The sequence below is a fragment of the Neobacillus sp. BF23-41 genome (assembly GCF_041106275.1).
This window is the reverse complement of sequence record NZ_JBGBPR010000024.1, coordinates 1-56,643: the sequence shown is the minus strand read 5'-3', so window position 1 is coordinate 56,643 and position 56,643 is coordinate 1. Positions and strand designations below refer to the sequence as shown.

71 protein-coding genes and 1 other annotated feature (1 of these 72 only partly in view) are annotated in these 56,643 nt (G+C 40.7%); of the genes, 63 read left to right on the top strand and 8 right to left on the bottom strand.

The window, feature by feature from the left end:
- The 52 genes from sigH to rpsI form a co-directional block, all read left to right on the top strand.
- Window positions 1-189: the final stretch of an RNA polymerase sporulation sigma factor SigH gene (gene sigH, locus AB7942_RS24770; protein ID WP_369448914.1), read on the top strand. 462 nt of this gene lie to the left of the window's left edge; 189 of the gene's 651 nt are visible here — the last part of the coding sequence; its start codon lies off the left edge, out of view; it ends in the stop codon at window positions 187-189.
- Between the two features lie 109 nt (window positions 190-298).
- Complete coding sequence (gene rpmG / locus AB7942_RS24765; protein WP_369448913.1) at window positions 299-445, top strand: 50S ribosomal protein L33; 147 nt, start codon at window positions 299-301, stop codon at window positions 443-445.
- Window positions 446-492: 47 nt separating this feature from the next.
- The gene (gene secE / locus AB7942_RS24760; RefSeq protein ID WP_088084972.1) at window positions 493-675 is read left to right on the top strand and encodes a preprotein translocase subunit SecE; all 183 of its coding nucleotides are present in this window, start codon (window positions 493-495) and stop codon (window positions 673-675) included.
- Window positions 676-810: 135 nt separating this feature from the next.
- On the top strand, window positions 811-1,347 hold the full coding sequence (gene nusG / locus AB7942_RS24755) for a transcription termination/antitermination protein NusG (protein WP_098933849.1): 537 nt from the start codon (window positions 811-813) through the stop codon (window positions 1,345-1,347).
- 233 nt (window positions 1,348-1,580) lie between these two features.
- Entirely contained in the window at window positions 1,581-2,006 is a 426-nt protein-coding gene (rplK, locus tag AB7942_RS24750; protein WP_007085303.1) for a 50S ribosomal protein L11, read from the top strand.
- A 102-nt stretch (window positions 2,007-2,108) separates the two neighbouring features.
- Window positions 2,109-2,807, top strand: a complete 699-nt coding sequence (rplA, locus tag AB7942_RS24745; RefSeq protein ID WP_098933848.1) for a 50S ribosomal protein L1 — start codon at window positions 2,109-2,111, stop codon at window positions 2,805-2,807.
- Window positions 2,808-2,860: 53 nt separating this feature from the next.
- Window positions 2,861-3,007, top strand: a sequence feature (ribosomal protein L10 leader region).
- A 33-nt stretch (window positions 3,008-3,040) separates the two neighbouring features.
- A complete protein-coding gene (gene rplJ, locus AB7942_RS24740) occupies window positions 3,041-3,541 on the top strand; it encodes a 50S ribosomal protein L10 (RefSeq protein WP_098933847.1) in 501 nt (166 codons plus the stop codon).
- Window positions 3,542-3,599: 58 nt separating this feature from the next.
- Entirely contained in the window at window positions 3,600-3,959 is a 360-nt protein-coding gene (gene rplL, locus AB7942_RS24735; protein ID WP_098933846.1) for a 50S ribosomal protein L7/L12, read from the top strand.
- A 105-nt stretch (window positions 3,960-4,064) separates the two neighbouring features.
- Window positions 4,065-4,667: a class I SAM-dependent methyltransferase gene (locus tag AB7942_RS24730; RefSeq protein WP_369448912.1), complete on the top strand. Its 603-nt coding sequence runs from the start codon at window positions 4,065-4,067 to the stop codon at window positions 4,665-4,667.
- 252 nt (window positions 4,668-4,919) lie between these two features.
- On the top strand, window positions 4,920-8,477 hold the full coding sequence (gene rpoB / locus AB7942_RS24725) for a DNA-directed RNA polymerase subunit beta (protein WP_088084978.1): 3,558 nt from the start codon (window positions 4,920-4,922) through the stop codon (window positions 8,475-8,477).
- A 216-nt stretch (window positions 8,478-8,693) separates the two neighbouring features.
- Complete coding sequence (rpoC, locus tag AB7942_RS24720; protein WP_098933857.1) at window positions 8,694-12,293, top strand: DNA-directed RNA polymerase subunit beta'; 3,600 nt, start codon at window positions 8,694-8,696, stop codon at window positions 12,291-12,293.
- A 135-nt stretch (window positions 12,294-12,428) separates the two neighbouring features.
- On the top strand, window positions 12,429-12,677 hold the full coding sequence (locus AB7942_RS24715) for a 50S ribosomal protein L7ae-like protein (protein ID WP_098933843.1): 249 nt from the start codon (window positions 12,429-12,431) through the stop codon (window positions 12,675-12,677).
- A 101-nt stretch (window positions 12,678-12,778) separates the two neighbouring features.
- On the top strand, window positions 12,779-13,201 hold the full coding sequence (gene rpsL / locus AB7942_RS24710) for a 30S ribosomal protein S12 (RefSeq protein WP_026565517.1): 423 nt from the start codon (window positions 12,779-12,781) through the stop codon (window positions 13,199-13,201).
- A 40-nt stretch (window positions 13,202-13,241) separates the two neighbouring features.
- Window positions 13,242-13,712: a 30S ribosomal protein S7 gene (rpsG, locus tag AB7942_RS24705; RefSeq protein WP_098933842.1), complete on the top strand. Its 471-nt coding sequence runs from the start codon at window positions 13,242-13,244 to the stop codon at window positions 13,710-13,712.
- Window positions 13,713-13,760: 48 nt separating this feature from the next.
- On the top strand, window positions 13,761-15,842 hold the full coding sequence (gene fusA / locus AB7942_RS24700) for an elongation factor G (RefSeq protein WP_369448911.1): 2,082 nt from the start codon (window positions 13,761-13,763) through the stop codon (window positions 15,840-15,842).
- Window positions 15,843-15,974: 132 nt separating this feature from the next.
- Complete coding sequence (tuf, locus tag AB7942_RS24695; protein ID WP_098933840.1) at window positions 15,975-17,162, top strand: elongation factor Tu; 1,188 nt, start codon at window positions 15,975-15,977, stop codon at window positions 17,160-17,162.
- Between the two features lie 848 nt (window positions 17,163-18,010).
- Window positions 18,011-18,319, top strand: coding sequence for a 30S ribosomal protein S10 (gene rpsJ / locus AB7942_RS24690; RefSeq protein WP_066094693.1), 309 nt, complete (start codon window positions 18,011-18,013; stop codon window positions 18,317-18,319).
- 39 nt (window positions 18,320-18,358) lie between these two features.
- Window positions 18,359-18,985 carry a 50S ribosomal protein L3 gene (gene rplC / locus AB7942_RS24685; protein WP_098933839.1) on the top strand — a complete coding sequence of 209 codons (627 nt, stop codon included), beginning with the start codon at window positions 18,359-18,361 and terminating at the stop codon, window positions 18,983-18,985.
- Between the two features lie 29 nt (window positions 18,986-19,014).
- Window positions 19,015-19,638, top strand: coding sequence for a 50S ribosomal protein L4 (gene rplD / locus AB7942_RS24680; protein ID WP_088084985.1), 624 nt, complete (start codon window positions 19,015-19,017; stop codon window positions 19,636-19,638).
- Window positions 19,638-19,922 (top strand): 50S ribosomal protein L23, encoded by a 285-nt coding sequence (gene rplW, locus AB7942_RS24675; RefSeq protein ID WP_066249400.1) that lies wholly within the window; start codon window positions 19,638-19,640, stop codon window positions 19,920-19,922. Before rplD ends, rplW begins: the two co-directional genes overlap by 1 nt.
- 29 nt (window positions 19,923-19,951) lie before the next feature.
- Window positions 19,952-20,782, top strand: a complete 831-nt coding sequence (gene rplB, locus AB7942_RS24670) for a 50S ribosomal protein L2 (protein WP_088084986.1) — start codon at window positions 19,952-19,954, stop codon at window positions 20,780-20,782.
- Between the two features lie 60 nt (window positions 20,783-20,842).
- Window positions 20,843-21,121 (top strand): 30S ribosomal protein S19, encoded by a 279-nt coding sequence (gene rpsS / locus AB7942_RS24665; RefSeq protein ID WP_026565526.1) that lies wholly within the window; start codon window positions 20,843-20,845, stop codon window positions 21,119-21,121.
- A gap of 17 nt (window positions 21,122-21,138) precedes the next feature.
- Complete coding sequence (rplV, locus tag AB7942_RS24660; protein WP_088084987.1) at window positions 21,139-21,480, top strand: 50S ribosomal protein L22; 342 nt, start codon at window positions 21,139-21,141, stop codon at window positions 21,478-21,480.
- 3 nt (window positions 21,481-21,483) lie between these two features.
- Window positions 21,484-22,140 carry a 30S ribosomal protein S3 gene (rpsC, locus tag AB7942_RS24655; protein WP_098933838.1) on the top strand — a complete coding sequence of 219 codons (657 nt, stop codon included), beginning with the start codon at window positions 21,484-21,486 and terminating at the stop codon, window positions 22,138-22,140.
- A 2-nt stretch (window positions 22,141-22,142) separates the two neighbouring features.
- Window positions 22,143-22,577: a 50S ribosomal protein L16 gene (gene rplP / locus AB7942_RS24650; protein WP_026565529.1), complete on the top strand. Its 435-nt coding sequence runs from the start codon at window positions 22,143-22,145 to the stop codon at window positions 22,575-22,577.
- Entirely contained in the window at window positions 22,567-22,767 is a 201-nt protein-coding gene (gene rpmC / locus AB7942_RS24645; protein ID WP_026565530.1) for a 50S ribosomal protein L29, read from the top strand. Before rplP ends, rpmC begins: the two co-directional genes overlap by 11 nt.
- 22 nt (window positions 22,768-22,789) lie before the next feature.
- Complete coding sequence (rpsQ, locus tag AB7942_RS24640) at window positions 22,790-23,053, top strand: 30S ribosomal protein S17 (protein ID WP_088084990.1); 264 nt, start codon at window positions 22,790-22,792, stop codon at window positions 23,051-23,053.
- A 40-nt stretch (window positions 23,054-23,093) separates the two neighbouring features.
- Window positions 23,094-23,462: a 50S ribosomal protein L14 gene (gene rplN / locus AB7942_RS24635; RefSeq protein ID WP_026565532.1), complete on the top strand. Its 369-nt coding sequence runs from the start codon at window positions 23,094-23,096 to the stop codon at window positions 23,460-23,462.
- A gap of 35 nt (window positions 23,463-23,497) precedes the next feature.
- On the top strand, window positions 23,498-23,806 hold the full coding sequence (gene rplX / locus AB7942_RS24630) for a 50S ribosomal protein L24 (RefSeq protein WP_168245868.1): 309 nt from the start codon (window positions 23,498-23,500) through the stop codon (window positions 23,804-23,806).
- 28 nt (window positions 23,807-23,834) lie between these two features.
- Window positions 23,835-24,374, top strand: coding sequence for a 50S ribosomal protein L5 (gene rplE / locus AB7942_RS24625; protein ID WP_088084992.1), 540 nt, complete (start codon window positions 23,835-23,837; stop codon window positions 24,372-24,374).
- 24 nt (window positions 24,375-24,398) lie between these two features.
- Window positions 24,399-24,584 carry a type Z 30S ribosomal protein S14 gene (locus AB7942_RS24620; protein WP_034676107.1) on the top strand — a complete coding sequence of 62 codons (186 nt, stop codon included), beginning with the start codon at window positions 24,399-24,401 and terminating at the stop codon, window positions 24,582-24,584.
- A gap of 29 nt (window positions 24,585-24,613) precedes the next feature.
- Window positions 24,614-25,012, top strand: a complete 399-nt coding sequence (gene rpsH / locus AB7942_RS24615) for a 30S ribosomal protein S8 (protein WP_168241507.1) — start codon at window positions 24,614-24,616, stop codon at window positions 25,010-25,012.
- 31 nt (window positions 25,013-25,043) lie between these two features.
- Window positions 25,044-25,580, top strand: coding sequence for a 50S ribosomal protein L6 (rplF, locus tag AB7942_RS24610; protein ID WP_088084994.1), 537 nt, complete (start codon window positions 25,044-25,046; stop codon window positions 25,578-25,580).
- 32 nt (window positions 25,581-25,612) lie between these two features.
- Window positions 25,613-25,975, top strand: coding sequence for a 50S ribosomal protein L18 (gene rplR / locus AB7942_RS24605; RefSeq protein ID WP_088084995.1), 363 nt, complete (start codon window positions 25,613-25,615; stop codon window positions 25,973-25,975).
- Window positions 25,976-25,999: 24 nt separating this feature from the next.
- On the top strand, window positions 26,000-26,512 hold the full coding sequence (gene rpsE, locus AB7942_RS24600) for a 30S ribosomal protein S5 (protein ID WP_088084996.1): 513 nt from the start codon (window positions 26,000-26,002) through the stop codon (window positions 26,510-26,512).
- A 1-nt stretch (window position 26,513) separates the two neighbouring features.
- A complete protein-coding gene (gene rpmD / locus AB7942_RS24595; RefSeq protein ID WP_088084997.1) occupies window positions 26,514-26,696 on the top strand; it encodes a 50S ribosomal protein L30 in 183 nt (60 codons plus the stop codon).
- A gap of 33 nt (window positions 26,697-26,729) precedes the next feature.
- Window positions 26,730-27,170 carry a 50S ribosomal protein L15 gene (gene rplO / locus AB7942_RS24590; RefSeq protein ID WP_168241509.1) on the top strand — a complete coding sequence of 147 codons (441 nt, stop codon included), beginning with the start codon at window positions 26,730-26,732 and terminating at the stop codon, window positions 27,168-27,170.
- Entirely contained in the window at window positions 27,170-28,465 is a 1,296-nt protein-coding gene (gene secY / locus AB7942_RS24585; protein ID WP_369448910.1) for a preprotein translocase subunit SecY, read from the top strand. Before rplO ends, secY begins: the two co-directional genes overlap by 1 nt.
- 57 nt (window positions 28,466-28,522) lie before the next feature.
- Entirely contained in the window at window positions 28,523-29,170 is a 648-nt protein-coding gene (locus AB7942_RS24580; protein ID WP_098933837.1) for an adenylate kinase, read from the top strand.
- Window positions 29,170-29,916: a type I methionyl aminopeptidase gene (gene map / locus AB7942_RS24575; RefSeq protein WP_335718971.1), complete on the top strand. Its 747-nt coding sequence runs from the start codon at window positions 29,170-29,172 to the stop codon at window positions 29,914-29,916. Before AB7942_RS24580 ends, map begins: the two co-directional genes overlap by 1 nt.
- A 193-nt stretch (window positions 29,917-30,109) precedes the next feature.
- A complete protein-coding gene (gene infA / locus AB7942_RS24570; protein WP_007085268.1) occupies window positions 30,110-30,328 on the top strand; it encodes a translation initiation factor IF-1 in 219 nt (72 codons plus the stop codon).
- 38 nt (window positions 30,329-30,366) lie between these two features.
- Window positions 30,367-30,480 carry a 50S ribosomal protein L36 gene (gene rpmJ, locus AB7942_RS24565; protein ID WP_000868344.1) on the top strand — a complete coding sequence of 38 codons (114 nt, stop codon included), beginning with the start codon at window positions 30,367-30,369 and terminating at the stop codon, window positions 30,478-30,480.
- A gap of 24 nt (window positions 30,481-30,504) precedes the next feature.
- Window positions 30,505-30,870 carry a 30S ribosomal protein S13 gene (gene rpsM, locus AB7942_RS24560; protein WP_026565543.1) on the top strand — a complete coding sequence of 122 codons (366 nt, stop codon included), beginning with the start codon at window positions 30,505-30,507 and terminating at the stop codon, window positions 30,868-30,870.
- A 22-nt stretch (window positions 30,871-30,892) separates the two neighbouring features.
- A complete protein-coding gene (gene rpsK / locus AB7942_RS24555) occupies window positions 30,893-31,282 on the top strand; it encodes a 30S ribosomal protein S11 (protein ID WP_075689916.1) in 390 nt (129 codons plus the stop codon).
- A 176-nt stretch (window positions 31,283-31,458) separates the two neighbouring features.
- Window positions 31,459-32,403: a DNA-directed RNA polymerase subunit alpha gene (locus AB7942_RS24550; protein ID WP_088085002.1), complete on the top strand. Its 945-nt coding sequence runs from the start codon at window positions 31,459-31,461 to the stop codon at window positions 32,401-32,403.
- Between the two features lie 64 nt (window positions 32,404-32,467).
- Window positions 32,468-32,830, top strand: coding sequence for a 50S ribosomal protein L17 (gene rplQ, locus AB7942_RS24545; protein WP_088085003.1), 363 nt, complete (start codon window positions 32,468-32,470; stop codon window positions 32,828-32,830).
- A gap of 401 nt (window positions 32,831-33,231) precedes the next feature.
- The gene (locus AB7942_RS24540) at window positions 33,232-34,071 is read left to right on the top strand and encodes an energy-coupling factor ABC transporter ATP-binding protein (protein ID WP_369448909.1); all 840 of its coding nucleotides are present in this window, start codon (window positions 33,232-33,234) and stop codon (window positions 34,069-34,071) included.
- Window positions 34,047-34,916, top strand: a complete 870-nt coding sequence (locus tag AB7942_RS24535; protein WP_369448908.1) for an energy-coupling factor ABC transporter ATP-binding protein — start codon at window positions 34,047-34,049, stop codon at window positions 34,914-34,916. Before AB7942_RS24540 ends, AB7942_RS24535 begins: the two co-directional genes overlap by 25 nt.
- Entirely contained in the window at window positions 34,913-35,710 is a 798-nt protein-coding gene (locus tag AB7942_RS24530; protein ID WP_369448907.1) for an energy-coupling factor transporter transmembrane component T family protein, read from the top strand. Before AB7942_RS24535 ends, AB7942_RS24530 begins: the two co-directional genes overlap by 4 nt.
- Before the next feature lie 12 nt (window positions 35,711-35,722).
- The gene (truA, locus tag AB7942_RS24525) at window positions 35,723-36,463 is read left to right on the top strand and encodes a tRNA pseudouridine(38-40) synthase TruA (protein WP_369448906.1); all 741 of its coding nucleotides are present in this window, start codon (window positions 35,723-35,725) and stop codon (window positions 36,461-36,463) included.
- 380 nt (window positions 36,464-36,843) lie between these two features.
- Window positions 36,844-37,281, top strand: coding sequence for a 50S ribosomal protein L13 (rplM, locus tag AB7942_RS24520; RefSeq protein WP_088085008.1), 438 nt, complete (start codon window positions 36,844-36,846; stop codon window positions 37,279-37,281).
- Window positions 37,282-37,301: 20 nt separating this feature from the next.
- Window positions 37,302-37,694, top strand: coding sequence for a 30S ribosomal protein S9 (gene rpsI, locus AB7942_RS24515; protein ID WP_088085009.1), 393 nt, complete (start codon window positions 37,302-37,304; stop codon window positions 37,692-37,694).
- A gap of 265 nt (window positions 37,695-37,959) precedes the next feature.
- Here the strand turns inward: rpsI and AB7942_RS24510 are convergent, their stop codons facing one another.
- Window positions 37,960-38,394: a CBS domain-containing protein gene (locus tag AB7942_RS24510; protein WP_214716682.1), complete on the bottom strand. Its 435-nt coding sequence runs from the start codon at window positions 38,392-38,394 to the stop codon at window positions 37,960-37,962.
- A gap of 192 nt (window positions 38,395-38,586) precedes the next feature.
- On the opposite strand from AB7942_RS24510, the gene AB7942_RS24505 reads away from it, so the two are divergent.
- The 6 genes from AB7942_RS24505 (at window position 38,587) to AB7942_RS24480 (ending at window position 46,197) form a co-directional block, all read left to right on the top strand.
- Entirely contained in the window at window positions 38,587-39,858 is a 1,272-nt protein-coding gene (locus AB7942_RS24505; RefSeq protein ID WP_369448905.1) for a cation:dicarboxylate symporter family transporter, read from the top strand.
- A gap of 20 nt (window positions 39,859-39,878) precedes the next feature.
- Window positions 39,879-41,315 carry an aspartate ammonia-lyase gene (aspA, locus tag AB7942_RS24500; RefSeq protein ID WP_335437310.1) on the top strand — a complete coding sequence of 479 codons (1,437 nt, stop codon included), beginning with the start codon at window positions 39,879-39,881 and terminating at the stop codon, window positions 41,313-41,315.
- A 220-nt stretch (window positions 41,316-41,535) separates the two neighbouring features.
- Entirely contained in the window at window positions 41,536-43,230 is a 1,695-nt protein-coding gene (locus tag AB7942_RS24495) for an NAD-dependent malic enzyme (protein WP_369448904.1), read from the top strand.
- A gap of 118 nt (window positions 43,231-43,348) precedes the next feature.
- Window positions 43,349-44,656 (top strand): ATP-binding protein, encoded by a 1,308-nt coding sequence (locus AB7942_RS24490; RefSeq protein ID WP_369448923.1) that lies wholly within the window; start codon window positions 43,349-43,351, stop codon window positions 44,654-44,656.
- A 4-nt stretch (window positions 44,657-44,660) separates the two neighbouring features.
- Window positions 44,661-45,593, top strand: coding sequence for a response regulator (locus AB7942_RS24485; RefSeq protein WP_369448903.1), 933 nt, complete (start codon window positions 44,661-44,663; stop codon window positions 45,591-45,593).
- Between the two features lie 193 nt (window positions 45,594-45,786).
- Entirely contained in the window at window positions 45,787-46,197 is a 411-nt protein-coding gene (locus AB7942_RS24480; RefSeq protein WP_369448902.1) for a hypothetical protein, read from the top strand.
- 441 nt (window positions 46,198-46,638) lie between these two features.
- Here AB7942_RS24480 and AB7942_RS24475 read toward each other — a convergent pair whose 3' ends face one another.
- From AB7942_RS24475 to AB7942_RS24455, 5 genes are all read right to left on the bottom strand, one after another.
- On the bottom strand, window positions 46,639-47,280 hold the full coding sequence (locus AB7942_RS24475) for a response regulator (RefSeq protein WP_369448901.1): 642 nt from the start codon (window positions 47,278-47,280) through the stop codon (window positions 46,639-46,641).
- Window positions 47,281-47,293: 13 nt separating this feature from the next.
- Window positions 47,294-48,406 (bottom strand): GAF domain-containing sensor histidine kinase, encoded by a 1,113-nt coding sequence (locus AB7942_RS24470; RefSeq protein ID WP_369448900.1) that lies wholly within the window; start codon window positions 48,404-48,406, stop codon window positions 47,294-47,296.
- 113 nt (window positions 48,407-48,519) lie between these two features.
- On the bottom strand, window positions 48,520-49,548 hold the full coding sequence (locus tag AB7942_RS24465) for an S-adenosylmethionine:tRNA ribosyltransferase-isomerase (RefSeq protein ID WP_369448899.1): 1,029 nt from the start codon (window positions 49,546-49,548) through the stop codon (window positions 48,520-48,522).
- Window positions 49,548-50,264 carry an SDR family NAD(P)-dependent oxidoreductase gene (locus AB7942_RS24460; protein ID WP_369448898.1) on the bottom strand — a complete coding sequence of 239 codons (717 nt, stop codon included), beginning with the start codon at window positions 50,262-50,264 and terminating at the stop codon, window positions 49,548-49,550. The genes AB7942_RS24465 and AB7942_RS24460 overlap by 1 nt, the downstream gene beginning before the upstream one ends.
- 358 nt (window positions 50,265-50,622) lie before the next feature.
- Entirely contained in the window at window positions 50,623-51,015 is a 393-nt protein-coding gene (locus AB7942_RS24455; RefSeq protein ID WP_369448897.1) for a hypothetical protein, read from the bottom strand.
- A gap of 194 nt (window positions 51,016-51,209) precedes the next feature.
- Here AB7942_RS24455 and AB7942_RS24450 point away from each other — a divergent pair, with 194 nt between their 5' ends.
- From AB7942_RS24450 to AB7942_RS24440, 3 genes are all read left to right on the top strand, one after another.
- Window positions 51,210-51,653, top strand: a complete 444-nt coding sequence (locus tag AB7942_RS24450) for a YbaK family protein (RefSeq protein WP_088085020.1) — start codon at window positions 51,210-51,212, stop codon at window positions 51,651-51,653.
- 84 nt (window positions 51,654-51,737) lie between these two features.
- Window positions 51,738-52,463: an N-acetylmuramoyl-L-alanine amidase CwlD gene (gene cwlD / locus AB7942_RS24445; RefSeq protein WP_306298912.1), complete on the top strand. Its 726-nt coding sequence runs from the start codon at window positions 51,738-51,740 to the stop codon at window positions 52,461-52,463.
- 139 nt (window positions 52,464-52,602) lie between these two features.
- Window positions 52,603-53,658 carry an Mrp/NBP35 family ATP-binding protein gene (locus AB7942_RS24440; RefSeq protein ID WP_369448896.1) on the top strand — a complete coding sequence of 352 codons (1,056 nt, stop codon included), beginning with the start codon at window positions 52,603-52,605 and terminating at the stop codon, window positions 53,656-53,658.
- 74 nt (window positions 53,659-53,732) lie between these two features.
- Here the strand turns inward: AB7942_RS24440 and gerD are convergent, their stop codons facing one another.
- A complete protein-coding gene (gene gerD, locus AB7942_RS24435; RefSeq protein WP_335437288.1) occupies window positions 53,733-54,347 on the bottom strand; it encodes a spore germination lipoprotein GerD in 615 nt (204 codons plus the stop codon).
- Between the two features lie 150 nt (window positions 54,348-54,497).
- Here gerD and AB7942_RS24430 point away from each other — a divergent pair, with 150 nt between their 5' ends.
- A complete protein-coding gene (locus AB7942_RS24430; RefSeq protein ID WP_369448895.1) occupies window positions 54,498-55,190 on the top strand; it encodes a KinB-signaling pathway activation protein in 693 nt (230 codons plus the stop codon).
- Window positions 55,191-55,217: 27 nt separating this feature from the next.
- On the opposite strand, the gene pdaB is transcribed toward AB7942_RS24430, so the two are convergent.
- The gene (pdaB, locus tag AB7942_RS24425) at window positions 55,218-55,970 is read right to left on the bottom strand and encodes a polysaccharide deacetylase family sporulation protein PdaB (protein ID WP_088085024.1); all 753 of its coding nucleotides are present in this window, start codon (window positions 55,968-55,970) and stop codon (window positions 55,218-55,220) included.
- A gap of 138 nt (window positions 55,971-56,108) precedes the next feature.
- On the opposite strand from pdaB, the gene AB7942_RS24420 reads away from it, so the two are divergent.
- Window positions 56,109-56,339, top strand: a complete 231-nt coding sequence (locus AB7942_RS24420) for a hypothetical protein (RefSeq protein WP_026565703.1) — start codon at window positions 56,109-56,111, stop codon at window positions 56,337-56,339.
- Window positions 56,340-56,643 lie beyond the last annotated feature (304 nt).

Below are 56,643 nucleotides of genomic sequence, written 5' to 3'. Positions count from 1 at the left end.
ATCGAAGTGAAAATGACTGAATTATTAAGTGATTTAGAAAGGAAGGTATTGGCTCTCTACTTAGATGGTCAATCATACCAAGAAATTTCTGAAGAGCTAAACCGCCATGTGAAATCAATTGATAATGCCCTGCAGCGTGTCAAAAGAAAGCTGGAAAGATATTTAGAACTTCGTGAATTTTCGCTTTGATGATTAAATATGTCATATAATTGAACCATTCCCAAGGGTTATTGACAATAATTAGGACTCATGTTACATTTTTAAGGATATAATAGAAAATTGGGTAAAGGTGTCGACTATGAGTAAAAAAGTAATCCTTTCCTGTGCTGAATGCGGATCGCGAAATTATTCGACGATCAGCAAGCAGACACAAACAGAGAGATTAGAATTGAAAAAATTCTGCAAAACCTGCACCACCCATACCATTCATAGAGAAACGAAATAATGATCATAGATCTTTGCAGTTATTTTTAGATTTTGGGGGTTACAGAAATGCAGCGCATAACTAAATTCTTCAGTGATATTTTCCGTGAGATGAGAAAAGTTAGCTGGCCAAAACGTGGGGAACTAACTCGCTCGACGCTTACTGTACTATCGACCGTTGTTTTTTTTGCAGCGTTCTTTGCGGTTCTAGATTTAGGGATTTCAAAATTGATTCGCTTAATTCTTGAATAATAAATCAACTTTCATGGTATAATGGTGATTAATAAATCAATTTTTATCTAAAGCCCGTTTCACGGGTTTTTTGTTTGTTTAAAAAATAGTCTTTGAATAAGAAATAGGGAGGGACGGACGTTCAAGTCCTCTTAAATGGAAAAAAATTGGTATGTTTTACATACTTACTCAGGTTATGAAAATAAGGTAAAAGCAAATTTAGAAAAACGAGTCGAATCGATGGGTATGACAGATAAGATTTTCAGAGTAGTTGTCCCAGAAGAAGAAGAGACTGAGATCAAAAACGGTAAGAAAAAAGTAGTAAAGCGCAAAGTGTTCCCTGGTTATGTATTAGTAGAAATTGTAATGACTGATGATTCTTGGTATGTGGTTCGGAATACACCGGGTGTAACAGGCTTTGTTGGTTCATCTGGTGGTGGATCGAAGCCCACTCCATTGCTTCCGGAAGAAGTCGTTGTTATTTTAAAACGCATGGGCGTTTCCGAAAATCGCGTCGATGCCAATTACGAGATTGGTGAAACGGTCCGCGTGAAGGAAGGTCCATTTGCGAACTTTACTGGGTCTGTGGAAGAAATGGATAAGGATCGTGCGAAACTGAAGGTTCTTGTCAATATGTTCGGCCGTGATACCCCGGTAGAACTGGATTTCACACAAATCGAGAAGCTAGATTAAGACAAGCAGAAGTGCCTCAATTGCGGCGATATTCAAAGAAAATAATGTTATATTGTAAAAAAACTTGAAATCATTCTTAAAAAGTGGTAATATTTCATAGGTCAGTATGTCTCCTTGTGAGACAAGACTTATGTCAAGTTCTTTATGATCAATAGATAAAGACAGATGCCTGAGTGGGAGGATTCCTAACGGATTCCTATTACCACATCACGGACTTTAAGGAGGTGTGTCTCGTGGCTAAAAAAGTAATTAAAGTCGTTAAATTACAAATTCCTGCTGGGAAAGCAAACCCTGCGCCACCAGTTGGTCCTGCACTAGGTCAAGCCGGTGTTAATATCATGGGATTCTGTAAAGAATTTAACGCTCGTACAGCAGATCAAGCTGGTTTGATCATTCCTGTTGAAATCACGGTATTTGAAGACCGTTCATTTACATTTATTACGAAAACTCCTCCTGCTGCCGTTCTTTTGAAAGTAGCAGCTGGAATCCAGTCTGGTTCTGGTGAACCTAACCGTAATAAAGTAGCAACAGTAAAGCGTGATACAGTACGCGAGATTGCGGAACAAAAAATGCCTGACCTAAACGCAGCTAGCGTTGAAGCAGCAATGCGCATGGTCGAAGGTACTGCACGCAGCATGGGTATCGTCATCGAAGACTAATTCATGTAACTGTTCGTGTTGAATGAGTGGGGTTGCGTTTCTGCGCAACCTTTATTCGTGGGAGAATAATTCGCTAAAACCACAATCTAGGAGGAAATAAAAATGGCTAAAAAAGGTAAGAAGTATTTAGAAGCTTCAAAGCTTGTAGATCGCCTAAAGGCATATCCGATTGCAGAAGCAATTGATCTTGCTAAAAAAACAAACTTCACTAAATTTGATGCAACTCTAGAAGTAGCATTCCGTTTAGGTGTTGACCCTAAGAAAGCTGACCAACAAATCCGTGGTGCAGTTGTACTTCCAAACGGAACTGGTAAAACGCAACGCGTTCTAGTTTTCGCTAAGGGTGAAAAAGTGAAAGAAGCAGAAGCAGCTGGTGCTGATTATGTAGGTGATGCAGAGTACATCAACAAAATCCAACAAGGTTGGTTTGAATTTGATGTAATCGTAGCAACTCCTGACATGATGGGTGAAGTTGGTAAACTTGGTCGTGTATTAGGACCTAAAGGTTTAATGCCAAACCCTAAAACAGGTACAGTTACATTTGATGTGACTCGTGCGATTAATGAAATTAAAGCTGGTAAAGTTGAATACCGCGTTGACAAGTCTGGTAACATTCACGTGCCAATCGGTAAAGCATCTTTCGAAAACGAGAAGCTTGTTGAAAACTTCAGCACTATCTTTGAAACTATGCTAAAAGTGAAGCCATCTGCTGCAAAAGGAACTTACATGAAGAACGTAACTGTTGCTTCAACTATGGGACCTGGCGTTAAAGTTGATCCTTCATCTGTAGCAGTTAAATAAATTTTACCAATTGACAATCTAGAATAGATTTTATATAATCTATTTTGTTGTTTAAAATAATAACATTTGTACTGTAGACAGCAGGTGCTCTAGCAGCTTAATTTCCTGCCGAGGTAATGCGATAGAATTAGCTGAACTTGTTCAGCTGTTGTATGCTGCCTCCATGTCACCGATTGATATGGAGGCTTTTATTTGCCTGGTATAAATGTAGACATTCTACAGGAGGTGTAAAGATGAGCAGTGTAATCGAATTAAAGAAACAAATCGTTGATGAAATTACTGATAAGTTAAAAGCTAGTGTTTCTACTGTTGTTGTTGATTATCGTGGTCTTTCAGTTGCAGAAGTAACTGAACTTCGTAAACAACTTCGCGAAGCAGGCGTTGAATTTAAAGTTTACAAAAACTCAATGGTTCGCCGTGCGGCTGAAGCTGCTGAACTTGCTGGATTAAACGCTGCATTAACAGGCCCTAACGCAATTGCGTTCAGTACTGAAGATGTAGTAGCACCAGCTAAGATCTTGAATGACTTTGCGAAAAAACATGAAGCACTTGAACTTAAAGCGGGTGTAATTGAAGGAAACGTTGCAACAGCCGAAGAAATTAAAGCTCTTGCAGACCTACCATCACGCGAAGGTTTACTATCTATGTTACTCAGCGTACTACAAGCTCCAATCCGCAACCTTGCTCTTGTTACAAAAGCAGTTGCAGAACAAAAAGAAGAACAAGGCGCGTAAGTTAGCCTGAATACGCACATCAAATAAATTTGAACGAAAACTAAGGAGGAAATTTATCATGACTAAAGAACAAATCATTGAAGCAGTTAAAACTATGACTGTTTTAGAACTTAACGATCTAGTAAAAGCAATCGAAGAAGAATTCGGCGTAACTGCTGCAGCTCCTGTTGCAATGGGTGGCGCAGCTGTAGCGGCTGTTGAAGAACAAACTGAATTTGATGTTATCCTAGCTAGCGCTGGCGATCAAAAAATCAAGGTTATCAAAGTTGTTCGTGAAATCACTGGTCTTGGACTTAAAGAAGCAAAAGACCTTGTTGACAACACACCAAAAGCTGTTAAAGAAGGCGTTTCTAAAGAAGAAGCTGAAGAAGTTAAAGCTAAACTTGCTGAAGTTGGAGCAAACGTTGAAGTTAAGTAATAATCTTATAAAAAAGCTCGCTGTATAAGCGGGCTTTTTTTGCCTTAACTAAATTTTTAGTCCTCGTTTATCTTCAATTATTAATATTCCTCGGAGGTGAGTCAGTTGTCTGAACACTACTATTCTCGAATGCAGAAGGTTGAGAGTGATCCAAAATTTTGGGATTACACTTTAAAAAATAACCAGTTCCGTTTTAAAACGGATAACGGTGTTTTTTCAAAAAGAGAAGTAGATTTCGGCTCACGTTTATTAATTGAGTCTTTTGTAATGCCGAATGCAGATGGATTACTCCTGGATGTAGGCTGCGGCTATGGACCAATTGGTCTTTCGATTGCGAAATCTTACCATGATCGTATGATACATATGATTGATGTTAATGAAAGGGCAATTGCTTTGGCGAAGGAAAATGCAGAACTTAATCGGATACAGAACGTTAAGATATATGAAAGTGATCGTTTGCTGAATGTAAAAGAAAACACGTTTGCTGCTATTTTAACAAATCCACCGATTAGAGCGGGGAAAAAAACGGTTCATGATATTTTTGAACAAAGCTTCGAGCATCTTACATCTCAGGGTGAGCTCTGGGTTGTCATTCAAAAGAAACAAGGAGCACCATCCGCAATTGAAAAATTAAATAATTTATTTAACCACGTCGAAACTATTGACAAATCCAAAGGTTATTTTGTCATAAAGGCACAAAAAAGTTGACTTGAAAATGTCACTATGATAGCATTATAAAATGCCATCATAATAATTTCCGAATTATTCCTTAAAATACTTAATTTCAGTGTATAAAAAAGGGATATTAAGGAAATGATGACAAAATAATAGTCAAAATGTGAAAATGTGGTTTTTAGTAAAAAACCCTTTTTCTTTTTGTTTATTGGAAAGGAAGTAAAATTCTGATCCATAAACGCTTATAGATTTTAATAATAACGCTTGATTTGAGGGGTGAATCAGTTGACAGGTCAACTAGTTCAGTATGGACGACACCGCCAACGAAGAAGTTACGCACGAATCAGTGAAGTTTTAGAATTACCAAATCTTATTGAAATCCAAACCTCTTCCTATCAATGGTTTCTTGATGAGGGTTTGCGTGAAATGTTCCAGGATATTTCACCAATAGAAGACTTTACTGGTAACCTATCACTAGAATTTATTGATTACAGCCTTGGCGATCCAAAGTATTCTGTTGAAGAATCAAAAGAACGGGACGTTACATATTCTGCTCCATTACGTGTAAAAGTACGTCTTGTAAACAAAGAAACAGGCGAAGTAAAAGATCAAGATGTTTTTATGGGTGATTTTCCACTTATGACTGAAACGGGTACGTTTGTCATTAACGGGGCAGAACGTGTTATCGTTTCACAATTAGTGCGTTCTCCGAGCGTTTACTTTAGTGGAAAACTCGATAAAAATGGAAAACGTGGCTACTCGGCTACTGTCATTCCGAACCGCGGCGCTTGGCTGGAATATGAAACAGACGCCAAAGATGTCGTATATGTGAGAATAGATCGTACTCGGAAACTGCCCGTTACGGTTCTTTTGCGTGCACTTGGCTTCGGTTCTGATCAAGAAATCATCGAATTAATCGGTGATAACGAGTACATCCGTAACACATTAGAAAAGGACAATACAGAAGGTGTTGACAAAGCGCTTCTAGAAATTTATGAGCGACTTCGTCCGGGTGAACCCCCTACTGTTGAAAACGCAAAGAGTCTATTAATTTCGCGTTTCTTCGATCCAAAGCGATATGATCTTGCAAATGTAGGTCGTTATAAAATTAATAAAAAGCTTCATATTAAAAACCGCTTATTCAACCAGCGCTTAGCAGAATCCCTTGCGGATCCTGAAACGGGCGAAATTATCGCTGAAAAGGGAACAGTTCTAGACAGGAGAAATCTAGATAGAGTGTTGCCAGCCCTAGAAAAGAATATTAATTTCAAAGGCTTCAATCCTTATGGCGGCGTAGTCGCTGAGGAAATTACTCTTCAGGACATTAAGATTTATGCTCCTGGCGATGAAAATGAAAAAGTAATTAATGTCTTAGGTAACGCCTATGTGGCCGAACCAATTAAAAATATTACACCTGCAGATATCATTGCATCGATTAGCTACTTCTTCAATTTATTGCATGGAGTAGGGGATACAGATGATATTGACCATCTAGGAAACAGACGTCTTCGCTCTGTAGGAGAACTCCTACAAAATCAGTTCCGAATCGGATTATCCCGTATGGAACGTGTTGTACGCGAAAGAATGTCAATCCAAGATACAGCAACAATCACACCACAGCAATTAATTAATATTCGTCCGGTTATTGCTTCGATAAAAGAGTTCTTCGGAAGCTCGCAATTATCGCAGTTCATGGATCAAACCAACCCGCTTGCTGAATTAACACACAAGCGTCGTCTATCTGCATTAGGACCTGGTGGTTTAACGCGTGAGCGTGCCGGATTCGAAGTTCGTGACGTTCACTACTCTCACTATGGCCGTATGTGTCCGATCGAGACACCAGAGGGTCCGAACATTGGTCTGATTAACTCGTTATCATCTTATGCAAAAGTAAACCGTTTTGGGTTTATTGAAACACCTTACCGTCGTGTCGACCCTGATACAGGGAAAGTTACAAGCCGGATTGATTACTTAACTGCTGATGAAGAAGATAACTATGTTACAGCCCAAGCGAATTCTCGTCTAAGTGATGATGGTTCATTCGTCGATGAAGATGTTGTTGCTCGTTTCCGTGGTGAAAACACGGTAGTTAAACGTGAACGAATTGATTATATGGATGTATCGCCAAAGCAGGTTGTGTCTGCGGCAACAGCGTGTATCCCGTTCCTTGAAAACGATGACTCCAACCGTGCCCTTATGGGTGCGAACATGCAGCGTCAAGCAGTACCGCTTATGCAGCCAGAAGCTCCAAGAGTTGGAACGGGTATGGAATATGTATCCGGTAAAGACTCAGGTGCTGCGGTTATCTGTAAGCACGAAGGTATTGTTGAGCATGTAGAAGCACGTGAAGTATGGGTGCGTCGCATTAATGTTGTTGATGGTCAAGAGGTTAAAGGTAATCTTGATAAGTACCGTATGTTAAAATTCATCCGTTCCAACCAAGGAACATGTTATAACCAACGTCCAATCGTTGCTGTGGGCAACCGCGTAACAAAAGGCGAAATTCTTGCTGATGGTCCATCAATGGAACTTGGCGAATTAGCCCTTGGACGCAACGTCCTTGTTGCCTTTATGACATGGGATGGCTATAACTATGAAGATGCGATTATTATGAGTCAACGTCTTGTTAAAGATGATGTATACACATCTATCCATATTGAAGAATACGAGTCAGAATCTCGTGATACAAAGCTTGGACCTGAAGAAATTACACGTGATATTCCAAACGTGGGTGAAGATGCCCTTCGCAACTTGGATGAGCGTGGAATTATCCGTACCGGTGCTGAAGTTAAAGACGGAGACCTTCTAGTTGGTAAAGTTACCCCAAAAGGGGTTACAGAATTAACGGCAGAAGAACGCCTTTTACACGCGATCTTTGGTGAAAAGGCACGTGAAGTTCGTGATACGTCGTTACGAGTTCCACATGGCGGCGGCGGTATTGTTCTTGATGTAAAAGTCTTTAATCGTGAAGATGGCGATGAACTGCCACCAGGTGTGAATCAACTGGTCCGTGTTTATATCGTTCAGAAGCGTAAGATTTCTGAGGGAGATAAAATGGCGGGACGTCACGGTAACAAAGGGGTAATCTCTCGTATTTTACCGGAAGAAGATATGCCATTTTTACCAGATGGTACACCTGTTGATATCATGTTAAATCCACTGGGCGTACCTTCACGTATGAACATTGGACAGGTGCTTGAACTTCACCTTGGGATGGCAGCTCGCTACCTAGGTATTCATGTCGCTTCTCCTGTTTTTGATGGAGCGCGTGAAGAAGATGTTTGGGGAACGATTGAAGAAGCAGGAATGGCTCGTGATGCGAAAACGGTCCTATATGATGGCCGTTCTGGGGAACCATTTGATAACCGTGTCTCTGTGGGTGTCATGTATATGATTAAACTCGCACACATGGTCGATGATAAACTCCATGCCCGTTCAACTGGTCCTTACTCACTTGTTACGCAGCAGCCATTGGGCGGTAAAGCTCAATTTGGTGGTCAGCGCTTTGGTGAGATGGAAGTTTGGGCACTTGAAGCATACGGAGCAGCATACACACTTCAAGAAATTCTTACTGTTAAATCAGATGATGTTGTTGGTCGTGTGAAAACATATGAAGCGATTGTTAAAGGCGAAAATGTTCCAGAACCTGGTGTTCCTGAATCATTCAAAGTATTAATTAAAGAACTTCAAAGTCTTGGAATGGATGTAAAAATTCTTTCTGGTGATGAAGAAGAAATCGAAATGCGCGATACGGAAGATGACGATGACTTACAACAAGTCGATACGTTAAACATCGTTCCTGAGCAGGCATTTGAATCTGAAAAAGTCGGTTCGAAAGAGTAATAATATATGCTAGTTGGAGTGCAATCTGCACTCCAACTTAACTTGATTCCTAGCTGCAGCGCGCAACCCCTCGAGGTCATAAGCCAAAATCCTCCAGAAGGCAAAAGACGCCTTCTTGCGGATTTCGTCTTATGCTTGTCGGGGCTAAGACGCGCGCTTCCGCTTTATAACGCAATAAGGGTAAAACCTGGAGATATCAAAAGGGAGGTAGGCCCCTTGCTGGATGTTAATAATTTTGAGTATATGAAGATTGGTCTTGCTTCACCGGACAAAATCCGTTCATGGTCTTTCGGAGAAGTCAAAAAACCAGAAACGATTAACTATCGTACATTAAAGCCTGAAAAGGATGGTTTATTCTGTGAACGAATTTTCGGTCCAACGAAGGACTGGGAATGTCATTGTGGGAAGTACAAACGTGTCCGTTATAAAGGCGTTGTATGTGACCGCTGTGGTGTGGAAGTAACTCGTGCTAAAGTTCGTCGTGAACGAATGGGGCACATCGAGCTTGCTGCACCAGTTTCACATATATGGTACTTTAAAGGAATTCCAAGCCGAATGGGACTTGTTTTAGACATGTCACCAAGGGCTTTGGAGGAAATCATCTACTTTGCTTCTTATGTAGTGACGGAATCCGGTGATACAGCTCTTGATAAAAAGCAGCTATTATCTGAAAAAGAATATCGGGCATACCGTGAAAAGTACGGAAACAAATTCCAAGCTGCCATGGGTGCAGAAGCAATTAAAAAACTTCTTTTTGATATCGATTTAAACAAGGAAGTAGACGCCTTAAAAGAGGAATTAAAAAGTGCACAAGGTCAGCGTCGTACGCGTGCGATTAAACGCCTTGAAGTGCTGGAAGCATTCCGTGGTTCTGGAAATGAGCCTTCATGGATGATTCTTGACGTTCTTCCAGTTATACCTCCTGAACTTCGTCCAATGGTTCAATTGGATGGGGGGAGATTTGCGACATCTGACTTAAACGATCTTTATCGTCGTGTAATAAACCGTAATAACCGCTTAAAGCGTTTGTTAGATTTAGGTGCTCCAAGCATAATTGTTCAGAATGAAAAACGGATGCTTCAAGAAGCAGTTGATGCCTTGATTGATAACGGCCGCCGCGGGCGTCCAGTTACAGGACCAGGTAACCGTCCATTGAAGTCACTTTCCCATATGCTAAAAGGAAAGCAAGGCCGTTTCCGTCAAAACTTGCTTGGAAAACGTGTAGATTATTCTGGACGTTCCGTTATCGTTGTAGGACCAAACCTTAAAATGTATCAGTGCGGACTTCCTAAAGAAATGGCGTTAGAACTATTTAAGCCCTTTGTTATGAAGGAACTCGTTGAAAAGGGCTTAGCGCATAACATCAAATCTGCAAAACGTAAAATAGAAAGAGTATCTCCAGATGTGTGGGATGTACTTGAAGATGTAATCAGAGAGCATCCGGTATTATTAAACCGTGCCCCTACATTGCATAGATTAGGGATTCAAGCATTTGAACCAACACTTGTTGAAGGCCGTGCGATTCGTCTTCATCCTCTTGTATGTACAGCATACAATGCGGATTTTGATGGTGACCAAATGGCTGTTCACGTGCCGCTTTCATCAGAGGCACAAGCAGAAGCACGATTATTAATGCTTGCAGCACAAAATATCTTAAACCCTAAAGATGGTAAGCCTGTTGTTACTCCTTCTCAAGACATGGTTTTAGGTAACTATTACTTAACATTGGAAAGAGATGGCGCTGTCGGTGAGGGAATGATTTTTAAAGACACGAACGAAGCAGTACTTGCTTATCAAAACGGCTATGTTCACATGCATACACGTGTAGCTGTCCATGCGGGCTCATTAGGAAATGAAACATTCACAGAAGAACAAAATAATAAGTTATTAATCACAACGGTTGGTAAACTTATTTTCAATGAAATTCTGCCAAAATCATTCCCGTATATTAATGAACCAACTAGACATAATTTGGAAGTAGAAACACCTGTAAAATATTTTGTTGAAAAAGGCGAAGACATTAGGGCGAAAATTCAAGAAATGTCATTAATTGATCCGTTCAAAAAGAAAATCCTTGGAAATATCATTGCTGAAGTATTCAAGCGTTTCAAAATTACCGAAACGTCAAAAATGCTTGATCGCATGAAGGACTTGGGCTTTAAGCATTCAACGAAAGCAGGACTTACGGTTGGTGTAGCTGACATTGTCGTACTTCCTGAAAAGCAGGAAATTCTTAAAGAAGCACAAGGTAAAGTAGATAACGTTTTGAAGCAGTTCAGACGTGGTCTAATTACTGAAGATGAGCGTTACGATCGTGTTATTGCGATCTGGAGTGCCGCAAAAGACACCATTCAAGGTAAACTAATGAAATCCCTGAATAAATCGAATCCAATCTTTATGATGAGTGATTCCGGTGCCCGTGGTAACGCATCTAACTTTACCCAGTTAGCTGGTATGCGTGGTCTAATGGCCAACCCGGCTGGACGAATTATTGAATTACCGATTAAATCAAGTTTCCGTGAAGGATTAACGGTATTAGAGTACTTTATCTCCACTCATGGTGCGCGTAAAGGTCTTGCTGATACTGCCCTTAAAACGGCTGACTCTGGTTACTTAACACGTCGTCTTGTTGACGTTGCACAGGATGTTATTGTCCGTGAAGATGATTGTGGAACAGACCGTGGCTTTATAATCAGTGCATTAAAAGACGGAACTGAAATTATCGAAGGATTGGATGAACGTCTAATTGGCCGTCATGCACGAACTGCGATTAGACATCCAGAAACCAAGAAAGTACTTGTTCCTGAAAATGGCTTGATTACTGAGGATTTAGCAGAAATTATTGTCGAAGCAGGTATTGAACAAGTAAAAATCCGGTCTGCGTTTACATGTAATACCCGTCATGGTGTATGTAAGAAGTGTTATGGCCGCAACTTGGCAACTGGTCAAGAGGTTGAGGTTGGTGAATCTGTAGGTATTATTGCAGCGCAATCCATCGGTGAGCCGGGTACACAGTTAACAATGCGTACTTTCCATACAGGTGGTGTTGCGGGAGACGATATTACTCAAGGTTTACCGCGTATCCAAGAGATTTTTGAAGCTCGTAACCCTAAAGGTCAAGCAGTTATCACTGAAATTGAAGGTGTTGTTGTTGGAATTAATGAAGGCCGTGATCGCCAACATGAAATTGTTGTTCAAGGTGAAGTTGAATCACGCACCTACAATGCTCCATATACAGCACGCTTAAAAGTGGCAGTAAATGATCATGTCGCTCGTGGTGAAGAACTAACTGAAGGTTCGATTGATCCGAAAGAGTTAATCCGAGTAAAAGATGTTACATCTGTTCAAGAGTACCTATTAAAAGAAGTACAAAAGGTTTACCGTATGCAAGGGGTAGAAATTGGTGATAAGCACGTTGAAGTAATGGTCCGTCAAATGCTGCGCAAGGTTCGTGTGGGGGATGCTGGTGAAACAGATGTTCTTCCAGGAACGCTTCTTGATATCCATCAGTTTACTGATGCGAATGAAAAGGCATTGTTAGCTGGCAAATTACCGGCTACTGGTCGTCCAGTATTACTTGGTATTACCAAAGCGTCGCTTGAAACTGATTCATTCCTATCTGCAGCATCGTTCCAAGAAACAACAAGAGTTCTTACCGATGCAGCCATCAAAGGTAAACGTGATGAATTACTAGGTCTAAAAGAAAATGTTATTATCGGAAAGCTGATTCCGGCTGGAACAGGGATGCCGCGTTATCGCAAAGCTGAGCCTGTACTCCGTGATACCACTTCTGAAGAAACAGTTACTATTGATTAATAATAATAAGGAATCTGCTAACTAGCAGATTCCTTATTTTAAGAAATTATTTTAAGTCGTGTTGACATCTATTTGTAAAGATGGTACTATATCAAAGGTGCTCCTATTCACCTGATACTTTGGAGGATATGAATTATGTCTTATGAAAAAGTATTGCAGGCACAAAAGTTCGTTATAGGAACAAAACAAACAGTCAAAGCACTTAAAGATGGTAATGTGCGAGAGTTGATTATAGCAAGTGATGCTGATGCGAAAGTAACAGCAGTAGTTGCTAAAGAAGCTCTTGATATAAATGTTCCTATCCTATATGTTGACTCGATGAAAAAACTCGGGAAGGCATGCGGGATTGAAGTTGGTGCTTCAACTGTTGCAATTATCAGCTAAAAGCGTTTTTGTAGATAGAATGTCTGCAGAAACTTTGTTTTTGCGAAAAAATGAACCACCTGGATGTGTGGGCTTACAAATAATGAAGGGAGGAAACACAAATGCCTACTATTAACCAATTAGTGCGCAAGCCTCGTCAATCTAAAGAGGAAAAGTCAAAATCACCTGCGTTAAATAAAGGTTATAACAGCTTCAAAAAATCACAAACGAATGTATCTTCACCACAAAAACGCGGTGTATGTACTCGTGTTGGTACAATGACACCAAAGAAACCAAACTCAGCGTTACGTAAATATGCGCGTGTACGTTTGACTAATGGTATCGAGGTAACTGCATACATTCCTGGTATTGGTCACAATCTTCAAGAGCACAGCGTTGTTCTTATCCGTGGAGGACGTGTAAAAGATTTACCAGGGGTACGTTATCACATCGTACGTGGAGCACTTGATACAGCTGGTGTAAACAACCGTATGCAAGGACGTTCTAAATACGGTACAAAGAGACCAAAAGCAGCTAAGAAATAAAACAACTTAAATAGAAGCTTCTTTGAAAGGAGGAAATATAATGCCACGTAAAGGTCCTGTAGCAAAAAGAGACGTGTTACCAGATCCGCTTTATAACTCTAAATTAGTTACTCGTTTAATCAACAAAATGATGGTTGACGGTAAAAGAGGTAAATCACAAGAAATTCTTTACTCTGCGTTCGATACAATCCGCGAACGTACTGGCAAAGAGCCAATGGAAGTTTTTGAAGCAGCACTTAAAAACATCATGCCTGTACTTGAAGTTAAAGCTCGCCGTGTAGGTGGTGCTAATTACCAAGTTCCAGTTGAGGTGCGTCCTGACCGCCGTTCAACTTTAGGTCTTCGTTGGTTAGTGAATTATTCACGTAACCGTGGAGAAAAAACGATGGAAGAGCGTTTAGCTAATGAAATCATGGATGCAGCTAACAACACTGGTGCATCTGTTAAAAAGCGTGAAGATACACACAAAATGGCAGAAGCAAACAAAGCGTTTGCTCACTATCGTTGGTAATCTAACCTTCAATATAAAAACTTTCAAACTAGGAAGGAGAAAGACCCAATGGCAAGAGAGTTCTCCTTAGCAAACACTCGTAATATCGGTATCATGGCTCACATTGATGCCGGTAAGACGACTACCACTGAGCGTGTTCTTTATTACACTGGTCGTATCCATAAGATTGGTGAAACACATGAAGGTGCTTCTCAGATGGACTGGATGGAGCAAGAACAAGAGCGCGGAATCACAATCACTTCCGCTGCAACAACAGCACAATGGCATGGCCATCGTGTAAACATTATCGATACACCGGGACACGTAGACTTTACAGTTGAAGTTGAACGTTCTTTGCGTGTTCTCGATGGTGCAGTAGCTGTACTTGATGCACAGTCTGGTGTTGAGCCGCAAACTGAAACAGTTTGGCGCCAAGCAACAACTTACGGTGTACCTCGTGTAGTATTTGTAAACAAGATGGACAAAATTGGAGCAGACTTCTTATATTCAGTAGGAACAATCCATGACCGTCTTCAAGCAAATGCACATCCAATTCAGTTGCCAATCGGTGCTGAAGATCAGTTTGAGGCAATCATTGACCTTGTGGAAATGAACGCTGTATTCTACGGTAATGACTTAGGTACTGATATTGAAGTACGTGAGATTCCTGAAGAATATAAAGCACAAGCTGAAGAATACCGTGAAAAGTTAGTAGAAGCAGTAGCTGAGTTAGATGAAGTATTAATGGAGAAATACCTTGGTGGAGAAGAAATCACTAAAGAAGAGCTTAAAGCAGCAATTCGTAAAGGTACTGTTAATGTTGAATTCTATCCAGTTATCTGTGGCTCAGCATTCAAAAACAAAGGTGTTCAGCTAATGTTAGATGCTGTTATCGATTACCTTCCATCACCATTAGATGTTCCTGCAATTAAAGGTCATGCTGTTGATGATGATGAAGAAATCGTTGAACGTCATTCTAGCGATGAAGAGCCATTTTCTGCTCTAGCATTCAAAGTTATGACTGACCCTTATGTTGGTAAATTAACATTCTTCCGCGTTTACTCTGGTACATTAGATGCTGGATCATATGTCCAAAACTCTACAAAAGGTAAGCGTGAGCGTGTAGGACGTATCCTGCAAATGCATGCAAACAGCCGCCAGGAAATCTCTAAGGTTTATGCTGGTGACATTGCTGCTGCTGTAGGTTTGAAAGATACAACTACTGGTGATACTCTTTGTGATGAGAAAAATCTTGTTATCCTTGAGTCTATGGTATTCCCAGAACCAGTAATTCAACTTTCAGTAGAACCAAAATCAAAAGCTGACCAAGACAAAATGACAACTGCACTTCAAAAACTTCAAGAAGAAGATCCTACATTCCGTGCACATACTGACCAGGAAACTGGACAAGTAATCATTGCAGGTATGGGTGAACTTCACCTTGATATTCTTGTAGACCGTATGCGTCGTGAGTTTAAGGTAGAAGCTAATGTTGGTGCGCCTCAGGTTGCATATCGCGAAACTTTCCGTGCTTCTGCACAAGTTGAAGGTAAATTCGCACGTCAATCTGGTGGTCGTGGTCAATACGGACACGTTTGGATTGAATTCTCTCCGAATGATGAAGGAAAAGGATTCGAATTCGTTAACGGTATCGTTGGTGGTGTAGTTCCTCGTGAATACATCCCTGCAGTCCAAGCTGGTCTTGAAGATGCACTTGATCGCGGTGTTCTTGCTGGATATCCTTTAGTTGATATCAAAGCAAGATTATTCGATGGTTCTTACCATGATGTTGACTCCTCTGAAATGGCATTTAAGATTGCTGCATCAATGGCTCTTAAAAATGCTGCTTCTAAGTGTAAGCCTGTTATTCTTGAGCCTATGATGAGAGTTGAAGTTGTTATCCCTGAAGAATATTTAGGAGATATCATGGGACAAATCACAGCTCGCCGTGGTCGTGTTGAAGGTATGGAAGCTCGTGGTAACGCACAAGTAGTTCGCTCTAGCGTTCCACTTTCAGAGATGTTTGGTTACGCAACAGCACTTCGTTCTAGTACTCAAGGACGTGGAGTATTCTCCATGCACTTCGATCACTATGAAGAAGTACCAAAGTCAGTTTCTGAAGAAATCATCAAAAAAAATAAGGGTGAATAATTGATTTTCACCTTTTGATAAAGTATAACTACAATTGTAAGCAGTGGAAGCCGTGAGTTTGGGACAACCATATTCACGGCTTACATAAAAAAACTAAACTTAAATTTTTTTAAATTAGAGGAGGATTTCCTAATGGGTAAAGCTAAATTCGACCGCTCAAAGCCACACGTTAACATTGGTACAATCGGACACGTTGACCATGGTAAAACAACTTTAACAGCTGCAATCACTTCTGTACTTGCTAAAACAGGTAAAGCAGAAGCACGTGCATACGATCAAATCGACGGTGCACCAGAAGAAAAAGAACGTGGTATCACAATCTCTACTGCACACGTAGAATATGAAACAGATGCTCGTCACTATGCACACGTAGACTGCCCAGGACACGCTGACTATGTTAAAAACATGATCACTGGTGCTGCGCAAATGGACGGCGGTATCCTAGTTGTATCTGCAACTGACGGCCCAATGCCACAAACTCGTGAACACATCCTTCTTTCACGTCAAGTAGGTGTACCATACCTTGTTGTATTCATGAACAAGTGTGACATGGTTGACGATGAAGAGCTTCTTGAATTAGTAGAAATGGAAATTCGTGATCTATTATCAGAATACGACTTCCCTGGTGATGACACTCCAGTTATCAAAGGTTCTGCTCTTAAAGCATTAGAAGGCGAAGCTGCGTGGGAAGAAAAAATCAATGAACTTATGACTGCTGTTGATGAGTGGATTCCAACACCAACTCGTGACACTGACAAGCCATTCATGATGCCAGTTGAGGATGTATTCTCAATCACTGGTCGTGGAACTGTTGCTACTGGACGTGTTGAGCGTGGAGTAGTTAAAGTTGGGGACGTAGTTGAAATCGTAGGTTTCACTGAAGAGCCAAAATCTACTACTGTAACAGGTGTAGAAATGTTCCGTAAGCTTCTTGATTTCGCTGAAGCTGGTGACAACATCGGTGCCCTTCTTCGTGGTGTAGCACGTGAAGATATCGAACGTGGTCAAGTATTGGCTAAACCAAAGTCAATCACTCCACACACAAAGTTCAAAGCACAAGTTTATGTATTATCAAAAGAAGAAGGTGGACGTCACACTCCATTCTTCTCAAACTACCGTCCACAATTCTATTTCCGTACTTCTGATATTACAGGTATCTGTATGCTTCCAGAAGGTACTGAAATGGTTATGCCTGGCGACCACATCGAAATGACTGTTGAACTTATCGCTCCAATCGCTATCGAAGAAGGAACTAAGTTCTCTATTCGTGAAGGTGGACGTACAGTAGGTTCAGGTTCAATCACTACAATCACTGAGTAATTGAAAAGTGTAGCAACTTGATTGCTGAGCTGGACAATATACAAACATATAAAAAGCAGATGGATGACGATCCATCTGCTTTTTATATGTTTTGGCTGTGTTAAAGGCATTGTTGATTTTGACACTCTGTTGATTGGAGCGGAAGGCGCTAGATTCCTGGGGGAGTCTCCCCGGACCGCCCGCGGAAAGCAAAGTGCCTGGAGTGGAAATCAATAGACAAGTTTAACATAACCATTGTTTTTAAAAGGTTTAAGATCGAGTTTCTTCTATATAAATATATGAACTTTCATAATTGTCTAGCTCTAGCTCCAGCTCCCAGCGGCTAGTGGACTTCGCTCTTCTCCCTACGATAAGTCAACATCGAATGCGCTAACGCTCTTCGTGTTGTCTAGCTCCAGCGCCTAGGGGCTCGGGGTCATAAGGCAATCTGTCATGAAGGTTAAAAAGCAACCTTCAAGATGGCTCGTCTTATGCCTGTCGCGCCTGAACAAGGCGCTTCTGCTTTTCTAATTTCCTTTATCTCAGTCGAAGCGCTCCAGTCCATACGCAGTTAAACGGTAGCTTCCGCTTTTCTAATTAGGATATTTCTGGAGATTGATAATAATAGTTGATAAAGTGTATTTCAGCCGCTATAATAGGAAAAGTGTTCGAAACAGAAGCATAAAAAAAAATCGTAATAAGTGTTGCGTTTGTTTTATGTTTTATGTATAATAGACAATGTTGGTCTTTGACTGCGATGATGTGGAAGGTTGCTGACACACCCGGCCGCTTTGCCATGGCGAGTGTGTGAGGGAAATTTTCACTGAGAAGGTCTATTTAGAAAATAGGCGAATAAAGGAGGGAAAATAATGGCAAAACAAAAAATTCGTATCCGTTTAAAAGCGTATGATCACAGAATCCTTGATCAATCTGCAGAAAAAATCGTTGAAACAGCAAAACGTTCTGGTGCGGCTGTGTCTGGTCCAATTCCGCTACCGACTGAAAAAACTATTTACACGATTCTGCGTGCGGTTCATAAGTACAAAGATTCACGTGAGCAATTCGAACAACGGACACATAAGCGTCTAATCGACATCGTTAACCCAACTCCACAAACAGTTGATGCGTTAATGCGTTTAGATTTACCATCTGGTGTTGATATCGAAATTAAACTTTAATCAAAATAAATGATAAATAATCTAGGAGGTGTGACTTAAATGACCAAAGGAATCTTAGGAAGAAAGATTGGTATGACTCAAGTATTTGCTAGTAACGGTAACTTAATTCCTGTAACTGTAGTTGAGGTAGCTCCAAACGTAGTTCTTCAAAAGAAATCAGTTGACAGCGATGGATATGTTGCAGTTCAAGTTGGTTTTGAAGACAAACGTGAAAAGTTAGCTAACAAACCAGAAAAAGGCCATGTTGCTAAAGCAAACACTGCTCCTAAGCGCTTCGTTCGCGAATTCCGCGGAGATGACTTAGCAAGCTATGAAGTTGGTCAAGAAGTCAAGGTTGATATTTTCGCTGCTGGAGATATCGTAGATGTAACAGGAATCTCAAAGGGTAAAGGTTTCCAAGGTGTAATTAAGCGCCACGGACAATCACGCGGCCCAATGGCTCACGGTTCACGTTACCATCGTCGTCCTGGTTCAATGGGACCAGTTGCTCCAAACCGCGTATTCAAAGGTAAATTATTACCTGGCCGTATGGGTGGAGAACAAATCACTGTACAAAACCTTGAAATCGTAAAGGTTGATACAGAGCGTAACTTACTTTTAATCAAAGGTAATGTACCTGGCGCTAAAAAAGCTTTATTAAAAATTAAAGGTGCGATTAAAGCATAGTCACTTTTTAAGAAAGGAGGAACAAAGGAATGCCTAAAGTAGCATTATTAAACCAAACTGGATCACAAGTTGGCGATATCGAACTTAATGATTCTGTATTTGGTATTGAGCCTAACCAGCACGTATTATTCGAAGCAATTGTTATGCAAAGAGCTTCATTACGTCAAGGAACTCATAAAACTAAAATTCGTTCTGAAGTACGCGGCGGTGGTCGTAAGCCATGGCGTCAAAAAGGAACTGGACGCGCTCGTCAAGGGTCAATCCGTTCTCCACAATGGCGCGGAGGTGGTACTGTATTCGGTCCAACACCACGCAGCTACAGCTATAAATTACCGAAAAAAGTGCGTCGTTTAGCAATCAAATCTGCGCTTTCTTCTAAAGTATTAGAAGAAAACATTTTAGTGTTAGATATCCTAGCTATCGATACTCCGAAAACGAAAGATTTCAAAACAGTATTAAGCGGTCTTTCTGTTGAGAAAAAAGCATTAATCGTTACAGCTGACCTTGATGAAAATGTAGCACTTTCTGCTCGTAACATTCCTGGTATCACAGTAGTAACAGCAGATGGAATTAACGTATTAGATGTTGTTAATCATGAGAAATTGATCATGACTAAAGCAGCGGTTGAAAAAGTAGAGGAGGTGCTTGCATAATGGATGCACGCGATATCATTAAGCGCCCCGTTATCACTGAACGTACTACTGACCTAATGGCTGAGAAAAAATATACTTTTGAAGTTGATGTTAGAGCTAACAAAACTCAAGTTAAAGATGCGATTGAAGAAATCTTTAGCGTTGATGTTGAGAAAGTAAACATCATGAACTACAAAGGTAAATTTAAGCGTATGGGAAAATTCGGTGGTTACACAAATAAACGTCGTAAAGCAATTGTAAAATTAACTACTGATAGCAAAGAAATCGAATTCTTTGAAGCATAAGAACCTATCAAGAAGAGGAGGGAAATAAAATGGCGATTAAAAAGTACAAACCTACCTCCAATGGTCGTCGCGGAATGACTACTTCTGATTTCGCAGAAATCACAACTAGCACTCCAGAAAAATCTCTTTTAGCACCAGTAAAGAGAAAAGGCGGCCGTAATAACCAAGGTAAGTTAACTGTTCGTCATCAAGGTGGCGGTCACAAACGTCAATATCGTTTAATTGACTTTAAACGTAACAAAGATGGCATTCCTGGACGCGTTGCTACGATCGAATACGATCCAAACCGTTCTGCAAATATCGCGTTAATCAACTACGTGGATGGAGAAAAGCGTTATATCTTAGCTCCTAAAAACCTAGTAGTTGGATTGGAAGTAATGTCTGGCCCTGAGGCTGATATTAAAGTGGGTAACGCACTTCCACTAACAAACATTCCTGTTGGTACAGTAGTACACAACATCGAGTTAAAACCAGGTAAAGGCGGCCAGTTAGTTCGTTCTGCTGGAACAAGCGCACAAGTACTTGGTAAAGAAGGAAAATACGTATTAGTACGTTTGAATTCTGGTGAAGTTCGTATGATTCTTGCTGAATGCCGTGCAACAATCGGTCAAGTAGGTAACGAACAACATGAACTTATTAACATTGGTAAAGCAGGACGTAATCGTTGGTTAGGCAAGCGCCCAACTGTACGTGGATCTGTTATGAACCCTAACGATCACCCACACGGTGGTGGTGAAGGACGTTCACCAATCGGACGTAAATCACCAATGTCTCCATGGGGTAAACCAACTCTTGGATACAAAACTCGTAAAAAGAAAAACAAATCAGATAAGTTTATCGTACGTCGTCGTAAAAAATAACGTGATTCTCCTACGGTTCAAAGAAAGAACCGTAGAACAGTCACGAAGGGAGGTTCCTTCATGGGTCGCAGCTTAAAAAAAGGACCATTTGTTGATGATCATTTAATGGTTAAGGTTGAAAAGTTGAACGAGACTGAAAGCAAACAAGTTATTAAAACTTGGTCACGCCGTTCTACAATCTTCCCACAATTTATTGGCCACACTATCGCTGTATATGATGGTCGCAAACACGTGCCTGTATATGTTACTGAAGACATGGTAGGACACAAGCTTGGAGAGTTTGCTCCAACTCGTGCTTACAAGGGCCATGGTAATGATGACAAGAAAACAAGACGTTAAGAGAGGAGGGCATCCAAATGCAAGCTAAAGCTGTTGCAAGAACAGTTCGTATTGCTCCTCGTAAAGCACGTTTAGTCGTAGATTTAATTCGAGGTAAGCAAATTGGTGAAGCTGTGGCGATTTTAAATCTCACTCCTAAGGCTGCTTCTCCAATCGTGGAAAAAGTATTAAAATCAGCTATGGCAAATGCTGAACACAACTATGAAATGGACGTTAACAACCTAGTAGTTGCTCAAGCATTTGTTGACGAAGGACCAACGTTGAAACGTTTCCGTCCTCGCGCAATGGGCCGTGCAAGCCAGATCTTAAAGCGCACAAGCCACATCACAATCGTATTATCAGAAAAGAAGGAGGGATAAGCTGTGGGTCAAAAAGTAAATCCTGTCGGTTTGCGTATTGGAATCATTCGTGATTGGGAATCTAAATGGTACGCAGGCAAAGACTTCGCTACTCTTTTACACGAAGACCTTAAAATTCGTGAATACATCACGAAGCGTTTAAAAGATGCTTCTGTTTCTAAAGTAGAAATCGAACGTGCTGCAAACCGTGTAAACGTAACAGTGCATACAGCTAAGCCTGGTATGGTTATTGGTAAAGGCGGTACGGAAGTTGAAGCACTTCGTAAAGCATTAAATCAATTAACTGGCAAACGTGTTCACATCAACATTCTTGAAATCAAGAGAGCTGACGTTGATGCGAAACTAGTTGCTGAAAATATTGCTCGTCAATTAGAAAACCGTGTATCTTTCCGTCGTGCACAAAAGCAAGCAATTCAACGTGCTATGCGCGCTGGTTCAAAAGGTATTAAAACACAAGTATCTGGTCGTCTTGGCGGAGCAGATATCGCTCGTGCTGAACATTACAGCGAAGGAACTGTTCCACTTCATACACTTCGCGCTGATATCGACTATGCTACTGCTGAAGCCGATACTACTTATGGTAAGTTAGGCGTAAAAGTATGGATCTATAAGGGAGAAGTCCTTCCTACTAAGAAGAAAAATGCGGAAGGAGGCAAATAATCATGTTATTGCCAAAACGCGTAAAATATCGCCGTCAACACCGTGGTAACATGCGTGGTAACGCAAAAGGCGGTACAGAAGTAACTTTCGGTGAATTCGGCCTACAAGCTTTAGAAGCTTCATGGATCACGAATCGTCAAATCGAAGCAGCTCGTATTGCGATGACACGTTACATGAAACGTGGCGGTAAAGTTTGGATTAAAATTTTCCCACACAAGCCTTACACTGCTAAACCTCTAGAAGTACGGATGGGTTCCGGTAAAGGGGCACCTGAAGGCTGGGTAGCTGTTGTTAAGCCTGGAAAAATCATGTTCGAAATTGCTGGCGTTTCTGAAGAGATCGCTCGTGAAGCACTTCGACTTGCAATGCACAAACTTCCTGTTAAGTGTAAGTTTGTAAAACGAGAAGAAATTGGTGGTGAATCAAATGAAAGCTAATGAACTTCGTGACCTAACCACTGCTGAAATTGAACAAAAAGTAAAATCTTTAAAAGAAGAACTTTTCAACCTTCGCTTTCAATTGGCGACAGGACAACTTGAAAACACTGCTCGCATTCGTGAAGTACGCAAAGCGATTGCTCGTATGAAAACAGTTGTTCGTGAAAGAGAAATCAACGTTAACAAGTGATAATTGAAGGGAGGTTCACACTATGAGTGAACGCAACCAACGTAAAGTTTACACAGGACGCGTTGTTTCTGACAAGATGGATAAAACAGTAACGGTTCTTGTTGAAACACAAAAAAAGCATCCTTTATATGGTAAACGCGTTAAGTACTCTAAAAAGTATAAAGCTCATGATGAGCAAAACGAAGCAAAAATCGGCGATGTAGTACGTATCATGGAAACTCGTCCGCTTTCAGCTACTAAGCGTTTCCGTTTAGTTGAAGTTGTAGAAAAAGCAGTTATTATTTAATTGTTCGGATAAAGCTTCATTCCGAAGGGAGGTTACACACATGATTCAACAAGAATCACGTTTAAAAGTTGCTGACAACTCTGGTGCTCGTGAGGTACTAACGATTAAAGTTCTTGGTGGTTCAGGTCGCAAGTTTGCTGGTATTGGTGATGTTATCGTCTGCACAGTAAAACAAGCAACACCAGGTGGCGTTGTTAAAAAAGGTGACGTTGTTAAAGCAGTTATTGTTCGTACAAAGAGCGGTGCTCGTCGACCTGACGGTTCATACATTCGTTTTGATGAAAACGCATGTGTAATTATCAAAGATGATAAGAGCCCACGCGGTACTCGTATCTTCGGACCAGTTGCCCGTGAACTTCGCGACAACAACTTTATGAAAATCGTTTCTCTAGCTCCAGAAGTACTATAATTTAAATTCAAATGCCTTTAAGGAGGTGCTTAATGATGCATGTGAAAAAAGGTGACAACGTAAGAGTCATCTCTGGAAAGGATAAAGGCAAAACAGGAGTAGTCCTTGCTGCTTATCCTAAAGATAGCCGTGTACTAGTAGAAGGCGTGAACATTGCAAAGAAACACTCAAAACCTTCTCAAGTGAATCCACAAGGCGGTATCATCAGCTTTGAGGCTCCAATTCATGTATCGAACGTAATGCCTATCGATCCTAAGTCTGGTAACCCGACTCGTGTAGGTTCCACTACGGTAGATGGCAAAAAAGTACGCGTAGCAAAATCCGGTGAAATTTTAGATAAATAGTTTAAAATTAAGAAGGGAGGTACAATAAGTGAACCGCCTAAAAGAAAAATTTGTTAAAGAAGTTACTCCTGCTCTTATGAGCAAGTTCAACTATAAATCAGTTATGGAAGTTCCTAAACTTGATAAAATCGTCGTGAATATGGGCGTTGGTGACGCAGTTGCAAATGCAAAGGCACTTGATAATGCAGTTGAAGAACTTTCAACGATCACAGGTCAAAAACCAGTCGTGACACGTGCGAAAAAATCTATCGCTGGCTTCCGCCTTCGTGAAGGTATGCCAATCGGTGCAAAAGTTACACTTCGCGGTGAGCGCATGTACGAATTCTTGGATAAATTAGTTTCTGTTTCTTTACCTCGTGTACGTGACTTCCGTGGTATTTCTAAAAAAGCATTCGACGGTCGCGGTAACTATACATTGGGAATTAAAGAACAATTAATTTTCCCTGAAATTGATTACGATAAAGTAAGCAAGGTTCGTGGTATGGATATCGTTATCGTAACGACTGCTAAAACTGATGAAGAATCTCGTGAACTTTTAACTCAATTTGGAATGCCATTCCAAAAGTAATCGTTAAATAATGGAGGCGAAAACGTGGCTAAAAAGTCAATGATTGCGAAACAAAAGCGCACGCCTAAATATGCAGTACAAGAGTATACACGCTGCGAACGTTGTGGCCGTCCACACTCTGTATACCGTAAATTTAAGCTTTGTCGTATTTGTTTCCGCGAATTAGCGTACAAAGGACAAATTCCTGGTGTTAAAAAAGCTAGCTGGTAAAACCCAAGTCTGGGAAGGAGGTAAAAATAATGGTCATGACAGATCCAATTGCTGATATGCTTACTCGCATTCGTAATGCGAATATGGTGCGTCACGAAAAGTTAGAAGTGCCTGCTTCTAATATGAAAAAAGAAATTGCTGAAATTTTAAAGCGCGAAGGTTTCGTACGTGACGTCGAATTTATCGAAGACAACAAACAAGGTATCATCCGTATCTTCCTAAAATACGGTGCTAGTAATGAACGTGTTATTACTGGTCTTAAGCGCATAAGCAAGCCTGGACTTAGAGTTTACGCAAAATCAACTGAGGTACCACGCGTTCTTAACGGTCTTGGTATCGCATTAGTATCAACATCACAAGGTGTTATTACAGATAAAGAAGCTCGTGCAAAACAAGTCGGCGGAGAAGTATTAGCTTACGTTTGGTAATTGAGCTTTTGAATGAATGGAGGTGCACTAAATGTCTCGCGTAGGAAAAAAACCAATTGTTATTCCAGCAGGAGTTACAGTTACTTTAAATAATAGTACTGCTACAGTTAAAGGACCTAAAGGTGAACTTACTCGTACTTTCCATCCTGATATTACTATCAACGTGGAAGAAAATCTTGTAACAATCACTCGTCCTTCTGATGTAAAAGAACACCGCGCATTACACGGAACTACTCGTGCCGTGCTTGCGAACATGATTGAAGGTGTATCCACTGGCTTCACTAGAGGCTTAGAGTTAATCGGGGTTGGTTATCGTGCTCAAAAGCAAGGTACCAAGCTTGTATTAAACGTTGGATACTCTCATCCAGTTGAGATCGAACCTGAAGAGGGCCTTGAAATCGAGGTGCCTGCTAATACAAAAATCGTTATCAAAGGTACTGACAAAGAACGTGTTGGTGCATTAGCAGCGAATATTCGCGGAGTTCGTCCTCCTGAGCCTTATAAAGGTAAAGGAATTCGTTACGAAGGTGAATTTGTTCGTCGTAAAGAAGGTAAAACTGGTAAGTAATGCCTCATAGGTAAACGAAAGGAGTGACGTAAATGATTACGAAGCTTGATAAAAACGCTACTCGCAAGAAAAGACATGCTCGTGTTCGTGCGAAACTTAGCGGAACTTCAGCTCGTCCACGTCTAAATGTGTTTCGTTCTAACAAACATATTTATGCTCAAATAATTGATGACATTAATGGAGTAACTTTAGCAAGTGCTTCTACTTTAGATAAAGACTTTACTTTAGAATCAACTAATAATGTTGAAGCTGCTAAAATGATCGGTGAGTTAGTTGCTAAACGTGCGGTAGAAAAAGGTATCACTTCTATTGTCTTTGATCGTGGCGGATACCTATACCATGGACGTATTCAAGTATTAGCTGATGCTGCCCGTGAAAACGGCTTACAATTCTAAAAGACAAAGGAGGGACACAAAAAGATGCGTCGTATTGATCCAAACAAACTTGAACTAGAAGAACGCGTAGTCACGGTTAACCGTGTTGCGAAAGTTGTTAAAGGTGGACGTCGTTTCCGCTTCACAGCCCTTGTTGTTGTAGGCGACAAAAACGGTCACGTTGGTTTCGGTACTGGTAAAGCTCAAGAAGTACCTGATGCTATTCGTAAAGCCATCGAAGATGCAAAGAAAAACTTAATAGAAGTTGCTATGGTTGGAACTACCATTCCTCACCAAGTAATCGGACGTTTTGGTGCTGGTGAAATTCTTCTAAAACCTGCTTCAGAAGGTACAGGAGTTATCGCTGGTGGACCAGTTCGTGCTGTACTAGAGTTAGGCGGAGTAGCTGATATCCTTTCTAAGTCATTAGGAACAAATACTCCTATTAACATGGTTCGTGCAACAATTGATGGTTTAAAACAATTAAAACGTGCTGAAGACGTAGCTAAACTACGTGGTAAATCAGTAGAAGAACTGTTAGGATACGGGGGGAAATAAAATGGCGAATAAACTATTAGTTACCCTCACTCGCAGCGTAATTGGCCGTCCTGGCGATCAACGTGAAACAGTTAAAGCTTTAGGATTACGTAAATTAAATCAAACAGTTGAGCATCAAGATAACGCTGCTATTCGCGGTATGATTACCAAAGTTGCTCACCTTGTTACAGTTAAAGAACAATAATTAATTGTTTTTCTTTCATAAGGAGGTGCCAATATGAAACTTCATGAACTAAAACCTGCTGAGGGTTCTCGTAAAGATCGTAAGCGTCTAGGACGCGGTATCGGTTCTGGTCAAGGAAAAACTGCCGGTAAAGGTCATAAAGGTCAAAACGCTCGTTCGGGTGGCGGTGTACGTCTAGGTTTTGAAGGTGGTCAAACACCTTTATATCGTCGTTTACCAAAACGCGGATTTACAAACTTCAGCCGTAAGGAATATGCAGTTGTAAATCTTGATGCTTTAAACCGCTTTGCTGAAGGTACAGAAGTTACTCCAGAACTTCTTATCGAATCAGGTGTAGTAAGCAACGAAAAAGCAGGAATCAAAATTCTTGCAAAAGGGAACGTAGAGAAAAAGTTGACTGTCAAAGCTCACAAATTCTCCTCTGCTGCTAAGGAAGCGATCGAAGCTGCTGGTGGAAACACTGAGGTGATCTAATGTTCCAGACAATCTCCAATTTTATGCGCGTGGGTGAGATACGACGGAAGATCATATTCACCCTTTTAATGTTAGTCGTATTTCGATTAGGTACATTTATCCCAGTACCCAATGTAAATGCAGATGTACTTGCAAATCAAGATAAGCTTAGTGTTTTCGGAATTTTAAATACCTTTGGCGGTGGAGCATTAAAACAATTCTCCATCTTTGCAATGGGTATCATGCCATATATCACTGCTTCGATCATTATACAGCTCCTGCAAATGGACGTTGTACCGAAGTTTACGGAATGGTCTAAGCAGGGTGAATCAGGTCGTCGTAAGATTGCTCAAATCACTCGATATTTCACAATTGTGCTTGGTTTTATCCAAGCATTAGGTATGTCCTATGGCTTTAATAATTTAGCCAGCGGTCAACTGATTGAAAATCCTGGAATAGCTACGTATCTGCTTATTGCAGTTGTCTTAACTGCAGGTACAGCATTTTTAATGTGGTTAGGGGAGCAGATTACTGAAAAAGGTGTTGGTAATGGAATTTCCATTATCATCTTTGCCGGTATCGTTGCTGGAATGCCATCAACTATTAATCAAATTTATGTACAGCAATTTGAGAATGCAGGAGAGGCATTATTCTTACGTATTGTTACTGTAGTGTTAATAGCACTTGCTGTTGTGGCTATCGTAGTTGGAGTTATTTTTATCCAACAAGCAAATCGTAAGATACCTATTCAATATGCTAAACGTGTGGTTGCTGGACGTAATCCTGTCGGAGGACAATCCACTCACATGCCATTAAAAGTTAATGCTGCGGGTGTAATTCCTGTAATCTTTGCGGTTTCTTTCATTGTAACACCAAGAACGGTCGCATCATTTTTTCCAACTAATGATGTAACACTTTGGATTACAAAAGTATTTGATTATTCTCATCCAATCGGGATGACGTTATATGCTGCGTTAATTATCGCGTTTACTTATTTCTATGCATTTATCCAAGTTAACCCTGAACAAGCGGCGGAAAACTTGCAAAAGCAAAGCGGCTATATTCCAGGGATCCGTCCAGGAAAGAGCACGCAAGAATACTTAACACGCGTCTTATATCGTTTAACTTTTGTTGGTGCACTCTTCCTAGCTGTGATCGCTGTATTGCCTATGTTATTTATTAATTTAGCCAATCTGCCGCAATCGGCTCAAATCGGTGGAACAAGTTTGCTAATCGTTGTCGGTGTAGCATTAGATACGATGAAACAACTTGAAGCACAATTAGTTAAACGTCACTATAAAGGCTTTATAAAGTAAAGGTTTTGGGGGCCACTGCTCCCTAAAACCAATTTATAGCACGAGGGGGGAACACGTGTGAATTTAGTATTAATGGGGCTTCCGGGTGCCGGAAAAGGTACTCAAGCTGAAAGAATCGTCGAAAATTACGGCATCCCTCATATCTCTACTGGAGATATGTTCCGTGCAGCGATGAAAGAAGGAACAGAACTAGGTTTACAAGCGAAATCATTCATGGATAAGGGCGAACTTGTTCCTGATGAAGTAACAATCGGAATTGTTCGTGAACGATTAAGCAAGGAAGATTGTCAAAAGGGATTCCTTTTAGATGGCTTTCCTAGAACTGTACCTCAAGCAGAGGCGTTGGAAAATCTTTTAGTTGATTTAAATAAAAAAATTGACTATGTAATTAATATTAACGTGGTTAAGGATTTATTAATGGAACGTTTGACAGGGCGTCGTATTTGTAAAGAATGTGGTTCTACGTATCATTTAGTTTTTAATCCTCCAAAACAAGATGGCGTATGCGATCGTTGCGGCGGTGAGTTATATCAAAGAGCGGATGATAATGAAGAAACTGTTCAAAATCGATTAGACGTAAATATCAAACAACAAGAACCATTATTAACTTTTTATGAAACAAAAGGTTATCTTCGCACGATTGATGGTCAGCAGGATATTAACAAGGTATTCGCTGATATCGAGCAATTACTTGGGGGCTTATAATGATCATTTGCAAAACCCCTAGGGAAATTGAAATCATGCGCGCGGCCGGGCGGATTGTGGCCCTTACCCACCAAGAGTTACAAAAACACGTAGCTCCTGGGATTACCACAAAGGAATTAGACATGATTGCTGAAGAATTTATTCTCTCACAAGATGCATTTCCTTCGTTTAAAGGGTATAATGGTTTTCGCGGCAGCATTTGTACAAGTGTGAACGAAGAACTTGTTCATGGAATTCCTGGTAATCATGTTCTCAATGAAGGAGACATTATTAGCATCGATATCGGTGCTAAGTATGAAGGTTATCATGGTGATTCAGCTTGGACCTATGCTGTAGGAAAGATTGATGATAATTCCCAGCATTTGCTGAAGGTAACAGAGGAATCTCTTTATCTAGGCATAAACGAAGCAAAACCGGGCGAGCGACTCTCGAACATCTCCCATGCGATTCAAACGTATGTGGAAGCAAATGGCTTTTCTATTGTACGCGAGTATGTTGGACACGGAGTAGGGCAAGACTTACATGAGGAACCTCAAATTCCACATTTTGGTCCACCAAACAATGGTCCGCGTCTTATGCCTGGAATGGTACTTGCTATTGAACCGATGGTAAATGCCGGAAGCCGATATGTGAGAACATTGACTGACAATTGGACAGTTGTAACTGTTGACGGCAGGCGTTGTGCGCATTTCGAGCATACGGTTGCGATCACTGATGCAGGATTTGAAATCCTAACCAAATTATAAATTTTGTGCGGATTTCAATAGTTGTTATCAATTCTGGTCCGTTTTTGGGTAATTTGTAATATTTACTGAGGACAGAATGCTGCTCAATATGTTAGAATTGAAAGGTTGCAGGACGACATACGAGCGAATAGCTTTGCTTGCTCTACCTAGTTTGAATAAACGCAATCCTGAAAAGAGAAGGGAGACGAGATCGATGGCCAAAGATGATGTAATTGAAATTGAAGGTAAAGTCATTGAAACATTGCCAAATGCAATGTTTAAGGTAGAATTAGAAAACGGTCATACCGTGCTAGCGCATGTTTCTGGTAAAATACGAATGCATTTCATTCGGATCCTTCCGGGTGACAAAGTGACTGTTGAGCTTTCTCCATATGACTTAACACGCGGAAGAATTACTTACCGCTTTAAATAATGCTTGCACTCCGTACTACTAAGGAGGTTAGGATAATAATGAAAGTAAGACCATCTGTTAAACCGATCTGCGAAAAATGTAAAGTTATCCGTAGACGCGGAAAAGTTATGGTTATCTGTGAAAACCCTAAACATAAACAAAAACAAGGTTAATTTTGAAGGAGGTGCGCATTTTCTATGGCACGTATTGCTGGTGTAGATATTCCACGTGAAAAACGTGTAGTTATCTCTTTAACTTACATTTATGGAATTGGTAAAAATACTGCACAAAAAGTACTAGCAGAAGCTGGTGTTTCTGAAGATACACGTGTACGTGATTTAACAGAAGACGAATTAAACAAAATCCGTGACATCATCGACAAATTAAAAGTTGAAGGTGACCTTCGCCGTGAAATTTCTCTTAACATTAAGCGTTTAATGGAAATCGGCTGCTACCGCGGATTACGTCATCGTCGTGGTTTACCAGTTCGTGGACAAAATACGAAAAACAACGCTCGTACACGCAAAGGTCCTCGTAAGACTGTAGCGAACAAGAAGAAGTAATCGGTAAAGGAGGTTAATTTAAATGGCACGTAAAACGAATACACGTAAACGTCGTGTTAAAAAGAATATTGAAGCTGGTATCGCTCATATCCGTTCAACATTTAACAATACGATTGTAACAATTACTGATGTACATGGTAATGCAATTTCATGGTCAAGTGCAGGTGCGCTTGGATTTAGAGGTTCTCGTAAATCTACACCATTTGCTGCACAAATGGCGGCTGAAACAGCAGCTAAGACTTCCATTGAACATGGTATGAAAACTTTAGAAGTTACTGTTAAAGGACCTGGTGCAGGACGTGAAGCTGCAATCCGTGCTCTTCAAGCTGCTGGTCTAGAAGTAACTGCAATTAAAGACGTTACACCTGTTCCTCATAATGGATGCCGTCCACCAAAACGTCGTCGTGTTTAATTTTTCTGTATAGATTTTGTATCATGCGTCTATAATGGGATATGATACTAATTTTTTGCACTCTTACAGAAGATTTATTCCAGTTGTTGTGCACAAAACGGGAACGTATACATGGGGACTTTTAATTAGCAAATATGCTGATTTAGAGTTTCGACGTTTTGAAGGAGGGTTATTTGATGATCGAAATAGAAAAACCAAAAATCGAAACGATTGAGATCAACGATGATGCTAAGTATGGCAAATTCATCGTAGAGCCACTTGAGCGTGGATATGGTACCACTTTGGGTAACTCCTTACGTCGTATCCTATTATCTTCACTCCCAGGTGCCGCGGTTACATCGATTCAAATCGATGGGGTACTTCATGAGTTCTCAACAATTGAAGGCGTCGTAGAGGATGTAACATCCATCATTTTAAACATTAAAAAATTAGCTTTAAAAATCTACTCTGATGAAGAGAAGACGCTTGAGTTTGATGTACAAGGTGAGGGTCCAGTTTTAGCTGGCAATATTACTCATGATAGTGATGTTGAGGTTTTAAATCCTGAGCTTCATATTGCAACCTTAGCTGCAAATGGTCATCTTCGCATGCGTTTGACTGCTAGACGTGGACGTGGATATACACCGGCTGTTCAAAACAAAAGAGAAGATCAACCAATAGGTGTTATTCCCATTGATTCCATTTTCACACCAGTTTCTCGTGTACAATTTCAAGTAGAAAACACACGTGTTGGTCAAATGTCTAATTTCGACAAGCTCACACTTGATGTTTGGACAGATGGAAGCACTGGGCCAAAAGAAGCGATCGCTCTTGGATCCAAAATTTTGACCGAGCATTTGAATATTTTCGTTGGTTTAACTGATGAAGCTCAAAATGCTGAAATTATGATTGAAAAAGAAGAAGACCAAAAAGAAAAAGTTCTTGAAATGACTATTGAAGAACTAGATCTTTCTGTTCGTTCTTACAATTGCTTAAAACGTGCTGGAATCAACACTGTTCAGGAATTAGCTAATAAGACTGAAGAAGATATGATGAAAGTTCGTAACTTAGGCCGTAAATCACTTGAAGAAGTGAAGGCAAAACTAGAAGAGCTTGGATTAGGCTTGCGTAAAGACGACTGATTTGTTTATCGTAATACACATGCGTTAATCCGTTTAATGACTTCAACAAAGGAGGGAACCCTTCATGGCATACAGAAAGTTAGGACGCACAAGTGCACAGCGTAAAGCTATGCTACGTGATTTAACTACAGATTTAATTATCAATGAGCGCATTGAAACAACAGAAACTCGTGCGAAGGAAATTCGTGTGACTGTTGAAAAAATGATCACTTTAGGTAAACGTGGTGATTTACACGCTCGTCGTCAAGCTGCTTCATATGTTCGTAACGAAGTTGCTGATGCTGAAAATAATACAAGTGCAGTACAAAAACTTTTCGCTGATATCGCTCCGCGTTATCAAGAGCGTCAAGGTGGATACACTCGTATTATGAAACTTGGACCACGCCGCGGTGACGGTGCACCAATGGTTATTATCGAGTTAGTTTAATATAGCTTTAACAGACAACAAGGGCGCTGGACAGTTTACAAACAAACTTGTTCTTTGCCCTTTTTCTGTAAGTGAATCTTATATCAAGATGACCCAAGCCAAAAAGAGTGTTACGATGAGCGTAACTCCAATTCATTGGAGACAATCTAAAAGTCCTACTTGATTTCTTGTAACTTTTTATGTGACTTGATTTCTTGTATCTTTTATCATCTCGCGCTATTGTTGTGCAGATTGAATTAAATACGTCTCGTCTAGCTCATGCACCTCCTCTCATTTCTTTTATAGAAATTCCTTAAACTGCAGTTTACAGCGAAACTGCATAGGGACGAGGTGCAGGCTTTTTTTTATATGTAAAAGAAATAATGAGCGGAGAATAGTATAGCTGAGAGGAGGAATTATCTGTGAAAAACTCGATTGTATCTCTTAATGGAGTATCTTTTCAATATGACGCACAAGAACGTTATGCTTTGAACAATGTCTCTTTTGATATATATGAGGGAGAATGGCTTGCAATTGTCGGTCATAATGGGTCAGGTAAATCCACGATGGCAAAACTCTTAAATGGGCTACAATTTCCACAAACAGGTGAGATTACAGTTTGCGGAATAAAGTTGGATGAAGAGTCAATTTGGGATATCCGTAAAAAATTAGGGATGGTCTTTCAAAACCCTGACAATCAATTTGTTGGAACGACAGTACAGGATGATGTGGCTTTTGGTCTAGAAAATAACGGCATTCCTAGAGATGAAATGGTCACAAGGGTCGAGGATTCGTTAAAGAGAGTTAAGATGGATAAGTTTCTATATCAAGAGCCCCACCATCTATCAGGCGGACAAAAGCAACGTGTGGCAATAGCCGGTGTGCTAGCTTTACGGCCATCGATCATCATACTTGATGAGGCAACTTCCATGCTTGATCCAAGAGGACGCGAAGAGGTGTTAGAGACCGTCCGATTATTAAAAGAAGAGAAATCATTGACCGTTATCTCGATTACACATGATTTAGAAGAGGCGGCTAAGGCGGATCGAATCATCGTCATGAACAAAGGGGAGGTCTTCCGGGAGGGTACACCTGAAGAGATTTTCTCTATGGATGAACAATTGGTTCAGTTAGGGTTAGATATTCCTTTTTCAGTGAAAATGACGAAAGCTTTAAGGAATCATGGAATCGATCTATCTAGGCACTATTTATCGGAAGAAGAGTTGGTGAAAGAGTTATGGACATCTCGCTCAAACATGTAGATTATCGTTATCAAGTCAATACTCCTTTTGAACGACTTGCCATTGAAGATGTGTCTATTGATATTCCTTCAGGTGTGTATATGGCGATTATTGGTCATACCGGTTCAGGGAAATCAACAGTCCTGCAGCATTTAAACGCTCTCCTTCAACCAACAAAAGGAACAGTAGCAATTGGCGAACATGAAATTAAAGCTTTGCAAAAAAATAAGAACTTAAAAAAAGTCCGGCAAAAAGTTGGCATCGTCTTTCAATTTCCTGAACACCAATTATTTGAAGAGACGGTGGAAAAAGATATTATTTTTGGGCCTATGAATTTTGGGGTTTCTGAAACAGAAGCAAAGGAAAGGGCACGGATTGCTTTAAAACAAGTGGGTCTAGAGGAAGAAATTCTAAATAAATCACCGTTTGACCTCTCTGGTGGACAAATGCGCCGCGTCGCAATTGCAGGAGTACTTGCAATGGAGCCCGATGTTATTGTCCTGGACGAGCCTACTGCGGGTTTAGACCCAAGAGGCCGAAAAGAAGTTATGGACATGTTCTTTTCTCTCCATAAGGAAAGAAAGCTCTCTACCATTCTTGTTACACATAGTATGGAGGATGCTGCTAGATACGCAGACCAAATTGTGATTATGCAGCAAGGGAAAGTTGCCAAAAAAGGGACACCAGAAGAGATTTTCTCCGCACCGACTGAGCTCGTTGAAATGGGACTTGATGTTCCTGAAGTCGTTCGGTTTCAACTGAAGCTTGAGGAGAAACTTGGCATGAAATTAGAGAAAATTTTTCTAACCATTGATGAGTTGTCTACTGCTGTTACTAAGGTATTAAGTAGAGGTGTTCACTCATGATGGAAAAAATGATTTTTGGGCGCTATGTCCCGTCAGATTCTATTATTCATAAAATGGACCCTCGTTCAAAATTAATGATCATCTTTCTTTTTGTTTGTGTTATTTTTTTAGCAAACAATGTCGTAACCTATGCACTTATTGGAATTTATACTTTTTTAATGCTTGGATTGTCGCGGGTCCCGGTGCGCTTTTTATACGGGGGTCTTAAACCAGTCATCTGGCTCGTTCTTTTTACCCTAGTGCTGCAACTGTTTTTCACAAAAGAGGGTACCCTCTTATTTGAACTAGGTCCTGTAAAAATTTATGAGGAAGGAGTCAGGCAGGGGATTTTTATTTCCTTACGATTCTTTTTCTTAATTTTAATGACGTCACTGTTGACGTTAACCACCACCCCAATTGAGATTACCGATGGCCTTGAAACGCTGTTACATCCTTTAAATAAGGTCCGTTTCCCTGTCCACGAAATGGCATTAATGATGTCTATTTCCTTAAGGTTCATTCCAACACTTATGCAGGAAACGGATAAAATAATGAAGGCGCAAATAGCCCGTGGCGTTGAGTTTGCTAGCGGTCCTTTTAAGGAACGCATCAAAGCCGTCGTTCCACTGCTTATCCCATTGTTTGTCAGTTCCTTTAAACGAGCGGAGGAATTGGCGATCGCGATGGAGGCTAGAGGGTATCAAGGCGGGGAAGGAAGAACAAAATACCGGGAGTTATCCTGGAAAATAGCTGATTCCTTACAGATGGGGATATTAGTCCTTCTATCGATCCTACTATTTTTATTACGATCATAATGGAGCGAAACCATGGCAAGGTATAAATGTATTATTTCCTATGACGGGTCGGGCTTTTCCGGCTATCAAGTCCAACCAAATAAGCGAACCGTACAGTCTGTATTAGAAGCTGTTTTATCAAAAATGCATAAGGGTGATTCGGTGAAAGTCGTCGGCTCAGGACGAACGGATGCCGGTGTCCACGCAAAAGGACAAGTCATTCATTTTGATTCACCACTACTGATTCCGGTTGATAGGTGGGAGAAAGCATTGAATTCCATGCTGCCTGAAGATATTTCCGTTCTAAAGATTGTTCCTGTCACCGAGTCCTTTCATGCCCGCTTCGACGCGAAAGGGAAGGAATATCGCTATGTTCTTCATTTATCTCAAAAAAGAGATCCCTTTCAGCGGAAATTTGCTTATCAATATCCATACCGTTTAAATTTACAGGCGATGGAGCAGGCAAGTAAACTTTTCCTTGGTACACATGACTTTACTAGTTTTTGTGCGGCAAAGACGGAAGTAGTTGATAAAGTTCGAACGATTGAATCGATTGACTTTACACGTAAGGATGAGTTACTGACGATCCGTTTTGTTGGAAATGGCTTTTTGTATAATATGGTTCGTATTTTAGTTGGAACTATATTAGAGGTCGGATCGGGTGAACGCAGTCCTGAAGATATTCCGATTATAGTAGCCAAAAAAGACCGGAGGCTATCGGGAAAGACTGCTCCAGGTCATGGTTTATATCTTTGGGAAGTCTTTTATGATTAAAATGTGCTAATGTCTAGCTGCAGCGCCTAGGGGCTTGGGTCATAAGCCAATCCGTCAAAAAGGTTAAAGAGCAACCTTCTCGCCGGTTCGTCTTATGCCTGTCGCCCCTGTGCAAGTCGCTTCCGCTTTTCTGAAAACAACCTAACCTGGTGTAACATTTTCTTGACATATTGACCTGTAGGTTTTATTATATTAGATGTGCGTGTTTTTAATCCCACGATAAAGCCCCGGAAAGTCTTCATCGTGATTGAAAATATATGAATACAAACTTAACCGCACAAGGGTATTAGATGTTGATTCCCGGAACAGAATCGGACTCTAATTACTTTAAAAGTGCGAAAACAATAATCTTTTATGGATTTAATTTAGGAGGGAAACTCATGCGTACAACGTTTATGGCAAATGCCAACACTATCGAGCGTAAATGGTACGTAATTGATGCAGAGGGCAAAACTCTTGGACGTCTTGCTTCTGAAGTAGCATCAATTTTACGTGGTAAAAACAAACCAACTTTTACACCACATGTTGACACTGGTGATAATGTAATTATTCTTAATGCTTCAAAGGTAGAACTTACTGGAAAGAAATTAACTGACAAGATTTACTACCGTCACACAATGCATCCAGGTGGTTTAAAAACAAGAACTGCTCTAGAAATGCGTACTAACTATGCTGAGAAAATGATCGAGCTTGCTGTTAAAGGTATGCTTCCAAAGAATTCTCTTGGCCGTCAAATGTTTAAAAAATTACATGTATATGCTGGCAGCGAACATCCGCACCAAGCACAACAACCTGAAGTTTACGAACTTCGCGGTTAATAAAGAGGGAGGGAATTAACTTGGCACAAGTTCAATATATCGGTACAGGTCGCCGTAAAAGTTCTGTTGCACGTGTACGTTTAGTACCAGGCACAGGTAAAATTATTGTAAATAGTCGTGAAATTGAAGATTATATCCCATTTGAAGCATTACGTGTTGTTGTAAGACAACCATTAGTAGCTACTGAAACAGTTGGAAGCTATGATGTTCTTGTAAACGTAAGCGGCGGTGGATACACTGGTCAAGCTGGCGCAATCCGCCACGGTATTGCTCGCGCATTACTTCAAGCTGACCCTGAATTCCGTCCAACATTAAAGCGCGCTGGATTATTAACTCGTGATGCACGTATGAAAGAACGTAAAAAATACGGTCTTAAAGGTGCTCGTCGTGCGCCTCAGTTCTCAAAACGTTAATTTTTGGCGTTTCAAAGGCTCTCAACCAATTTGGTTGGGGGTCTTTTTTTATGCCTAAAAAGTGCTTTTGATCACATTTTGATCATGAAAAAATTTTTGACCACATATCATAGCTTTTTTTTTAACTTTTGAGCGGTGAATAACAAATAAAAAAACGAAGAGGTAAATCTTCGTTTTTTCCTTATTCACTTCTATTATATGTTAGCACAGACCAAGGTCTGATCTGTGCTATTAATTATTTTATGAAAATAAAGGTAACCCAGTACTATTGTTGAGGTGCGGAAGGAGTTGAAATACTTTGTAATGCCTGTTCTGCCTCGTTTGCATATTGATTTTGTACTGCTAGATCACCTAAAGCAACCATTCCTACTATTTGTCCATTTTCGATTACCGGCAATCGGCGAATTTGCTGCTGTGCCATCAAATTTGCTGCTTGGTGGACATCCATATCAGGTGTACCTTGTACGATTTGCTGTGCAGTCATGACTTGAGATACTGGTGTTTGTGGATCTTCTCCTTGTGCTGTCGTACGAAGGGTAATATCACGATCCGTTACAATTCCAACCATTTGTCTGCTGTTATTTATTACTGGGATAGCTCCGATATTATATTCGCTCATTAATGCTGCAGCTTCCTGTACTGTCTGTGTTTCGTTTACTGTAAGAACATTTGATGTCATGATATCTCTTAATTGTGCCATGAAATTACCTCCAAATATGTTTTTCTTCTATAGGATGGGTAACTTTGGCGATATTATTATTGGTAACTTTTTTATAAATATAATCTTTAATTTTTTTGATCGTTTTGTAGGTTTTTGTATGGTTTTGTAGTTTTGCTTTTAAAATTACTTAAGTATTCAAATTAATTGAAAGCGTTAACAAGGGGGATGAACATGAAAAAATTTGGATTAGCTGCGCAAATTTTTATTGCACTTATTTTAGGTATAGTGGTTGGGGCTGCTACTTATGGGAACAATACAGCAATTTCCTATATTGCGCCAATCGGTGATATTTTCATTCATTTAATTAAAATGATCGTTATGCCGATTGTAATAGCCGCACTTGTTGTTGCTGTGGCGGGTGTAGGTGATATAAAAAAATTAGGTAAGCTTGGCGGCAAGACGATTCTTTATTTTGAAATCATTACAACGATTGCGCTGGGGATTGGCTTGCTGGCTGCAAACGTGTTCCATCCAGGTTCTGGTGTAGATATGAGCCATCTGGCAAAAGGAGATATCTCAGCATACGAACAAACTGCAAGCGCTACACAAAACAAAGGCTTTGCAGAAACAATCGTTCACATCGTTCCAAAAAATGTGTTTGAATCAATGGCGCAAGGGGATTTATTGCCGATTATTTTCTTCAGTGTTCTATTCGGCCTAGGGGTCGCGGCAATCGGGGACAAAGGAAAACCGGTGCTTCATTTCTTTGAAGGTGTATTAGAAGCAATGTTTTGGGTAACAAATCAAGTAATGAAGGCTGCTCCGTTTGGAGTATTCGCTCTTATTGCGGTGACAGTGGCCCATTTCGGAGTGAGCACATTGCTTCCGCTTGGAAAGCTTGTATTGGCTGTGTATGTAACTGTATTGTTTTTCGCTATTGTGATTTTAGGTATAAACGCGAAAATGGCAGGAACCAATATTTTTACACTTATTAAGATTTTAAAGGAAGAACTTATCATTTCTTTTACAACAGCGAGTTCTGAGGCAGTGCTCCCGAACATCATGAAAAAGATGGAGCAATTCGGTTGTCCGAAGGCGATTGTTTCTTTCGTCATTCCGACAGGATACACATTCAATCTGACAGGATCAGCAATTTATCAGGCGCTTGCTTCGCTGTTTGTTGCGCAAATGTATAACGTACACATGTCGTTGATGCAGCAAATTACATTGTTATTTGTACTTATGATGACTTCAAAAGGTATGGCAGGCGTCCCAGGTGCATCGTTTGTCGTTGTGCTGGCGACACTCGGCTCTATGGGATTACCGTTAGAGGGAATTGCTTTGATTGCTGGCATCGATCGTATTTTAGATATGATTCGCTCGGCTGTAAACGTTTTAGGAAACTCATTGGCTGCCATCTCAATGGCGAAATGGGAGGGCGAATTTGATAAAGAAAAAGCGCAGGACTATTTGGATTCTGTTAAAGAAACAAAGGCTGCATAAAGGGATAGGAGGAGAATGTAATGACAGTAACTAAAATAAAAGCAAATGTTCGAATTGAAAAGGATTTTTTAGGGGAAAAAGAGGTGCCTGTAAATGCCTATTACGGCATCCAAACATTGCGCGCTGTCGAGAACTTTCCTATTACAGGATATATAATTCATGAAGAACTAATTAAAGCTTTGGCCATTGTCAAGAAAGCGGCTGCTCTTGCCAATATGGAAACAAAGCGCCTTTATGAAGGGGCAGGCAAAGCCATAATAGAGGCTGCTGAAGAAATCATCGACGGCAAGTGGCACGATCATTTCATTGTCGACCCGATTCAAGGCGGCGCAGGTACATCAATGAACATGAATGCGAATGAGGTCATTGCCAATCGTGCGCTTGAATTAATCGGAAAAGAGCGAGGAGACTACTTTCATATTAGTCCGAACAGCCATGTGAATATGGCACAGTCTACAAATGATGCTTTTCCGACTGCGATTCACATCGCAACATTGAATATGTTAGAAAAATTATTAGACACAATGGAATATATGCATGGCGTATTCGAGCAAAAAGCAAAGGAATTTGACCGGGTCATCAAAATGGGCCGTACTCATCTGCAGGATGCTGTACCGATTCGATTAGGTCAAGAGTTTGAAGCATACTCCCGCGTAATTGCCCGCGATATCAAGCGCATCAAACAATCACGGCAGCATTTATATGAGGTGAACATGGGCGCGACGGCAGTGGGAACGGGATTGAACGCAGACCCTCGCTATATTGAGCGTGTAGTCGAGCATCTTGCCGATATTAGCGGCTTATCGCTTGTGGGCGCTGAGCACCTTGTGGATGCAACCCAAAACACAGATGTTTACACGGAAGTATCGGCAGCACTTAAAGTATGCATGATGAACATGTCCAAAATTGCCAATGATTTGAGATTGATGGCTTCCGGTCCTCGCACGGGACTCGGTGAGATAATATTACCTGCACGTCAGCCTGGTTCTTCCATTATGCCGGGGAAAGTGAACCCTGTAATGGCTGAGGTCATTAATCAAGTGGCGTTTCAAGTTATTGGAAACGACCATACGATTTGTCTTGCTTCTGAAGCAGGGCAGCTGGAACTGAATGTTATGGAGCCTGTTCTCGTATTTAATTTACTTCAATCCATCAGTATTATGAATAATGCATTTCGTGCATTTACAGACTATTGTTTAAAGGGAATTGAAGCAAATGAAGAAAGAATGAAGGAATATGTAGAAAAGAGTGCCGGCATTATTACGGCGGTAAATCCGCATATCGGCTATGAGGTTGCTGCACGTATAGCGAGAGAAGCGATTCTAACCGGTCAGCCGATTCGCGAATTATGCTTGAAATATGACGTATTATCAGAAGAAGAGCTTGATCTAATTTTGGACCCTTATGAAATGACTCACCCAGGTATCGCTGGTGCAGTTCTTTTAGATAGACAGTAAACTAGTACAAGTCAAGCAAAGGAGGGCGGAGAGGCCCTTTTTTGCTTGACTTAAGGGGTAAAACTCCGCCGGCAAGGCGCTCTACCAGAGAGCCTTCACCACAAAAAAGCAAAAAGCGCTTTTTAGGGGGAGAACCTCTGGTTCTGCGCCTAAACGAGCCGGGTGCACTATTTTTATTGAGAATCAATAGCAGAAGTGGATTGGAAAAGGAAGGGATTATATGTATAAATTCAAGGTTGGTCCGAATGGGGATGTGGAAACTGCCTTACGAGGTGCGGAATTAATGGCTATACCGTTGTTGAATAAGGGGGTTGCATTTACGGAGGAGGAGAGACAGGAGCTGGATTTAACAGGATTATTGCCACCGGCAGTACTGACGCTTGATGAGCAGGCACGCCGCGCTTATGAACAATTCTCCTCGCAGCCGAACGATTTGCATAAAAATGTAGCGTTATCGGCACTGCATGACCGAAACGAGGTATTGTTTTACCGGGTGCTGACGGACCATTTACCAGAAATGCTTCCGATCATATATACACCGACAGTCGGGTTAGCAATCCAGCGTTACAGCATCGAATACCGCCGACCGCGCGGGGTGTATTTATCTATTAATAATGCAAACGGCATAGAACAAGCATTTGAAAACTTCGGGGCGAGTGCGGAAGATATCGATTTAATCGTTATTACCGATGGGGAAGGCATTTTAGGAATCGGTGACTGGGGTGTTGGCGGTATTAATATCGCGATTGGCAAATTAGCCGTTTATACAGCCGCAGCTGGAATTGATCCCGCCCGCGTCATGCCTGTAATTTTAGATGTAGGCACAGATCGTGATGAGCTTCTGAACAACCCGTTCTACATCGGAAATTGCCATCCCCGTGTTCGGTTTGGGCAGTATGATGCATTCATTGAGCAGTTTGTAAGTACGGCGGCGAGAATGTTTCCTAATGCCTTGCTCCATTGGGAGGATTTCAGCTCCCAAAATGCGCGAAGCATTTTAGACAAGTATCGAGATAAAGTGTGTACATTTAATGACGATATACAAGGTACAGGAGCCGTATCGCTTGCTGCTGTGCTGGCGGCAGTGCGCGCTTCCGATATTCCGCTCAGTGAACATCGTGTTGTCGTATTCGGGGCGGGTACAGCCGGTATTGGAATTGCTGATCAGGTGCGTGATGCCATGGTACGCGAGGGGCTTTCATGGGAATCGGCGAACCGCAGATTTTGGTGTATTGACCGGAATGGTTTACTGGCAGATGATATGGACGAATTGTACGACTTCCAGCGCCCATATGCGCGTCCTGCTGAAGAAAAAAATGCAGGATCGGGCTTAGCTGAAGTCGTTCGTCAAGTACATCCAACTATTTTGATCGGAACTTCAACTGTTGCGGGGGCATTCACCGAGGATATTGTGAAAGACATGGCAGCGCACGTTGAAAGACCGGTAATTTTGCCTATGTCCAATCCCACTCCCCTTGCGGAAGCAAGGCCTGCTGATCTTATCCATTGGACAGAGGGAAGAGCCCTAGTAGCAACAGGAAGTCCGTTTTCTCCTGTAACATATAACAAAACAGTATATGTAATCGGACAATCCAATAACGCTCTTATTTTTCCGGGGCTTGGACTTGGAACGAACGTGTCCCGTGCAAGTATCATCACTGACGGCATGTTTGCTGCGGCAGCAGAAGCTGTGGCGGGAATGATCGATGTAAGCGATCCAGGTGCACCTTTACTTCCGCAGATTGAGAATCTTCGTGCCATTTCAGAAATTGTCGCGATAGAAGTGGCAAAGGCGGCTGTTGCCGATGGTGTGGCACGAATAAAACATGACGATATTAAGCAAGCAGTTCGAAACTCAATGTGGGAACCGGTGTATCGGCCTATAAAAGCGGCAAAGGAAACTGTTATGGTATAATGGGCGAAAATACAGCTTGTTTTGATAAACAAGCTGTATCTTCATATATATAACTAGTAGTGTATGGGGGGCAATTGTGTTTATAACTACAAGGCGGCGGTTTGTTAGTAGCAAAGAAGTGGCGGATTTGAGAGCGGATCAACTGCAAAGCAAAGATTTCTGGATCGTTATTGCTCTTATGGTTATAGTACCAATCGCAGGTGAATTGAACTTTCATCCATTCGATAATGTATTTCGTGTAAGTTTCGGAACTCCTATTTTCTTCTTTTCTTTATTGTTCTTTCGTAAAATTTCACCTGTTGTCATGGGGCTGTTAGTAGGAACGTCAGTTTCGGCGTTCCGTGTTTTATTGGATTGGATGGTGTCGGCAGACTTTAGCCTGGCAGTATCTCTTACCGAACGGTATCCGACGTTCTTCTACTATTTTACATATGCCCTCCTGTTTTATTTGATGAGGGTGAATCGTTTTCAACATCCTTTGCTGATTGGATGTTTCGGTATTACAATTGAAATCACATCCAGTCTTATTGAGTTAATGCTTTTTCATCTTTTTGTATTGGGAACGGCTGTGACGATAGGGGCATTGAATAAAATCATTATTATCGCGGTGTTTCGAAGCTTTTTTGTTTTGGCCTTCATCAATATGATGAAGCTGTATGAACTACGACTGAAAGAATCGCAAACCCGGAGGGAGAATGAGAATATGCTCATGCACCTTTCCAATTTGTATGTAGAGTCTGTTTATTTGAAAAAGACGCTACAAAATGCAGAAACCATCACAAAAGAATCCTACAATTTATATCGAAACATGATTGATTTTAAAAAAGACCAAGGACTTCCAATTGAAAATTGGGGAAAAAAAGCTTTACGGATAGCCGGAGAGGTGCATGAAATAAAAAAGGATAACCAAAGAATCTTTGCGGGCCTTTCAAGGCTCATTTCAAGCGAAAGTCTGCCGGAATATATGAATGTACATGAATTAGCGTACATAATAGTTCGAATCAATCAGAAATATGCAGCGCTGTTAGGGAAGAAAATTGAATTTGTTTCGCAGATTAGGGGAGAGCATCCGAATTATCACATTTACCTTATGCTGTCTTTTATCAACAATTTAGTCGCAAACGCTGTAGAAGCGATTGAAAATACAGGCACAATCACCGTTTCAATAGATAAAGAGGAAAATTGGATCGAGTGTAAAGTGATTGACGACGGTCCGGGCGTTCCTTCAAAATATAAACATCTCATTTTTAAACCGGGGTTTACCTCTAAATATGGAGAAGATGGAACACCGTCCACGGGAATCGGGCTATCTTATATAAAAGAAATGTCAGAGGAATTGGGAGGCGAGGTAACACTCCAAACGAGTGGGAAAGGATGCATTTTCATTATCCGGCTGCCGATCCTCTGTCTTGCCGAGAAAGGGTGAGTTTATGTTTTTTTATATTACGGATGATGATGAAGTCTTTCGATCTATGCTGTCACAAATTATAGAGGATGAAGAATTGGGTGACGTTGTAGGGGAAGTGGATGATGGTTCTTTCCTAGATGCACATACGCTGGCAATGAAGCATGTCGATATTTTATTCATTGATTTACTGATGCCGATCCGGGACGGAATTGAAACCATTCGTCGCATTGCGCCGTCATTTAAAGGGAAAATCATTATGATTTCCCAAGTGGAATCAAAAGAACTGATCGGAGAAGCTTATTCACTTGGAATCGAATATTACATCACAAAGCCGCTGAACAGAAATGAAGTATTATCGGTTATACAGAAGGTCATGGAACGCATTCGTTTGGAGCGATCTATACAAGACATTCAAAAATCACTCAGCAATGTATTTGATTGGAATTCCCCCAAGGAACAAAAGTCTTCCTCCGAGGAAAAGAAAATTACAGACTGGGGGCAAGTTCTTTTATCCGAACTCGGCATAGCCGGTGAAAATGGAAGCAAGGACTTGCTGGAAATCATCGATTATTTATACCATTATGAGACAAAACTAGCATTTGAGACGGGATTTCCTATTTTAAAGGATATCTTCACCCATATCAGCTTGAAAAAATTAGGAACGGTCGCTTCGCAAGATGAGGTTGACAGGGAGAGAAAAGCGTCAGAACAGCGTGTTCGCCGAGCAATTTACCAATCATTGAATCATTTGGCATCTCTTGGCCTCGCTGATTTTGCGAATCAGAAATTTGAGAATTACGCATCGAAGTTTTTTGATTTTACAACAGTGCGTCAACGAATGACGGAATTGAAACAAGCACCTTTAACTTCATCAACGCATACGCGGATTAATGCCAAGAAGTTTATTCAGGTTTTGTATTTTGAAGTAAAACAGCTGGTGGATGAGGAATATTAGAATGTGAATAGGAGCCTGGGATAGAAAGAGTGATTCCAAGTATTTTCACTAGATGTATCGATCAGTATCAAAATAAATATATCCCATGAAGAGCTAATAGCTCTCCCTCACGTGTGAAAGTATGTATCGCTTGGCGATATAACTAGCAAATTCAACTAAAAACCTTCATTTTTAATAGAAAAGGAGGTCCGATATGCGACGTGATATACAACCGAATGAAAGAGTATTCTCTTCCAAGGAAGCGGCAGAAGAAGTGGGGATTGCAACACCCACTGTTCGAAAGTATGGCCAAATCTTAGAGCGGAATGGATATGAGTTTTTCAAAAATGGCGATTGGCGTATCTTTGTTCAGTCGGACATCGAAGCGCTTATAGCGTTACGCGATACGGACAAGCCCTTAGATGATACGGCTAAAGACCTTGTGTATCAACAAGAGGAAAGAATAGAAGGATCCAATGAAACTGAGATTACGATATCCGATACATATGAAAATTTACCCCATGACCCCAATCAATTAAAAGAGGTCTTAAAGTTTCTCGTCAATGAACTCGCGGCCACACGTGAAATGAATGGCTTTCACAAAATGATTTTAATAAACGTTTAGAAGAAGCGATACAAACCTAAAGAAAAATGGGGAGGACTCCTCTCCTTATTCCGAAAATAAGGTGCCTTTTTAAGGCTTTTTTTTTGCTCTTTTTTTGTTTTCGTATTGCTGGGCGATATAACGCAAATATATACCCAGAACCATAGAAAGGGAAAAGAGGTCGTTATGCTACATGATATACAGAGGAATAGAAGAGCATCCTCTCCTCCAAGGAAGGGTCAAATTTGAAAAAAATCACCATTTAAACCCAGTCACCGAATCAAAAGTAGAAATTCCTTTGTTTCGACTATTCGGATTCAATATTTTTCAAACTTCAACAAATTCCCGGGAAATATCTACATATTCTGAGTAGATTTCGACAAAATTAAGCCCTCAACCAATTGGTTGTGTTTTTTATTTGTTTAAAAATGAAAACGGATGTAAGCTCAGCTCAAATCCGTTTTAGTCTACTAATTGATTTCTTACTGCATACAAGGCGGCTTGTGTCCGGTCAGCCAATTCGAGTTTCGACAAAATGTTTGATACATGGGTTTTTACTGTTTTTTCGGTGATGAATAACGAGGCGGCAATTTCTTTATTGCTTTTTCCGTTGGCTATTTCTTTTAAAACATCCAACTCTCTTTTCGTTAATTCCGCTAGTAAATTCTTTTTTTGCTTGTTTTTATTGGACAAATTGGCAAGTAAATGAGAGGTAGCCTTTGGGTGGAGCTGGTTTTCCCCGCCAATTATTTTTTTAATGGATGTGACCAGTTCATCGGGCTGGATATCTTTTAGCTGGAACCCTGAAGCACCGGCTTCGAGAGCTGGAATGACATGATCCTGGTCGGAAAAGCTCGTTAACATCATGATTTTAATGTCTGGCTGTTCTTGTTTAATAATCTTTGTGGCTTGGATTCCGTCCATTTCCGGCATCACCAGATCCATTAAAATAATATCTGGCTTCAGTAATTTTGCCTGTTCAACCGCTTCCTTGCCGTTGGCGGCTTCCCCGATAATTTCAAGGTCTTTTTGGGTCCGAAGAAAAAAGACTAGACCTCTTCTGACGACGTGATGGTCATCGGCGATTAGTACGCGGATACTCACTGAGTTCTCCTCCTTAATACGGTATATGAATTTCTATTTCTGTCCCGCTTCCTGGTTTACTTTTTAAATGAAATTGGCCATTTAATGCTTCTGTCCGTGTTTTCATACTTTTTAATCCCAATGAGGGGATTTCGAGAGTTTCTCCGAAGTGGAAGCCGCAGCCGCGATCCGTGATGGACATGACAACCTCATCTTTGGCAGTATGAAAGGTGAGTCTGGTTTCTGTGGTCTGGGAGTGCTTTTTACAATTGGCCAGAGCCTCTTGGCCGATGCGCCACAATGCTTCCTCGACCGTTCCTGGAATGCTAGCAGCTCCTGTGATGTTTGCTTCAATGGACAGTCCAAGCATTTCCGCATAACTTTTAAGGGCACTTACTACTCCATTCTCCAATCCAAGCGGTCGCAGCTGCCAGATTAATGCTCTCATTTCGCCAAGCGCTTCCTGCGCTAAATCCTGTATATAGCCAAACGTTTGTTTCACTTCATCTTGCTCTGTCATTTCCACTCCAGCCCTCGCTGTAAGGCTTAAGGAAAATAACAGCTGATTAACAGAATCATGAAGATCTCTTGCAAGCCGATTCCGCTCAGCGACCAGCGCAGTCTCCTGTTCCCTCTGGGTAAGTTTGATCCGTTTCAGCGCCGTGCCGATTTGATAGGCAACGGCTTCGAGTAAGGCGAGTTCATTTTTTTGAAAATGTGTTTTGTAGGGGGAACCTACATTTAAGATCCCGAATCGTTCATTTCCAGCTCCGAGCGGGACGGTAGCGTGATGGGTGAGACCGCATGTTTCTCCTGCATTTTCGTCGATCGCATCTTCAATCCGTTTACATTCCATAATATTGGTTGCTTTCGTTAATTTTTTATTGTTGTATTTATTGACGCACCAGCATCCACCCTGACACATCCTCTGCTTATCGTTAATTGCCAAAGCAGGCGGCAGGGCTTCGTCGGCTGCAAGATGATGCGTTCCATGTTCATCCATTAAAAATATCCATCCTGTTTGGAATCCCGTCACTTGAAGAAGCCTTTTCAACACTCCAGACAATACGTCATTTGTATCGGTTCCTTCATTTAATAGTTCAGCGATTTCCTTTAAAATGCCGATATCTTTATTCTCTTCCGACATACATTCTCCTCCAGCGTCCTGCATTTACTGTTATTATAACTTATTAGGTGGTTTGTTTAGCTTCCTTAGAACTTAGAAAAGCTGCCTTTTCTGATGCTTTTTGCCTCCTTTCGTCATAAGATTAGATTCATATCCCCAAACTCATGCCATAGATAGCCGGCTTTGATTGCAAAAGCATATGCCTGTAGTAAATGGTGCTCTGATACAAAGGCGGACAACATATCGAGATGACTTGCTTGTGGCTCATGAAGCCCCGTAATGATTCCGTCGGCTATTTGTAAAGGATAGTATGGATCGATATAGAGATTTGTCACCCCTGAAAGGGCCCCGTTTTTAGCGGCCGTCTCGAGCGCCCGAACTACTGTTGTACCAACGGCAATGACTCTTTTGCCAGATGCTTTCGTTTGGAGGATCCGTTCCATAATTCGTTTAGAGATTTGATACTCCTCTTCATTCTCTTCGGGTGACTGATGCCACCTATCATCAAGTAAATAGCTTAACCCGGTATGCAATTGGATAAAATCAAGCTGGATGCCTTTGCGCTTCATTTTAAAGATGAGCTCCCAGCTAAAGGCTCTGCCTGCCGAGGGCATCTCGACGGAACCGGGATGGGAGGCAAAAACGGTTTGATAGTAATCCAAGTCCCATGGCCCTTCAATATATTCATATCGGATCGGCTCACCAAGGGCATAGATGATATTAAATAATTCTGTGCCCCTTTTCGTAAATTGAATGATCTTAAGAGGGGAATTCTCTTTCTCGCCGATTACAATTGCTGACAATTCCGGGGAAAAGTCTAGCTGGTCGCCTGTTTTAACAGGGTTAGCTACAATTAGCGCATCCCACAATTCTTCGCGACGGCGTCTTGCCAACCTGACTTCAACTGTGGGTGCGATTGTTTCGTTATTTCTTGACCATTTACCATGTAATACCGCGGGTATGGTTCGGCTATTATTGGCTATGACCAGATCCCCGGGCTGAAGGTAATCTGCCAAGTGGAAGAACTGGTCATGCCGGACTTCTCCCGTAGACCGGTCCAGTACCATCATCCGGACATGATCCCTCCTTAGGCCGCGTTTTTCAGGGGGATGGGAAGCATTTAATTCATCTGGCAGATAAAAATCCAACGCTTTCGTCGCCATCACAATTCCTCCTCTGAATGGGACTCAAACCGCTGGCCATTAATTCCTGCAGACTTATCGGATGCTAGATATAAAAAGATGTCGACCACATCCTCCGGTTTAGCCAATGGGTAATCGCAATTGGGAACAGCTAACTGGTGCATTTCTGTGTCCATTTCGCCGGGATCAACCATGTTTACCCGTACATTTGTTTCACTTAATTCTTCCGCCCACGTTTGGGTAAGACCCTCAACGGCAAATTTTGAAATCCCGTATGCACCCCAGCCTGCATAACCGGTATGGCCAGCTTCAGATGTAACATTAATAATCGATCCTACATTCCGCTCAAGCATCCCTGGAATCACTCTTCTGGTAACCAGAAATGGCGAAACTGCATTCACCCGTAGCACCTCAACAAAATCTTCTTCCGGATAATCGAGCAGCATTGGCATTGGACTAGGACCTAGGATAGATGCATTATTAATCAGGACATCAATATGGCCATAGGCTTCCTCTGCCATCGCTGTGAATCTTTCGACATCTCGTGAATTAGAAATATCAGCGGTAACCGCTAATACCTCTGCACCTAAGTTTTCAGCTTCCTCTTTCACTGTTAGCAGGCCTTTTGCTGACCTGGAGCAAATCGCAAGTTTAGCTCCTTCCTTAGCAAAAGATAGTGTTAACGCTCTACCTAATCCTTTTGAGGCTCCAGTGATCATTACTACTTTATTTTTCATATTTGTCTCTCCCCTTTGTTTCTTGATGTTTTAAGCATACAGGTTTCTGGAAAATCATCCTTCGGAAAAAAGCTTGAAGTTTATCTACAACTTTAGGATGAGAAAAGACGAATTTACTTGTTCGGGGAGTTATCGAAACAACCAGGAAAAGTGGTATTAACTTCTTTTAAAGAGGGGAAGGTTCCATTTACCGGAGAAAGGGAAAAAAGGGTCCCATCGGTAAATGAAAAGGGTCTCCATTTACCGAGGAAAGGGGAAAAAGCGCCTCGGCGGTAAATGAAAAAGGTCTCCATTACCGAGTCAAGGAAGGGCGTATAATTGGACATAAAGTGAAGTAGGAGATGGCTTTAATCAATTTTTATTCAAAATACCTATGTTGCCTTTCTCCAACTGACTTATAGTTTTGCATTAGAATTCTTCGTATCGTTTTTCTAGACCCAACCACCCTACACCAGTCATGAACCAGATTCGTTGTAATTTTTAAATCAGGGAAAAGCAGCACTAATATTAACGATTGAAAATCTGCGCAAAGAGGCCCCTTTTGCAATTGACCATAGCTATAAGATGGAAAACGAGTATAGGGAGAGTCGGTTTGATGCAGTGAGATTAATTGGTCAGAAAGCATTTTGTGGCGGTTCGTTAGTTTTGACGGGATTCCGTTTAATTTATCTTTTGGCGATAAATCCATACGTGCATTTAAAGATAACAGTGTTCTATATTCTTTTGACATCGTCCGGAGTTTTACGATCATATTCCAATTCCTCTCATTTTTTAACACTCCACCTTAATTTTACAAAAAGCAACATAAAAATTGTTTGAATAATTTGTTAACAATTATTTCTGTATGAACAAATCCATCGGATAAAAATTGGCAACTTATAACGGTCAGAACTTTGCATTTCTTCTGAACCCCAGATAAAGAATAGTTCTAAGAGGTGAAAAGTAGTGACAGTAATTACGACCTTTAAAGAAAAAAAACGGGAAAAACAAATAAAATATGAGCGTTCCGTCCTTCGGGAGTTATCGATCAATACATTAAAAGAACGAGTCCAACAATACTTTGGCTCTACAAAAATTGCCTCCAGCCTAATAATGAATACAGGCATAGAAGAAGCATGCTATGATATTGCCCTTGAAGCCTTTTTATTGGGGGCAAAATTCAGCAAGTTTGGTTATTATGGAGAAGACCTAGATGAGGTTCGCAAACGCTGCTATCGAGAAGAAAAACATTTAATTGATACCCTATATAATTTTTTCCTTTATTGGGGAAGCGGTGAAGAGGGCACCATGAGTGAATCACTTTATTACCTGTGTGAGCAATATATTCGTATCTGGTGGAGAGAAGGCTATGAAAAGGGGCAAAGGCGCCACAAGCTCCGTCTCCACTAATGTCCATCATTTCTTCCTGTTCTAAATCCCCCCTTTGTCCCATATAGTTTAGTGAATCGGGACGAGCGGGAAGGAATGATCTGGGTGTCAAAACGAAGATTAAAAATCATAAGTTTTATTGTGGGGCTATTTGTCTTATTTTTCGTTTTACAATACGATTTTGCTGAAGATGACTCGTTAAATGCGTGGAATCTTCCATTGTCGGGAAAAATCATCTTACTTGACCCGGGCCATGGCGGTCCAGATGGCGGTGCTGGAACGGGTCAAACATTGGAAAAAGACATTGCCTTAAAGATTACAAAGAAGGTCAAGGATTACCTGCAAATGCAAGGTGCCCTTGTGATTATGACGAGAGAAACTGATACAGACTTAGCCGCTTCGGATACAAGGGGTTATAGTAGGAGAAAAGTTGAAGATTTAAAAAATAGACTAAAAATGATCAATAACGGTGATAACGATTTTTTTGTCAGCATTCATTTAAATGCGATTCCTTCTGCCAGGTGGAGCGGAGCACAGACCTTTTATGCTCCACATTTTAAGGAAAATGCTAAGGCAGCAAAATTTGTTCAGGAAGAACTTCGGAAAAACTTAGAGAATACCACTCGTAGAGCCAAACCAATCAATAATGTGTATATATTAAAGAATGCAAAGAAGCCGGGTATTTTAGTTGAGGTGGGCTTTTTGTCCAATCCAGCAGAAAAGGAAAATTTAAAGAAGGATTCTTACCAGGAAAAAATTGCGATATCCATCTATCAAGGAATTACTCGTTATTACACGAATGAAAAAGAATTAGTTGAACCAGATTATTGAAGGCGGGAAAACCCCTTCTATTTTTTTGCGAAAAGTTGGATTCAACATATAAAGTACGTGTGATTCAATTAACTGTTTCCGGGTGTGGGTATGATATACTGAGAGATGGAAACGAATTCAAAATGTGAGGTGCTTTTTTATGTTAACAGAAGAAAGAGTCCATGAGGTTCTAGGCAGCCTCAAAGAACCATTTTTAAATAAAACATTAGCTGAATTAAATGCTATTGTTGAAATAAAAGTAAAAGAAGAAAAAAATCATGTCAGTGTAAAGGTAGCCATCGCAAAGACAGGTACAGCTGAACAGCTCCAACTGCAAACACAAATTGTCAATTTGTTAAAAGAAGCAGGAGCGGCATCGGTTGGAATCCGTTTTAGTGAACTTCCTGAAGAAGTGTTAGCAGCAAACCGTCATGCACAACCAGAAAGTAATGATACCAACCTGCTTCATTCAAATAATACCACCTTCATTGCGATCGCAAGTGGAAAAGGCGGAGTTGGTAAATCAACGGTTTCGGTTAACCTCGCCGTTGCACTAGCACGTCTAGGCAAAAAGGTTGGACTAATTGACGCGGATATCTATGGATTTAGTGTTCCAGATATGATGGGAATTACAGAAAGACCGGTTGTAAGAGGAGAAAAAATAATTCCTGTTGAACGGTTTGGAGTACAAGTCATTTCAATGGGCTTCTTTGTCGAGGATAATTCACCTATTATCTGGCGCGGGCCGATGTTAGGGAAAATGTTAAACAGCTTCTTTAATGAAGTAGAATGGGGCGACATTGAGTATTTACTTTTAGATTTACCACCTGGAACTGGGGATGTCGCATTAGACGTTCATACGATGCTTCCGGCATGTAAAGAAGTTATTGTAACAACACCGCATCCAACGGCCGCTTTTGTCGCAGCGCGTGCTGGGGCAATGGCTCTGAAAACTGACCATGAAGTTCTTGGTGTCATTGAAAACATGGCTTATTTTGAAAGCAAGCTGACCGGGGAAAAAGAATATGTATTCGGCCAAGGCGGCGGCGATAAATTAGCGGAAGAATTGAATACAGAAGTTCTTGGCCGTCTGCCGCTAAATCAGCCTGATTGGAACGAAGAAGACTTTGCCCCATCGGTCTATCAAGTAGACCATCAGATTGGAAAAATTTATCTAGAAATAGCTGAAAAAGTAACTGGCTTGCTAAAAAAGTAAATTAATGAAAATAGAAGCCTCTTCCGATGTGGAGAGGCTTCTATTTTTTGATAGGAATGTACCAGAGTCTAGCTTCAGCTGCCTTGGTCGCTTTTGCTGCCGCCCGATTGATCGCTGCTGCTCTTTCCTCCGGATGATTTGCTATTTGCTTCTTCAGCTGCCTTTAAGAGTAATTCTTGTATTTTTGCCTTAAATAAAGGACTATCGACCGTTTCCGTAATTACTTTCTGGAGATGCTCGCGGTATTCTTTGCTTTTTAGAGCATCTGCCAATTCCTTTTGTATTTCAGGCTCTTTAAAAACTTCAATCATCATTCCTCTATATTCAGGGTCATTCATTAATTCCTTTAGTAACGTTTTATTTTCAGATTTCAAATTTTTAGAAATGCTTTGTGCAAATTTGGGATCACTAAATGTTTCTTTCCAGTATTGTTTGGCTTTATCTGAGGTTAGTGTTTGCTGGATGGTATCAGAGACAACTTTTTGATCCATCACAAGCTTTTCCTTCATACTATCACTTGACATCACATCTTGGATTGCTTTCTTACCATCATCGGTTTTGAGAATATCAACGACCATTTTCTTCGTTTCTTCGTAATCAATTTGTCCTCCGCTGCTGGCGTCATTGGAAGAACAACTTGTCAGGAACACCATGATGGGCAGGAGGAGCAACATGCGTTTTGATTTCATTAATAAGCCCCTTTCACATAAAAATCCTTAAGTTTAGCATGTAGTAACTGCTGAAAGATTATTCGTAAGGAATCATAAAATATGGATTTTTCAAATTTGGCTTGGTACAATCATAATGTTATTTATTTTTGTAGTATGGAGGTTTATTGTGTGACGAGCCGTAATTGGGTAAAACTATTTATCAACACATTATTTGTAGGCGGACTCACAACGGCTATTGTGGGCTTTATTGTTCGTTGGAATGAGTTTCAGCCCTATTTTACTGAATTTAAACTCATTGATATTTTATCAACCTTAATTTGGTTAATTGTCATGGGCTTTTTGTTTAGTGTTATCAGCCAAATGGGCTTTTTTGCATATTTAACGGTTCACCGTTTTGGTTTAGGAATCTTTAAATCTGTTTCACTTTGGAATGCTGTTCAAGTTGTCCTGATTCTATTTGGTTTATTTGATTTAGTTTATTTACGATACGAAAATTTTGCTGGGCCAAAGGATGCGCTCCTGCCTTATTTTGGTCCAGCTATCATTCTTTTAGTCGTTGGTCTAATCGTTGCGTGGTACAAAACGAAACAGACAAATCAAGAGGCGTTTATTCCTGCCATGTTCTTTATGATCGTGGTTACATTAGTTGAGTGGGTTCCAGTTCTGCGTGTCAATGAAAAGAGCTGGCTTTACCTGATGATGTTGGCGTTGCTTGCGTGTAATGCCTATCAATTATTAATTCTTCATAAATTAAACCTACAATCTCAGCAGGAAAGACAAAAAAGAGCGAGTCAATCGCCTGATAAATCAAAAAATAATAAACAAGCAAATATGAAAAAGACAAAAAAACCGTCCATTTAATATATTGGACGGTTTTTTAGCGTCTAACTATTTGATTTCTCTGGAACTTGCCTCTCCATTTGCGATTAATTCTGATACTGAAATAAGTTTTAACCCTTTTTGCTGAATATTCTTCAAAATCAGCGGCAGTGCTTTTGCTGTTTGCTTTGCCGAGTCCGAAGCATGGAGCAGAATAATATCACCTTTTTCAGCCTTATTAACATTTTTAACAATGGTTGGTACGCCAGGATTATTCCAATCCTTTGAATCCACACTCCAATGGACAACCGTATATCCATATCTGTTGGCTATTTTCAGGGTTCTCTCATCAAAATGGCCAGTTGGAGCACGGAGTAATTTAATATTCTTTACATTTAACTTCCTGAAGGCCACTTGTGCTTTTGAGATATCTTGGCCGATTTTTACATCTTCCAAATCTCGATAGTCTTTGTATTCGTAACCAAGAATGCCGATTTCATAACCATCCTTTACAATCCGACTGACAAGATCCGGATGTCTTTCAGCCCATGAACCTGCTAAGAAAAAAGTGGCTGCCTTCACGCCCTCCTTATTTAGCGTATCTAAAATCGGCTCTGCCTTTTCGTCACCCCAGCCAATATTGAAAGTAAGAGCAAGATCCTTTTCCCCTCTATAAACGGCTTTCGGACCATCTTTTGTTGAAAAGACAGGAATTTGTGCAAGATTCTCTATGTAGAGAAACCAAGCAGTAAAAAATGCAGCAATTAAAATGAGTGAAATATTCTTCAAAGTCTTCCCGTTAAATACAAAAAAGAATTTCATCGTCCCCACCTCGTCCAATACTGTCCTTGTCTCAACCTATGACCGTAATTTTAAAAATATGATTAGAAAAATTTAATCATAAAATTTCAATAATTGGAAAAGACTACTATAAATAGATATTTCGCTGGAGGTTATTCAATGTTTGGACTTCTAATAAACGATAAAGAAGTAAAAGAAATGGAATACCTTATTAAAAGAGAAATGGATGAAATATTATTTGATTTAAGAGATGATCGAATTGATCATATTGTTAAACGAGCAATGGAAGAACGATATAAAGTTTTATTTACATTATTTAGACGGGTTGCTTCTCCCCATGATTGTTTAAAGTATATGAGGAGGGGAAAGAAGGATAGGAAAAAGGGGTAAGAAAAAACTTCATATTTTTTGTGCAAAGTTCGTTGACAAATATTTTGTATCTTGGTATATTAATAAACGTCGCTGCTGACGTAAAAAACACTTAAAAAAAGTTGTTGACATTACGTTTTGTGGGTGATATATTAATAAAGTCGCTTTTGAGCGAATGAATAAATTGTTCTTTGAAAACTAAACAAACAAAATCGTGCAAACAAACAAAAATTTTTAGTTTCAACTAAGAAACTAAGCCAACGTAACAAAATGAGCTAATCAACTTTCTTGGAGAGTTTGATCCTGGCTCAGGACGAACGCTGGC

Coding starts and splice junctions, on each gene's coding strand:
- rpmG (WP_369448913.1), top strand. CDS start 299: ATGAGTAAAAAAGTAATCCTTTCCTGTGCTGAATGCGGATCGCGAAAT.
- secE (WP_088084972.1), top strand. CDS start 493: ATGCAGCGCATAACTAAATTCTTCAGTGATATTTTCCGTGAGATGAGA.
- nusG (WP_098933849.1), top strand. CDS start 811: ATGGAAAAAAATTGGTATGTTTTACATACTTACTCAGGTTATGAAAAT.
- rplA (WP_098933848.1), top strand. CDS start 2,109: ATGGCTAAAAAAGGTAAGAAGTATTTAGAAGCTTCAAAGCTTGTAGAT.
- rplJ (WP_098933847.1), top strand. CDS start 3,041: ATGAGCAGTGTAATCGAATTAAAGAAACAAATCGTTGATGAAATTACT.
- rplL (WP_098933846.1), top strand. CDS start 3,600: ATGACTAAAGAACAAATCATTGAAGCAGTTAAAACTATGACTGTTTTA.
- AB7942_RS24715 (WP_098933843.1), top strand. CDS start 12,429: ATGTCTTATGAAAAAGTATTGCAGGCACAAAAGTTCGTTATAGGAACA.
- rpsL (WP_026565517.1), top strand. CDS start 12,779: ATGCCTACTATTAACCAATTAGTGCGCAAGCCTCGTCAATCTAAAGAG.
- rpsG (WP_098933842.1), top strand. CDS start 13,242: ATGCCACGTAAAGGTCCTGTAGCAAAAAGAGACGTGTTACCAGATCCG.
- fusA (WP_369448911.1), top strand. CDS start 13,761: ATGGCAAGAGAGTTCTCCTTAGCAAACACTCGTAATATCGGTATCATG.
- tuf (WP_098933840.1), top strand. CDS start 15,975: ATGGGTAAAGCTAAATTCGACCGCTCAAAGCCACACGTTAACATTGGT.
- rpsJ (WP_066094693.1), top strand. CDS start 18,011: ATGGCAAAACAAAAAATTCGTATCCGTTTAAAAGCGTATGATCACAGA.
- rplC (WP_098933839.1), top strand. CDS start 18,359: ATGACCAAAGGAATCTTAGGAAGAAAGATTGGTATGACTCAAGTATTT.
- rplD (WP_088084985.1), top strand. CDS start 19,015: ATGCCTAAAGTAGCATTATTAAACCAAACTGGATCACAAGTTGGCGAT.
- rplW (WP_066249400.1), top strand. CDS start 19,638: ATGGATGCACGCGATATCATTAAGCGCCCCGTTATCACTGAACGTACT.
- rplB (WP_088084986.1), top strand. CDS start 19,952: ATGGCGATTAAAAAGTACAAACCTACCTCCAATGGTCGTCGCGGAATG.
- rpsS (WP_026565526.1), top strand. CDS start 20,843: ATGGGTCGCAGCTTAAAAAAAGGACCATTTGTTGATGATCATTTAATG.
- rplV (WP_088084987.1), top strand. CDS start 21,139: ATGCAAGCTAAAGCTGTTGCAAGAACAGTTCGTATTGCTCCTCGTAAA.
- rplP (WP_026565529.1), top strand. CDS start 22,143: ATGTTATTGCCAAAACGCGTAAAATATCGCCGTCAACACCGTGGTAAC.
- rpmC (WP_026565530.1), top strand. CDS start 22,567: ATGAAAGCTAATGAACTTCGTGACCTAACCACTGCTGAAATTGAACAA.
- rpsQ (WP_088084990.1), top strand. CDS start 22,790: ATGAGTGAACGCAACCAACGTAAAGTTTACACAGGACGCGTTGTTTCT.
- rplN (WP_026565532.1), top strand. CDS start 23,094: ATGATTCAACAAGAATCACGTTTAAAAGTTGCTGACAACTCTGGTGCT.
- rplX (WP_168245868.1), top strand. CDS start 23,498: ATGCATGTGAAAAAAGGTGACAACGTAAGAGTCATCTCTGGAAAGGAT.
- rpsH (WP_168241507.1), top strand. CDS start 24,614: ATGGTCATGACAGATCCAATTGCTGATATGCTTACTCGCATTCGTAAT.
- rplF (WP_088084994.1), top strand. CDS start 25,044: ATGTCTCGCGTAGGAAAAAAACCAATTGTTATTCCAGCAGGAGTTACA.
- rplR (WP_088084995.1), top strand. CDS start 25,613: ATGATTACGAAGCTTGATAAAAACGCTACTCGCAAGAAAAGACATGCT.
- rpsE (WP_088084996.1), top strand. CDS start 26,000: ATGCGTCGTATTGATCCAAACAAACTTGAACTAGAAGAACGCGTAGTC.
- rpmD (WP_088084997.1), top strand. CDS start 26,514: ATGGCGAATAAACTATTAGTTACCCTCACTCGCAGCGTAATTGGCCGT.
- rplO (WP_168241509.1), top strand. CDS start 26,730: ATGAAACTTCATGAACTAAAACCTGCTGAGGGTTCTCGTAAAGATCGT.
- secY (WP_369448910.1), top strand. CDS start 27,170: ATGTTCCAGACAATCTCCAATTTTATGCGCGTGGGTGAGATACGACGG.
- map (WP_335718971.1), top strand. CDS start 29,170: ATGATCATTTGCAAAACCCCTAGGGAAATTGAAATCATGCGCGCGGCC.
- infA (WP_007085268.1), top strand. CDS start 30,110: ATGGCCAAAGATGATGTAATTGAAATTGAAGGTAAAGTCATTGAAACA.
- rpmJ (WP_000868344.1), top strand. CDS start 30,367: ATGAAAGTAAGACCATCTGTTAAACCGATCTGCGAAAAATGTAAAGTT.
- rpsM (WP_026565543.1), top strand. CDS start 30,505: ATGGCACGTATTGCTGGTGTAGATATTCCACGTGAAAAACGTGTAGTT.
- rpsK (WP_075689916.1), top strand. CDS start 30,893: ATGGCACGTAAAACGAATACACGTAAACGTCGTGTTAAAAAGAATATT.
- AB7942_RS24550 (WP_088085002.1), top strand. CDS start 31,459: ATGATCGAAATAGAAAAACCAAAAATCGAAACGATTGAGATCAACGAT.
- rplQ (WP_088085003.1), top strand. CDS start 32,468: ATGGCATACAGAAAGTTAGGACGCACAAGTGCACAGCGTAAAGCTATG.
- AB7942_RS24535 (WP_369448908.1), top strand. CDS start 34,047: ATGGACATCTCGCTCAAACATGTAGATTATCGTTATCAAGTCAATACT.
- AB7942_RS24530 (WP_369448907.1), top strand. CDS start 34,913: ATGATGGAAAAAATGATTTTTGGGCGCTATGTCCCGTCAGATTCTATT.
- truA (WP_369448906.1), top strand. CDS start 35,723: ATGGCAAGGTATAAATGTATTATTTCCTATGACGGGTCGGGCTTTTCC.
- rplM (WP_088085008.1), top strand. CDS start 36,844: ATGCGTACAACGTTTATGGCAAATGCCAACACTATCGAGCGTAAATGG.
- AB7942_RS24510 (WP_214716682.1), bottom strand. CDS start 38,394: ATGGCACAATTAAGAGATATCATGACATCAAATGTTCTTACAGTAAAC.
- AB7942_RS24505 (WP_369448905.1), top strand. CDS start 38,587: ATGAAAAAATTTGGATTAGCTGCGCAAATTTTTATTGCACTTATTTTA.
- aspA (WP_335437310.1), top strand. CDS start 39,879: ATGACAGTAACTAAAATAAAAGCAAATGTTCGAATTGAAAAGGATTTT.
- AB7942_RS24495 (WP_369448904.1), top strand. CDS start 41,536: ATGTATAAATTCAAGGTTGGTCCGAATGGGGATGTGGAAACTGCCTTA.
- AB7942_RS24485 (WP_369448903.1), top strand. CDS start 44,661: ATGTTTTTTTATATTACGGATGATGATGAAGTCTTTCGATCTATGCTG.
- AB7942_RS24480 (WP_369448902.1), top strand. CDS start 45,787: ATGCGACGTGATATACAACCGAATGAAAGAGTATTCTCTTCCAAGGAA.
- AB7942_RS24470 (WP_369448900.1), bottom strand. CDS start 48,406: ATGTCGGAAGAGAATAAAGATATCGGCATTTTAAAGGAAATCGCTGAA.
- AB7942_RS24465 (WP_369448899.1), bottom strand. CDS start 49,548: ATGGCGACGAAAGCGTTGGATTTTTATCTGCCAGATGAATTAAATGCT.
- AB7942_RS24460 (WP_369448898.1), bottom strand. CDS start 50,264: ATGAAAAATAAAGTAGTAATGATCACTGGAGCCTCAAAAGGATTAGGT.
- AB7942_RS24455 (WP_369448897.1), bottom strand. CDS start 51,015: ATGATCGTAAAACTCCGGACGATGTCAAAAGAATATAGAACACTGTTA.
- AB7942_RS24440 (WP_369448896.1), top strand. CDS start 52,603: ATGTTAACAGAAGAAAGAGTCCATGAGGTTCTAGGCAGCCTCAAAGAA.
- gerD (WP_335437288.1), bottom strand. CDS start 54,347: ATGAAATCAAAACGCATGTTGCTCCTCCTGCCCATCATGGTGTTCCTG.
- pdaB (WP_088085024.1), bottom strand. CDS start 55,970: ATGAAATTCTTTTTTGTATTTAACGGGAAGACTTTGAAGAATATTTCA.
- AB7942_RS24420 (WP_026565703.1), top strand. CDS start 56,109: ATGTTTGGACTTCTAATAAACGATAAAGAAGTAAAAGAAATGGAATAC.